General features: G+C 60.3%; 48 protein-coding genes and 3 pseudogenes (2 of these 51 only partly in view). 27 read left to right on the top strand and 24 right to left on the bottom strand.

Translation table 11 applies throughout. From position 1 onward, the window contains the following. Positions 1 to 692, bottom strand: partial view of an NAD(P)/FAD-dependent oxidoreductase gene (locus tag Electrica_RS18625; RefSeq protein WP_141965149.1) — the 5' portion only. 610 nt of this gene lie to the left of the window's left edge; only the first 692 of its 1302 coding nucleotides appear in the window; the start codon lies at positions 690 to 692; the stop codon falls past the left edge of the window. Positions 693 to 851: 159 nt separating this feature from the next. Here Electrica_RS18625 and Electrica_RS18620 point away from each other — a divergent pair, with 159 nt between their 5' ends. Beyond that, positions 852 to 2336 (top strand): aldehyde dehydrogenase family protein, encoded by a 1485-nt coding sequence (locus Electrica_RS18620; RefSeq protein WP_141965148.1) that lies wholly within the window; start codon positions 852 to 854, stop codon positions 2334 to 2336. Between the two features lie 198 nt (positions 2337 to 2534). Further along, positions 2535 to 3911 carry a phenylalanine transporter gene (pheP, locus tag Electrica_RS18615; protein WP_141965147.1) on the top strand — a complete coding sequence of 459 codons (1377 nt, stop codon included), beginning with the start codon at positions 2535 to 2537 and terminating at the stop codon, positions 3909 to 3911. A 189-nt stretch (positions 3912 to 4100) separates the two neighbouring features. Here pheP and Electrica_RS18610 read toward each other — a convergent pair whose 3' ends face one another. Next, entirely contained in the window at positions 4101 to 4517 is a 417-nt protein-coding gene (locus Electrica_RS18610; RefSeq protein WP_131047588.1) for an Exc2 family lipoprotein, read from the bottom strand. 157 nt (positions 4518 to 4674) lie between these two features. On the opposite strand from Electrica_RS18610, the pseudogene Electrica_RS18605 reads away from it, so the two are divergent. Then, a pseudogene (locus Electrica_RS18605) lies at positions 4675 to 4902 on the top strand (substrate-binding domain-containing protein); the annotation flags it as partial. Positions 4903 to 4926: 24 nt separating this feature from the next. On the opposite strand, the gene Electrica_RS18600 reads toward Electrica_RS18605, so the two are convergent. Next, positions 4927 to 6171 carry a mechanosensitive ion channel family protein gene (locus Electrica_RS18600; protein ID WP_141965146.1) on the bottom strand — a complete coding sequence of 415 codons (1245 nt, stop codon included), beginning with the start codon at positions 6169 to 6171 and terminating at the stop codon, positions 4927 to 4929. Positions 6172 to 6248: 77 nt separating this feature from the next. Continuing rightward, positions 6249 to 7676: an MFS transporter gene (locus Electrica_RS18595; protein WP_141965145.1), complete on the bottom strand. Its 1428-nt coding sequence runs from the start codon at positions 7674 to 7676 to the stop codon at positions 6249 to 6251. 109 nt (positions 7677 to 7785) lie between these two features. Between Electrica_RS18595 and Electrica_RS18590 the strand changes: the two genes are divergently transcribed. Together Electrica_RS18590 and Electrica_RS18585 are read left to right on the top strand one after the other, a co-directional pair. Continuing rightward, positions 7786 to 8664, top strand: a complete 879-nt coding sequence (locus Electrica_RS18590; protein WP_100686153.1) for a helix-turn-helix transcriptional regulator — start codon at positions 7786 to 7788, stop codon at positions 8662 to 8664. A gap of 18 nt (positions 8665 to 8682) precedes the next feature. Beyond that, positions 8683 to 9726 (top strand): DUF2157 domain-containing protein, encoded by a 1044-nt coding sequence (locus tag Electrica_RS18585; RefSeq protein WP_131047591.1) that lies wholly within the window; start codon positions 8683 to 8685, stop codon positions 9724 to 9726. Here Electrica_RS18585 and nfsB read toward each other — a convergent pair. The 3 genes from nfsB to Electrica_RS18570 all read right to left on the bottom strand — a co-directional run bounded on the left by nfsB (position 9723) and on the right by Electrica_RS18570 (position 11466). Next, complete coding sequence (gene nfsB / locus Electrica_RS18580) at positions 9723 to 10376, bottom strand: oxygen-insensitive NAD(P)H nitroreductase (protein ID WP_100686155.1); 654 nt, start codon at positions 10374 to 10376, stop codon at positions 9723 to 9725. The genes Electrica_RS18585 and nfsB overlap by 4 nt on opposite strands. Before the next feature lie 128 nt (positions 10377 to 10504). Then, positions 10505 to 10885 carry an MmcQ/YjbR family DNA-binding protein gene (locus Electrica_RS18575; RefSeq protein ID WP_141965144.1) on the bottom strand — a complete coding sequence of 127 codons (381 nt, stop codon included), beginning with the start codon at positions 10883 to 10885 and terminating at the stop codon, positions 10505 to 10507. Further along, positions 10885 to 11466 (bottom strand): TetR/AcrR family transcriptional regulator, encoded by a 582-nt coding sequence (locus Electrica_RS18570; RefSeq protein ID WP_131047594.1) that lies wholly within the window; start codon positions 11464 to 11466, stop codon positions 10885 to 10887. The genes Electrica_RS18575 and Electrica_RS18570 overlap by 1 nt, the downstream gene beginning before the upstream one ends. Before the next feature lie 190 nt (positions 11467 to 11656). On the opposite strand from Electrica_RS18570, the gene Electrica_RS18565 reads away from it, so the two are divergent. Beyond that, positions 11657 to 12757: an MBL fold metallo-hydrolase gene (locus Electrica_RS18565; protein ID WP_141965143.1), complete on the top strand. Its 1101-nt coding sequence runs from the start codon at positions 11657 to 11659 to the stop codon at positions 12755 to 12757. A gap of 30 nt (positions 12758 to 12787) precedes the next feature. Continuing rightward, complete coding sequence (locus tag Electrica_RS18560) at positions 12788 to 13129, top strand: RamA family antibiotic efflux transcriptional regulator (protein ID WP_004859189.1); 342 nt, start codon at positions 12788 to 12790, stop codon at positions 13127 to 13129. A 230-nt stretch (positions 13130 to 13359) separates the two neighbouring features. Here the strand turns inward: Electrica_RS18560 and Electrica_RS18555 are convergent, their stop codons facing one another. After that, on the bottom strand, positions 13360 to 13608 hold the full coding sequence (locus Electrica_RS18555) for a DUF1158 domain-containing protein (protein WP_100686160.1): 249 nt from the start codon (positions 13606 to 13608) through the stop codon (positions 13360 to 13362). 509 nt (positions 13609 to 14117) lie between these two features. On the opposite strand from Electrica_RS18555, the gene Electrica_RS18550 reads away from it, so the two are divergent. After that, positions 14118 to 16832: a cation-transporting P-type ATPase gene (locus Electrica_RS18550; protein WP_142255923.1), complete on the top strand. Its 2715-nt coding sequence runs from the start codon at positions 14118 to 14120 to the stop codon at positions 16830 to 16832. A 99-nt stretch (positions 16833 to 16931) separates the two neighbouring features. Here the strand turns inward: Electrica_RS18550 and Electrica_RS18545 are convergent, their stop codons facing one another. The 3 genes from Electrica_RS18545 to Electrica_RS18535 form a co-directional block, all read right to left on the bottom strand. Next, positions 16932 to 17306, bottom strand: coding sequence for a hypothetical protein (locus Electrica_RS18545; RefSeq protein WP_141965142.1), 375 nt, complete (start codon positions 17304 to 17306; stop codon positions 16932 to 16934). Between the two features lie 604 nt (positions 17307 to 17910). Continuing rightward, the gene (locus Electrica_RS18540; protein ID WP_407081265.1) at positions 17911 to 18639 is read right to left on the bottom strand and encodes a phosphodiester glycosidase family protein; all 729 of its coding nucleotides are present in this window, start codon (positions 18637 to 18639) and stop codon (positions 17911 to 17913) included. Between the two features lie 83 nt (positions 18640 to 18722). Beyond that, a complete protein-coding gene (locus Electrica_RS18535; RefSeq protein ID WP_141965141.1) occupies positions 18723 to 19838 on the bottom strand; it encodes a YbdK family carboxylate-amine ligase in 1116 nt (371 codons plus the stop codon). 334 nt (positions 19839 to 20172) lie between these two features. On the opposite strand from Electrica_RS18535, the gene Electrica_RS18530 reads away from it, so the two are divergent. The 7 genes from Electrica_RS18530 to Electrica_RS18500 are packed head-to-tail and all read left to right on the top strand — an operon-like array spanning position 20173 to position 28221. After that, positions 20173 to 21837, top strand: coding sequence for an ABC transporter substrate-binding protein (locus tag Electrica_RS18530; RefSeq protein ID WP_141965140.1), 1665 nt, complete (start codon positions 20173 to 20175; stop codon positions 21835 to 21837). Between the two features lie 17 nt (positions 21838 to 21854). Further along, positions 21855 to 22808: an ABC transporter permease gene (locus Electrica_RS18525; RefSeq protein WP_131047598.1), complete on the top strand. Its 954-nt coding sequence runs from the start codon at positions 21855 to 21857 to the stop codon at positions 22806 to 22808. Between the two features lie 2 nt (positions 22809 to 22810). Further along, positions 22811 to 23701: an ABC transporter permease gene (locus tag Electrica_RS18520; protein WP_131047599.1), complete on the top strand. Its 891-nt coding sequence runs from the start codon at positions 22811 to 22813 to the stop codon at positions 23699 to 23701. Positions 23702 to 23703: 2 nt separating this feature from the next. Then, positions 23704 to 24747, top strand: a complete 1044-nt coding sequence (locus tag Electrica_RS18515) for an ABC transporter ATP-binding protein (protein WP_141965139.1) — start codon at positions 23704 to 23706, stop codon at positions 24745 to 24747. Next, the gene (locus Electrica_RS18510; protein ID WP_141965138.1) at positions 24737 to 25747 is read left to right on the top strand and encodes an ABC transporter ATP-binding protein; all 1011 of its coding nucleotides are present in this window, start codon (positions 24737 to 24739) and stop codon (positions 25745 to 25747) included. The genes Electrica_RS18515 and Electrica_RS18510 overlap by 11 nt, the downstream gene beginning before the upstream one ends. A 31-nt stretch (positions 25748 to 25778) precedes the next feature. Beyond that, positions 25779 to 26963 carry an amidase gene (locus tag Electrica_RS18505; RefSeq protein WP_141965137.1) on the top strand — a complete coding sequence of 395 codons (1185 nt, stop codon included), beginning with the start codon at positions 25779 to 25781 and terminating at the stop codon, positions 26961 to 26963. After that, positions 26953 to 28221 carry a Zn-dependent hydrolase gene (locus Electrica_RS18500; RefSeq protein WP_141965136.1) on the top strand — a complete coding sequence of 423 codons (1269 nt, stop codon included), beginning with the start codon at positions 26953 to 26955 and terminating at the stop codon, positions 28219 to 28221. Before Electrica_RS18505 ends, Electrica_RS18500 begins: the two co-directional genes overlap by 11 nt. Before the next feature lie 317 nt (positions 28222 to 28538). Here Electrica_RS18500 and pdxR read toward each other — a convergent pair whose 3' ends face one another. Continuing rightward, positions 28539 to 30005, bottom strand: coding sequence for a MocR-like pyridoxine biosynthesis transcription factor PdxR (gene pdxR / locus Electrica_RS18495; RefSeq protein ID WP_141965135.1), 1467 nt, complete (start codon positions 30003 to 30005; stop codon positions 28539 to 28541). Between the two features lie 232 nt (positions 30006 to 30237). Here pdxR and Electrica_RS18490 point away from each other — a divergent pair, with 232 nt between their 5' ends. The 4 genes from Electrica_RS18490 to Electrica_RS18475 are packed head-to-tail and all read left to right on the top strand — an operon-like array spanning position 30238 to position 33213. Continuing rightward, positions 30238 to 31089 (top strand): transporter substrate-binding domain-containing protein, encoded by an 852-nt coding sequence (locus tag Electrica_RS18490; protein WP_131047605.1) that lies wholly within the window; start codon positions 30238 to 30240, stop codon positions 31087 to 31089. Between the two features lie 48 nt (positions 31090 to 31137). Further along, positions 31138 to 31779 (top strand): amino acid ABC transporter permease, encoded by a 642-nt coding sequence (locus tag Electrica_RS18485; protein ID WP_100686196.1) that lies wholly within the window; start codon positions 31138 to 31140, stop codon positions 31777 to 31779. Between the two features lie 14 nt (positions 31780 to 31793). Beyond that, positions 31794 to 32459, top strand: a complete 666-nt coding sequence (locus tag Electrica_RS18480; protein ID WP_141965134.1) for an amino acid ABC transporter permease — start codon at positions 31794 to 31796, stop codon at positions 32457 to 32459. Continuing rightward, positions 32452 to 33213 carry an amino acid ABC transporter ATP-binding protein gene (locus tag Electrica_RS18475; RefSeq protein ID WP_131047607.1) on the top strand — a complete coding sequence of 254 codons (762 nt, stop codon included), beginning with the start codon at positions 32452 to 32454 and terminating at the stop codon, positions 33211 to 33213. The genes Electrica_RS18480 and Electrica_RS18475 overlap by 8 nt, the downstream gene beginning before the upstream one ends. A gap of 246 nt (positions 33214 to 33459) precedes the next feature. On the opposite strand, the gene Electrica_RS18470 is transcribed toward Electrica_RS18475, so the two are convergent. Further along, positions 33460 to 34224 (bottom strand): SDR family NAD(P)-dependent oxidoreductase, encoded by a 765-nt coding sequence (locus Electrica_RS18470; RefSeq protein ID WP_141965133.1) that lies wholly within the window; start codon positions 34222 to 34224, stop codon positions 33460 to 33462. A 180-nt stretch (positions 34225 to 34404) separates the two neighbouring features. On the opposite strand from Electrica_RS18470, the gene Electrica_RS18465 reads away from it, so the two are divergent. Together Electrica_RS18465 and Electrica_RS28465 are read left to right on the top strand one after the other, a co-directional pair. Then, positions 34405 to 35742, top strand: a complete 1338-nt coding sequence (locus Electrica_RS18465) for an aspartate aminotransferase family protein (protein ID WP_141965132.1) — start codon at positions 34405 to 34407, stop codon at positions 35740 to 35742. A 453-nt stretch (positions 35743 to 36195) separates the two neighbouring features. Beyond that, positions 36196 to 36354 (top strand): hypothetical protein, encoded by a 159-nt coding sequence (locus Electrica_RS28465; protein ID WP_167686247.1) that lies wholly within the window; start codon positions 36196 to 36198, stop codon positions 36352 to 36354. A gap of 66 nt (positions 36355 to 36420) precedes the next feature. Here the strand turns inward: Electrica_RS28465 and Electrica_RS18460 are convergent, their stop codons facing one another. From Electrica_RS18460 to Electrica_RS18440, 5 genes and pseudogenes are all read right to left on the bottom strand, one after another. Further along, on the bottom strand, positions 36421 to 37125 hold the full coding sequence (locus Electrica_RS18460; protein WP_141965131.1) for an ABC transporter ATP-binding protein: 705 nt from the start codon (positions 37123 to 37125) through the stop codon (positions 36421 to 36423). Further along, positions 37112 to 37948 carry an ABC transporter ATP-binding protein gene (locus Electrica_RS18455; RefSeq protein WP_141965130.1) on the bottom strand — a complete coding sequence of 279 codons (837 nt, stop codon included), beginning with the start codon at positions 37946 to 37948 and terminating at the stop codon, positions 37112 to 37114. The genes Electrica_RS18460 and Electrica_RS18455 overlap by 14 nt, the downstream gene beginning before the upstream one ends. After that, positions 37941 to 38774 (bottom strand): ABC transporter permease, encoded by an 834-nt coding sequence (locus tag Electrica_RS18450; protein WP_141965129.1) that lies wholly within the window; start codon positions 38772 to 38774, stop codon positions 37941 to 37943. The genes Electrica_RS18455 and Electrica_RS18450 overlap by 8 nt, the downstream gene beginning before the upstream one ends. Further along, positions 38774 to 39787 carry an ABC transporter permease gene (locus tag Electrica_RS18445; protein ID WP_131047612.1) on the bottom strand — a complete coding sequence of 338 codons (1014 nt, stop codon included), beginning with the start codon at positions 39785 to 39787 and terminating at the stop codon, positions 38774 to 38776. The genes Electrica_RS18450 and Electrica_RS18445 overlap by 1 nt, the downstream gene beginning before the upstream one ends. Before the next feature lie 100 nt (positions 39788 to 39887). Further along, positions 39888 to 41456, bottom strand: a pseudogene (locus Electrica_RS18440) (ABC transporter substrate-binding protein). Between the two features lie 212 nt (positions 41457 to 41668). Here Electrica_RS18440 and Electrica_RS18435 point away from each other — a divergent pair. Together Electrica_RS18435 and Electrica_RS18430 are read left to right on the top strand one after the other, a co-directional pair. Further along, the gene (locus Electrica_RS18435; RefSeq protein WP_141965128.1) at positions 41669 to 42367 is read left to right on the top strand and encodes a GNAT family N-acetyltransferase; all 699 of its coding nucleotides are present in this window, start codon (positions 41669 to 41671) and stop codon (positions 42365 to 42367) included. 520 nt (positions 42368 to 42887) lie between these two features. Further along, a pseudogene (locus tag Electrica_RS18430) lies at positions 42888 to 43034 on the top strand (transketolase family protein); the annotation flags it as partial. A gap of 76 nt (positions 43035 to 43110) precedes the next feature. Here the strand turns inward: Electrica_RS18430 and entD are convergent. Then, positions 43111 to 43743, bottom strand: coding sequence for an enterobactin synthase subunit EntD (gene entD / locus Electrica_RS18425; protein ID WP_141965127.1), 633 nt, complete (start codon positions 43741 to 43743; stop codon positions 43111 to 43113). 115 nt (positions 43744 to 43858) lie between these two features. Continuing rightward, entirely contained in the window at positions 43859 to 46099 is a 2241-nt protein-coding gene (locus tag Electrica_RS18420) for a TonB-dependent siderophore receptor (RefSeq protein ID WP_141965126.1), read from the bottom strand. Positions 46100 to 46356: 257 nt separating this feature from the next. Here Electrica_RS18420 and fes point away from each other — a divergent pair, with 257 nt between their 5' ends. From fes to entF, 3 genes are all read left to right on the top strand, one after another. Further along, the gene (gene fes, locus Electrica_RS18415; RefSeq protein WP_141965125.1) at positions 46357 to 47562 is read left to right on the top strand and encodes an enterochelin esterase; all 1206 of its coding nucleotides are present in this window, start codon (positions 46357 to 46359) and stop codon (positions 47560 to 47562) included. Between the two features lie 98 nt (positions 47563 to 47660). Further along, positions 47661 to 47879 (top strand): MbtH family protein, encoded by a 219-nt coding sequence (locus Electrica_RS18410; RefSeq protein WP_141965124.1) that lies wholly within the window; start codon positions 47661 to 47663, stop codon positions 47877 to 47879. Beyond that, positions 47876 to 51757: an enterobactin non-ribosomal peptide synthetase EntF gene (gene entF / locus Electrica_RS18405; protein WP_141965123.1), complete on the top strand. Its 3882-nt coding sequence runs from the start codon at positions 47876 to 47878 to the stop codon at positions 51755 to 51757. The genes Electrica_RS18410 and entF overlap by 4 nt, the downstream gene beginning before the upstream one ends. 943 nt (positions 51758 to 52700) lie before the next feature. Here entF and fepC read toward each other — a convergent pair. The 3 genes from fepC to fepD are packed head-to-tail and all read right to left on the bottom strand — an operon-like array spanning position 52701 to position 55488. Beyond that, entirely contained in the window at positions 52701 to 53495 is a 795-nt protein-coding gene (gene fepC, locus Electrica_RS18400; RefSeq protein WP_141965122.1) for an iron-enterobactin ABC transporter ATP-binding protein, read from the bottom strand. Next, positions 53492 to 54484, bottom strand: coding sequence for an iron-enterobactin ABC transporter permease (fepG, locus tag Electrica_RS18395; protein ID WP_165785445.1), 993 nt, complete (start codon positions 54482 to 54484; stop codon positions 53492 to 53494). The genes fepC and fepG overlap by 4 nt, the downstream gene beginning before the upstream one ends. After that, complete coding sequence (gene fepD / locus Electrica_RS18390; RefSeq protein ID WP_141965121.1) at positions 54481 to 55488, bottom strand: Fe(3+)-siderophore ABC transporter permease; 1008 nt, start codon at positions 55486 to 55488, stop codon at positions 54481 to 54483. Before fepD ends, fepG begins: the two co-directional genes overlap by 4 nt. Positions 55489 to 55692: 204 nt before the next feature. On the opposite strand from fepD, the gene entS reads away from it, so the two are divergent. After that, complete coding sequence (gene entS / locus Electrica_RS18385) at positions 55693 to 56934, top strand: enterobactin transporter EntS (protein WP_141965120.1); 1242 nt, start codon at positions 55693 to 55695, stop codon at positions 56932 to 56934. Between the two features lie 179 nt (positions 56935 to 57113). Here the strand turns inward: entS and fepB are convergent, their stop codons facing one another. After that, on the bottom strand, positions 57114 to 57506 hold the 3' portion of the coding sequence (gene fepB / locus Electrica_RS18380) for a Fe2+-enterobactin ABC transporter substrate-binding protein (protein ID WP_167686283.1). It continues 507 nt past the right edge of the window; 393 of the gene's 900 nt are visible here — the last part of the coding sequence; the start codon falls outside the window, past its right edge — the gene reads right to left on this strand; its stop codon occupies positions 57114 to 57116.

Genomic DNA, 57506 nt, shown 5'->3' with positions numbered 1-57506 from the left:
GCCTTCACGCTGCCCATCGCCGTGCGAACCCGCACCTCTTTGCCGTAATTCACCTCAACGACCGGAGAGGATTCGAAAATTTTCACCCCTAATGAGTGGGCCGCTTTTGCCGAGCCCAGCAGCATATTCAGAGAGTGGATCTGCCCGCCGCCCATATGCTTGAGCGCGCCGCAGTAGACGTCGGAGCCCACGATTTGCTGCACATCGCTGCCGGTATAGAGCGCGATATCCTCATCCGGAGTGGCGGCCTTAAACTCTTTTTCCCACTGGCGCAGGGTCTTCAGCTGACGCTGGTTGTAGGCCAGATAGCCGTAGCCCGCAACAAAGTCGGCATCGATATTGTATTTCTTAATTCGTTCGCGAATGATTCCGGCGCCAAGGTTCGAGATTTTAAACAGCGTCTCCATCCCCTCTTTACCCACGTGTTTTTTCACCGCTTCGATGTCGTGACCAATGCCGGCCATGACCTGGCCGCCGTTGCGGCCGGTGCCGCCGTAGCCTAAATGACGGGCTTCGAGTACCACCACATTGGTAATGCCCTGTTCTGCCAGCTCCAGCGCAGTGTTGATACCGGAAAAGCCGCCGCCGATGATCACCACATCGGCTTCAATATCATCCTGCAGCGCCGGAAAATGCAGCTGATATTTTTTGGTGGCGCCGTAGTAGTTCAGCGCATCGATTTTGATATTCATAGCGTTACCCTGTCTGTCTCGCCTGGCTAAGACCTCCATCACAGCATGGCGGCGGGGCGCTGAATATCGTCCGGAAGAATGACGTTCTTTAGAACGATAGGCAGCCTGTTTCCGGCGTGATGTGATGGGGAACATTTCCTGAAACAACGGGTGCCACCGATGAGCGACGTGACCTTACTTGCTGAAGTAACAGTTTTTTTACGCCAACCGCACGGGCAGTTTATTGCCGGAGAGGCTTTGCCCGGCAACGGACCGACGCTGGCGGTGATAAACCCCGCTACCGGCAAAGCGATTGCCGAAGTGACGGCGGCGGACGTCGGGCAGGCGGATTTGGCGATGGCCAGCGCCAGCCAGGCGTTTGACGGCTGGCGCGCGATGCCGACCCTGCAGCGCGGCACGCTGCTGCTCAGGCTGGCCGATCTGCTGGCCAGCCATCGTGAGGAGCTGGCGCAGCTGGAGAGCCTGTGCTCCGGGAAAACCATCGGCCTGGCGCGAATGCTTGAGCTGGATCAGTCGGTGGCGTTCCTGCGCTACTTTGCCGGCTGGGCAGGCAAGGTGACCGGCGAAACGCTGGATGTCTCGCTCCCGTCAATGGCCGGAGAGCAGTACACGGCCTTTACTCGCCGCCAGCCGGTTGGCGTAGTGGTAGGGATAGTGCCGTGGAACTTCTCGATAATGATCGCCATCTGGAAGCTGGCGGCGGCGCTGGTGTGCGGCTGTACCATCGTGATAAAGCCGAGCGAATATACGCCGCTGACGCTGCTGCGGGTTGCGGAGCTGGCGAAAGAGGCGGGGATCCCGGACGGGGTGATTAACGTGGTGAACGGCGCGGGCGGCGACATCGCCCAGCGACTGATCGCCCACCCGGCCTGCGCCAAGGTCAGCTTCACCGGTTCGGTGGCGACCGGCGAGAAAGTTCAGCAGTCGGCGATCGGCGCCGGAAAACGCGTCACCCTCGAACTGGGGGGCAAAAACGCCGCGCTGTTTCTCGACGATCTCACCCCCGAGGCGATGGCGGACGGCATTATCGAAGCGGGCTATCTGAATCAGGGGCAAATCTGCGCCGCCGCCGAGCGCTTTTATCTGCCGCAGGGCAAGCTGGATGCGGTGCTGGAAATACTGAAACAGCGCCTGTCAGCGCTACGCCCCGGCTCGCCGCTGGATGAGCAGACGCTGATGGGGCCGCTGGCTAATCGGGTGCAGTTTGAGAAAGTACTGCAGCTGATTGAGAAGGCGCGGGAAGAGGGGGACACCATCGTGTGCGGCGGCGAAGCGCTGCCCGGCGACGGCTATTTTGTCCTGCCGACGGCGGTGAAGGTGCGGAGCGAAAACAGCACGCTGATGCAGGAGGAGACCTTCGGTCCGGTGTGCAGTTTTATCGGCTACCAAAGTGAAGAGGAGGCGCTGTCCCGCATTAACGCTTCGCCATTTGGCCTGGCCGCCAGCGTCTGGTCGGAGAATATCCGCAAGGCGCTGCGCTATTCCGGGGCGATTAACGCCGGGATCGTCTGGGTGAATATGCATACCTTCCTCGATCCGGCGGTGCCGTTTGGCGGCATGAAAGGCTCGGGGATTGGCCGCGAGTTCGGCAGCGCCTTTATCGATGATTACACCGAACTGAAATCGGTGATGGTGCGCTATTAGTCCGGCGTAACTGGCCGGGATTGTTGGCCGCTCATCCCATGTCAGGCCGCGCTCTGCGCCGGGCGCGGCCGGTTTATTTGCCGTCTCCCATCCGGCTGGCGGCACCCATTGCCGCGCAATCAACGCATCTGCAGCTTGAAGTCGGGCGAGCAGAAGTGTTAAAAGGTGCCCCTTCATCAACACTCACAGGGGAAAGACGTGAAAGACACGTCAACGCAGTCAGATGCCACAGCGGAGAGCGGCCCGACGCTTCATCGCGGTTTACAGAACCGACATATCCAGCTCATCGCCCTCGGTGGCGCTATCGGTACCGGCCTGTTTCTCGGGATCGGACCGGCGATTCAGATGGCCGGTCCGGCGGTCCTGATCGGCTATGCCATCGCCGGGATCGTCGCTTTTCTGATCATGCGCCAGCTTGGCGAAATGGTGGTCGAAGAGCCTGTATCCGGCTCCTTTGCCCACTTCGCGTATAAATACTGGGGGCCGTTTGCCGGTTTTCTCTCCGGCTGGAACTACTGGGTGATGTTTGTGCTGGTGGGAATGGCAGAACTGACCGCCGCTGGCATCTATATGCAGTACTGGCTGCCGGATGTGCCAACCTGGGTCTGGGCGGCGGCCTTCTTTATCATCATCAACGCCGTAAACCTCGTTAACGTTCGCCTGTATGGCGAGGCGGAGTTCTGGTTTGCCTTAATTAAAGTGCTGGCGATTATCGGCATGATTGGCTTTGGCCTGTGGATGCTGTTTGGCGGCCACGGCGGCAGCAAAGCCGGATTTGACAATCTGTGGCGCCACGGCGGCTTCTTTGCCACCGGCTGGCATGGCCTGGTGATGTCCCTGGCGGTGATTATGTTCTCCTTCGGCGGCCTGGAGCTGATTGGCATTACCGCCGCCGAAGCGCAAGATCCGCAAAAGAGCATTCCGAAGGCGGTAAACCAGGTGGTGTACCGTATTCTGCTGTTTTATATCGGTTCGCTGGTGGTGCTGCTGGCGCTCTATCCGTGGCTGGAAATCAAGTCCGACAGCAGCCCGTTTGTGATGATTTTCCATAATCTTGACAGTAACGTGGTAGCTTCTGCGCTGAACTTTGTCATTCTGGTGGCATCGCTGTCGGTCTACAACAGCGGCGTATACTCCAACAGCCGCATGCTGTTCGGCCTGTCGGTACAGGGCAATGCGCCGAAGTTTCTGGCCCGCGTCAGCAAACGCGGCGTGCCGGTCAATTCGCTGCTCCTCTCCGGGGTGATAACCTCGCTGGTCGTGCTGCTGAACTATCTGCTGCCGCAGAAAGCGCTGGGTCTGCTGATGGCGCTGGTGGTGGCGACGCTGCTGCTGAACTGGATAATGATCTGCATGGCGCACCTGAAGTTCCGCGCGGCCCAGCGTCGCAAAGGGCGCGAGCCGAAGTTCAAAGCGCTGCTGGCGCCCGGTGGCAACTACCTCTGTATTGCCTTCCTCGCGCTGATTCTGCTGCTGATGTGCACCATCGACGGCATGCGTCTGTCGGCCATCCTGCTGCCGGTATGGATCCTGTTCCTGTTTATTGTCTTTAAGCTGCTGCGCCGTCCGGCGTAATGCCTCCTTGCCCCGGCCTTCGCCGGGGCAGTCCGCCTTTTCTTGCGATCGTCTTCGCGCTTAGCGTATTTTGCGCAGGAGCTTCTTTTTGTAATCGATTGCTTTTTTGAGGGAAGACAACATGGCATCAACGACGTAAGGGCGTGAAGCGCTGGCGTGCGGCACCGGTTTCTGGTGCCGCGCCATGGCTTATTTCACGCCGAGATACCCGTCGAGATAGGTGGCGGAAAGCTCGTTACCGAACAGCAGTGCGTCCTTCTTCTCCATGTCATTATTCCAGGTATCGCTGGCATTGCCGGTAAAGGTGTGTTGTGAGCGGGTCCCCTTCAGGGCCTGTTGTTTAATGGCATCGGCGTTACGTCGGGCATCGCTTTCGCTGACGCCGGCGCGGCGGTCCTGTTTGCCGCGGTTGTAGATTTCGCTGAAGGTCGGCAGATTTAAGCGATAATTTTCCTGGCGGTTTACGGCAAAATTACCGCCGACAAAATCAGAACGATGGGCGACAAAATAGTATGCATGGCGCTCCGGCGATGGTTTTGAGGCGGTGCAGCCGCTGAGGGCGGTGAGAGAACAGCTGAGGACAAGCAGTGCGACTCGAATCTTCATTGATGACATCATCCCTAACCTATTGATAATAAAATTTATAATTTTTGGCGTCTGAGCGCGGCGCTTATTTTACCCGCAAAATCATCGCGCTTAACAGCTGGGGAAAATAGCCCTAATAATTGATAGTTTTCTATGGCAATAGTCAGGACCGCCAGCGGCCCTGCGCGCGATTGCGCAGGCCGGACTGCGGGTGCCGGACGATATTGCGGTGATGGGGTTTGACGACACGGAGCTGGCGGAGATGGTCTCGCCACAGCTGACCCCCGTGGAACAGCCGTCGCGCGACATTGGCCGCACGGCGGTGACCCTGTTGCTGCAAAAAATCGACAACCCGGATGCCACCGCCGAACGGGTGATGATGGACTGGCGCATTATTGCCCGCGCCAGAGCCAGAGCCAGAGCCAGAGCCTTACCGGTGATTTACCGCCGCCAGCGAACGAATATCGTTGCCGGTCGGCGACTGGTGGATACGCAGCCCGAACTCGTCAACCACGGCGAAAATATGGTCAAAAATATCCGCCTGGATGCTCTCATACTCTGCCCACACCACGGTGCTGGTGAAACAGTAGATCTCAATCGGCAGGCCGTTGGCGTCCGGCGCCAGCTGGCGCACCATCATCGTCATATCTTTGCGCAGCCGCGGGTGGTTGCGCAGATACTCCTGCAAATAGGCGCGGAAAGTGCCGATATTGGTCATCTTGCGCAGGTTCAGCACCGAATGGTCGGCGGCGTTTTGCTGGTTCCACTCGCTAATTTCCTGATAACGCGAGTCCATATAGGGCTTAAGCAATCGGGCCTGAATTAAGCGCTGCTGCTCCCGTTCATCGAGAAAATGAATACTGGTGGTATCAATATTCAGGCTGCGCTTAATGCGACGCCCGCCGGAGGCGGACATCCCGCTCCAGTTTTTAAACGAGTCGGACACCAGCGACCAGGTGGGGATCGTGGTGATGGTGTTGTCCCAGTTGCGGACTTTCACCGTGGTGAGGCCAATATCGATCACCGCGCCGTCGGCGCCGTATTTCGGCATTTCCAGCCAGTCACCGAGCTTGAGCATATCGTTGGCGGAGAGCTGAATACCGGCGACCAGACCGAGGATCGGGTCCTTAAATACCAGCATCAGTACCGCAGCCATGGCGCCGAGGCCGCTTATCAAAATTGCCGGCGACTGGCCAATCAGCAACGAGATAACCAGGATGCCGATAATAATCGCGCTGACCAGCTTAATGCCCTGGAATATCCCCTTCAGCGGCAGCTGGGATGCGGTGGCGAATTTCTGCGATAAATTGAAGACCACATCGAGCAGTGAAAAGAAAGACAGCAGGGCATAGATCATGACCCACAGCTGGGCGCAGGTGGTTAATATATTGGCGGCTTCACTGCCTTTTTGCAGCCACAACACCGCCTGCACATTGACGATAATCCCCTGCAGGGTAAAGGCCAGCCGGTGAAACAGTTTGTTCTGGGTGATGATTTGCAGCCACAAATGGCTGCTGGCCTGCGCGCGCTTTTCGAAGGCGCGCAGCACCCCTTTATGCAAAATAAAATGCACGACAATGGCGGTCAGTAAAATAATGCCAAAGATAATAATGAGCGAAGTGGTGGGGGTAATTTCGATGCCTAAGGCGGCAATGTGTGAGATTAATTCCTGCATAACGTCTCCTGTACATCCAGCGGTAATGATGACCGCTGGATGTATATTATGCAAATCAGGCGTTATGCCAATGTGGATTATGAGGCGGTCGCTACCGGGTGAATATTGAGGTGATGGCGCAGCCACAGGGCAATCGCGCCTAAGAGCAGCATCATTGCTACCTCCACGGCGAGGAAGTCGATCAGCGCCTGCGGATAGTTGCCGCCGCCGTGGCGGGCGAGGGTTAAAAACAGCGAGCCGAGGATCGCCGGGCCTAATCCCAGCGTCGCCTGCTGCAGGGTGCTGAGAATGGCGCTTCCGGCACCGGCATCGCTGGCGCTGATATCGCGCATGCCAATACGATAAAAACTGTTAACGATCAGCGCCTGGCCGTAGCCGATAAGCGCGGTAGACGGCACCATCGCCAGCGGCGAGGTGTGAGCGCCGAAGTGGCTGAAGGTCGCCATCAGCAGCAGCAGGCCGGCTATCTGCACCACCAGCCCAATCAGCAGAATACGTCCCATGCTGTAGCGGGCAATCAGCCTCGGCGCGTACAGCGCGGAGAGAAAATAGGCCACGCCGAGGGCGATAAAGCTGTTGCCTGACTGCCAGGGCGCCATGCCGAGACCGGCCTGCATGGTCAGCGCCATGCAGAACATGAAGCCGGACCAGGCGCTGAAGAACAGCAGGGCGATAGCCATGCCAAAGCGAATGCTGGTGAGCTTCAGCAGTCGGGGCGGCAACAGCGGCTGTTCGCCGCGCTGCTGCTTACGCAACGCGCTTACCCGCATCCAGAAAAGCAGCGGCAGTATGGCGACCAGCAAAAGGCGCAGCGCCCACGGCCAGTGAAGTTCCGGACCCAGCGCCATCGGAAACAGCAGGCAGCAGAGGATCAGCGCCAGGCTGACGGTGCCCTGCCAGTCGATAGCCGAATGGGCATCGCGACGGGTTTCCGGGACATAGCGGGGGCTAAGCGCCAGCACCAGCAGACAGATGGGGACATTGATAAAGAACGCGTTGCGCCAGCCCAGCCCGGCGATATCCGCCGACACCAGCCAGCCGCCGCCCATCTGTCCGACGATAAAAGCAATCCCGCCAATCCCGCCATACAGACTGATGGCGCGCGCATGGGCAGTGCCTTTCAATGTCACATGCAGGGTAGTGAGGATTTGCGGCACGATCAGCGCCGCGCCTGCCCCCTGCAGCGTGCGGGCCGCCAGTAGCCCGCCGATGGAGTTGGCCATGCCGCACAGCAAAGAGGCGAGGCCAAAAAGCGCGACCCCCCACATAAACAGACGGCGGCGGCCGTAGTTATCGCCCAGCTTGCTGCCCATCGCCAGGCACACCGCAAAAGAGACGCCGTAGAGGGCGACGATCAGCTCCAGCTGGGTGGCGCTGGCATCCAGCGAATGGGTGATGGAGTCCAGCGCCACGTTGGTAATTGAGGTGTCGATCAGCGGCAGCATCTGGCCGGTCAACAGAAGCAGTAAACCGGCGCGGCCGGGTGAAACAGCAGACGAATTCATCGGATCTCTCCATTGCGTCATTCAGCGGATAGCCGTAGCATTACCGATAAATTAAACGGGTACCAGTTCCTGTCTATACTGGTATTGGTACTACCATGCTGGAGTCACTATGACGGGAATGCCGCAACGTGAAACGGTGCTGATAGCGCCCGACGATAGCCGTAAACAGCTGGGCGCCTTTCTGCGCTCCCGCCGCGAAAGCCTCGACCCGCAGCGTCTCGGTCTGCCGCGAGTCGGGCGGCGGCGCACGCCCGGCCTGCGCCGGGAAGAGGTGGCGATGCTGGCCGATGTCGGCGTGACCTGGTACACCTGGCTGGAACAGGGGCGCGAGGTCAATCCGTCGGAATCGGTGCTGATGGGCGTCGCCAATGCCTTGCAGTGCAGCCCGCTGGAGACGCGCCACCTGTTCGTGCTGGCCGGGCTGACGCCGCCGGAAACGACGCAGGTGAGCGTATGCGAGGGGATAAGTCCTGGGACCCGGCGGATGCTCGATAGCCTGATGCCGCAGCCGGCCAGCATCCAGAAACCCAATTTCGATATCGTGGCGTGGAACGACAGTTTTTGTCGGCTGATGGGCGTCGATTTTGCCGCGCTTCCCGAAGAGAACCGTAACTGTATTTATCTCTATCTCACCCATGACGCCTGGCGCAGCCGTATTGAAAATCGCGATGTGCTGCCGACCTTCGTCTCTTACTTCCGCGCGGCGATGGCCGAACACCGGGGCGACCCGCTGTGGGAAAATAAGCTGGCGCGCTTTTTTGCCGCTTCCGCCGAGTTTGAAGCGCTGTGGCATCAGCGCTATGACGTCCGCGGCGTGGAAAATCAGGTGAAGAATTTCAACCATCCGCAGCTCGGACGCTTTAGTCTGCAGCAGATGTACTGGTATTCCGCCCCGCGTAATGGCTCGCGGCTGCTGGTGTATCTGCCGATGGATGAAAGCGGCGAGCAGGCGCTGGCGTGGCTGGATAACCAGGATTCTCTCTACTGATAGCGACAGGGAACGCAGATGAACGTGACGAGGAAACAACAGCGGGTGATTCAGCGCGCGCTGGACGAATGGCAGGCCGCGGGGGCGTTGAGCCACGCGGAAAGCCAGCGGCTGGCGGCCACCTTACGGGTGAGCGCCTTTGACTGGCAGCGTCTGAGCCGCTACGCCTTCTGGACGGCGTTGGCCTGCCTGCTGATTGCGCTGGGCAGCCTGTTCGCCGATAGCGAACTGATCGCCTGGTTGACGGATCTGTTCAGCGACTCGGCGCTGGCGCGAATTGCGCTACCGGCGGCGGTGGCGCTGGTTTGCTACCTCTGGGGATTTCGCCGTCAGCGGCGGGCCTCGCGCTGGCACTACAGTACCGAGGCGATTCTGTTTGTCGGCGTGGTATTTACCGCGCTGGCGCTGTGGCAACTTGGCGTGCGGCTGGATGACGGCAGCGGCCATATTGCGCCGCTGTTTCTGGCCGGCTGCGCTATCTATGGCGCTATCGGCCTGGCGGCCCGTTCCGGGCTGGTGTGGCTGTTCTTCCTGCTGGCGCTGGGCAACTGGTTCGGCGCACAAACCGGCTATGTGTCGGGGTGGGGGGCCTACTGGCTGGGCATGAATTATCCGGTTCGTTTTGTGCTGTTCGGCGGCGCGCTGCTGGCACTCTGTTTTATGCTGCAAAAGTGGCTGCTTCAGCGCCGGCTGTTTACCGTCAGTAAGGCCATGGGGCTGACGTATCTGTTTATCGCGCTATGGATTCTGTCGATTTTTGGCTATCGGGATCCCGATGCCTGGTACGGCATATCACCGATGCAGCAGCTACCGTGGGCGCTGCTATTCGGCGTCGCGGCGGGCGTCTGTATTTATATCAGTCTGAAAACGGATGACGGGATGCTGCGCGGCTTTGGTCTGACCTTCCTGGCTATCAATCTCTATACGCGTTTCTTCGAGTTTTTCTGGGACGGGATGCACAAGGTGGTGTTCTTCGTGATCCTGGCCGTCTCGCTGGCGGTGATTGGCCGCTATGCCGAAAGAATCTGGCACGCCGGCGAGCGGCGTGCGCGGGAAGATTAAATCTCGGTGATGGTCGTTGCCTGCGGCAGGCGCGACTTCGGCAGCGTGGCGTTGAAATCTTCCACGCTGTGGTGGCCGACCGGTACGATAACAAGACTGGTAAAGCCTTGCGCGGTCAGGCCAAATTCGGCGTCAAGAATCGCGGCGTCGAACCCTTCAACCGGCACGGCGTCCAGTCCCATCGCCGCGACGCCGAGCAGGAAGTTGCCGACGTTGAGGTAAACCTGTTTCGCCATCCAGTGGTTGTCGTCCTGCAGATCCTTACGGTGGATATCGGCAAAGAAAACGCGGCCTTTGTGGTTGGCGGCTTTAGCTTCCGGAGTGGCGAAGCGTCCGTCGACGTCTTCCTGGTCCACCACGCGCTCCAGCCAGGCGTCGTCCATGGCGGTTTTGGCGCAGAACACCACGACATGAGAAGCATCAAGAATTTTACGTTCGTTGAAAACATAGGTGCCGCTGGCGGCTTTCGCCACCCGCGCTTTCCCTTCATCCGTGCTGGCAACGATAAAGTGCCACGGCTGGGAGTTAGTGCTCGACGGGCTGTATTGCAGCAGCGTTTTCAGGTTTTTGGCTTCTTCGGCAGTCAGTTTTTTTGTGGCATCGAAGGCTTTCGTGGAGTGACGCTTTAAGGCGACGGAGACGATATCCATAACTCTTCCTCAGGGTTTATGCTCAAGATAATTCGAGTTTACAGCCCCTTATGGGGCGTTTAGTGGGAGAAGAGTACAGCGAAGACGGGGAAATGATAAGAGACAAAAATGCGATAACACTTATCGTGTTAGCCTGAAAATCCCGCCGGACGTAGCCGCAGCCGATCTTTTTTCGCCAGTTTATTCACCACCTGATTCCAGGAATCATCGATCAGTTCGGCCAGCAGACTCTCGCTGATATCCTCGCCGGGAACGACGGTAATCCAGTGTTTTTTGTTCATGTGATATCCTGGCTCAATACTGCGATAAATCTCCCGATTGAGCAGCGCTTTCTGCGGTTCGGCTTTCAGATTCACCAGCGCGCGACCGCGAAGGGTCATGGTGAGCATAAAAATGCGCCCGCCAACTTTGAACACGTCATACTCCGGGCCGAACGGCCAGCAGTGTTCGGTAAACGGGTAGGCGAGCGCAATCCGGTGGGCGCAGGCGTGCAGCGAAGCGCGGTCCATCAGGCGTCGTTCTCGTGAAGCGCCAGCCACATGGTCTCAAAACCGAGGGCGATCAGTTCGCGGGCGCGCTGCGGATCGTGGCTGGCAAATTCGGTGGTGGTTTCCGCCAGCGCCAGAAACAGGGCGTCGCCAAAGGCGCTGTAGGCGTCGCTCAGAAACACCGGCTTGACCGACAGCTGGCACATTTCGTTGAGCTCGGGGAACATCTCTCTCACCCGGGTTCGGGTTTCATCGGTGATGCGCTCGCTGAGCGCCACCCGGCGAATCGCCTTGTGCTCCATCGGGTGGCGCATACTCCAGTCGATATAGCCGTCCCAGATATTACGGGCGTTCTCTTTCGGTCGTTTTTCGTTTGGCGTCAGCCCGGCAACCATCGCTTTAACTAACCCGGACTTGAGCGAGAGGTACAGCTCGTTGAGTAACTCATCCTTGGTGGCGAAATAGCGGAACAGCGTCCCCTCGGCAACGCCGGCGCTGCGCGCAATGGCCGACGTTGAGGCGGCGACACCCGACTGGGCAAAGGCGACCGTGGCGGCCTCCAGCAACGCTTGTTTTTTATCTTCACTCTTAGGACGAGCCACTACATTTTACCTCACGCGAAATCAAACCCCGATCTAAACATGCCATGTCATGGCGCTGCAACGGTCGATGTTAAAAAAATGAAAATCGTCTTGACGACTTTCATATTCATCCTAATAATGAGTGTGTACTCACTCATAATCAAGTTATATCACCAAACTCTCATCATAGGGAGTTTCATCTGGTCAGGTTATGAACCGTGTCACTTTCAGCGTGGTCGCCATTATGCTATTAGCCTCAGCAACAGCTTTGCCGTTTGTCTTAAATGCCGGGTTTGGCCGGGCGCCGCAGGGCGCGCAGCTCAGTCTGGTGGAACAGTCGCCGCACTATCGCGATGGTCAGTTTCATAATCAGCTCCCCACGCCGGGATTCACCGGGCAGAAAAATATGCTGTCCGCCTGGTGGTCGTTTCTGGTGACTAAACGTGAAAACGCCCGTCCCGCGCAGCCGTTGCCGCTGGTCAATACCGATCTCGCCAGCCTGCCTCTCGGGCAGGATACGATGGTGTGGCTCGGCCACTCCTCCTGGTATTTGCAGCTGGCGGGGAAACGCATCCTGATAGACCCGGTCTTCAGCGACTATGCCGCCCCATTCTCATTTATTAATAAAGCTTTCCCGGGTGACTATCCGTGGCGTGCGGAGGGTATGCCGGAGATAGACCTGCTGATCATTTCGCACGACCACTACGACCATCTGGATTACGCCACCATCAAAGCGCTGATGCCCAAAATTAAGCGAGTGGTGACGCCGCTGGGCGTCGGGTCGCATCTGCGTTTCTGGGGCATGGAGAGCGCCATCATCAGCGAAGCGGACTGGAATCAGGCGCTGCCGGTCAGCGACGAGCTCACCGTGCATGTGCTGCCGGCCCGTCATTTCTCCGGTCGTGGGCTCAAGCGTAATCAGACGCTGTGGGCCAGCTTTATGTTCGTCACCCCGCAGCAGAAAATTTACTACAGCGGCGATAGCGGTTACGGCCCGCACTTCAAGGCCATCGGCGAACAGTTTGGTTCCGTGGATCTGGCGATTATGGAGAACGGTCAGTACGACCAGGACTGGAAATACATTCATATGATGCCTGACGAAACCGCCCTGGCCGCCGACGATCTCCGCGCCCGCGCGGTGTTGCCGGGGCATGCGGGGCGCTTTGTGCTGGCGAAACACAGCTGGGACGATCCCTATAAGCAGCTGGCTGCGGTCAGCCAGCAAAGACCGTGGCGGTTGTTAACGCCGATGCTTGGCGAGCCGGTTTGGGTTGCCGATAAGACGCAATCATTTACTACCTGGTGGCAATAAATACTGCTTCGATTCAAGAGGAGAGGACTTATGACTATTTCCGCTCAGGTGATTGAGACTATCGTCGGGTGGATTGATGATAATTTGCATCAACCGCTGCGTATTGATGATATTGCTCGTCACTCTGGTTATTCGAAATGGCATCTGCAACGACTCTTTTTGCAGTACAAAGGGGAGAGTCTGGGGCGCTATATCCGCGAACGTAAACTGCGGCTGGCGGCGCGCGATCTGCGCGACACCGATCAGCGGGTTTACGATATCTGTCTGAAATACGGCTTTGATTCACAGCAGACCTTTACCCGCATTTTTACCCGCACCTTTCATCAGCCGCCGGGCGCCTACCGTAAAGAGAACCACAATCGCGCTCACTGAAGCGCATCCGCCGGGGGAAACCGGCGGATGCTCTTTCTATGGTTTATAGTCCAGGCCGCCGAGGACGGTGTGCGCCAGTTGAGCGGTCCTCAAGCTGGTTATCAATGGCGAACTCGTCGGTTTGCCGCTCCTCATGCTGAGCGCGGCGCGCTATCCGCTACGTTTCTGGCTCCAGGCGGGCCGCTTTGAGACCTCGGGAGCTGACGGCGGGAATGCGTGACTTTACCGGGTTAGCGCTCAAGGGAAAACCAGCGGCGCCAGACCCAACGCAGCACCACATATTCTATCGCGCCCAGCGCTAAGAACCACAGGCAAAAGAGCAGGGTATAGAGCTGGTTGAGATCCATCAGATGGAAGGTATCGACCAGTTTTTGCGCCAGCGTTAACCCAAGGGACGGCGCTGGCAGCAGTAAACAAGAGAGCAGGGCCAATACTAAAATGCCTGCGGCAGCGATCAGCGTTTCGAGCGGATGTTTCATTACTTGTTAATCATCAGTTAAAAAACATATTGTCCGGTAAAATGACAGGCAACGCAATATACTTTCCTGAGTGATTATTTTACGTCATTATTCGTAGCGCTAATATTATATTTTTATTTCTCCTGTTAATATTTTTCGCGTTGTTTGTAATTAAATTAATTACACCTTAATGTCAATTAACGTCATTATTAAAGCGTATACTTTACAAAAGTATAGGTGCTATATCCCACCGCTGTGGCAATAATAATAGCCAGCAGGATGTACAGCGCCAGGCGGCGTCCGCGGTAGATTCCAAACATAATTGACCTCGTTTAATATATGTTTATTAATATTCTGTAATAGTTGTTTAAGGAATTAACTTATCATGAATTTTAAATTTTGCGAGGGGGTGTAAATTGTCCTGGATCAAATTTTACCTCGCTACATAAAATTATATTCGTTCATTGGCCAGAAATGATTTCAGGCTTTCCGAATGACGGAATTTATAAGGAAAATTTATTTTGACCAGAATGATTCATCCCCATAATACTCCCCCTGCCGGGGACACGGCATCGCAGCCCGCTTACCAGCAGAGCGTTGATCGGGTGTTGACGCAGAACAAAAGCCGCGCCGAGGGATTACGCTCCGCCGAAGCCGCGGAGCGCCTGGCCTCCTTTGGCCCTAATGCGCTACCGGAAAAGAAAAGCAAGCCGGCCTGGCTGCGTTTCCTCGCCCACTTTAACGATGTGCTGATTTTCGTCCTGCTGGCCGCGGCGGCGCTGACGGCGGTGATGGGGCACTGGGTCGATACCCTGGTTATCCTCGGCGTCACGGTCATTAACGCCCTGATTGGCCACGTGCAGGAGAGCAACGCCGAAAAATCGCTGCAGGGGATCCGCAACATGCTCTCCAGCAACGCGCGGGTACAGCGCAACGGTAAACACGAAACCCTGCCCACCCGCGAGCTGGTGCCGGGGGATATCGTTATTCTGCGGGCGGGCGACCGCGTTCCAGCGGATATGCGTCTTATCGAAACCCACAACCTGCGCGTGGAAGAGGCGATCCTGACCGGCGAATCAACGGTGGTGGATAAAATCACCGATGCGCTGCAAGGCGAGCTGCCGCTGGGCGACCGCACCAATATGGTGTTTTCCGGTACGACCATCAGCGCCGGCGGTGGCGTCGGCGTGGTGACGGCGACCGGGCAGGAGACGGAACTTGGGCACATCAACCAGATGATGGCCGGTATCGAGAAGCATCGCACGCCGCTGCTGGTGCAGATGGATAAGCTGGGGAAAGCGATTTTCGTCATTATCCTCGCCATGATGGTGGCGCTGTTCGTCTTCAGCCTGGCCCTGCGTGATATCCCGATGGGGGAGCTGCTGCTCTCGCTGATTAGCCTGGCCGTTGCGGCGGTCCCGGAAGGGCTGCCGGCGATTATCTCGATCATTCTCTCCCTCGGGGTGCAGGCGATGGCGCGCAAACACGCCATTATTCGCAAGCTCCCGACGGTAGAAACGCTGGGCGCGATGACCGTAGTCTGTTCGGATAAAACCGGTACGCTGACCATGAACGAAATGACGGTCAAAGCGATTATCACTGCCGACTGCTGCTACCGGGTTGAGGGCGACAGCTACGAGCCGCAGGGCAATATCTATCTGGAAGGCAGCGATGAGCCGGTACAGATTCATGCCGGAAGCGTGCTGGAAACGTATCTGCGTACCATTGACCTGTGCAACGACAGCCAGCTGGTGCAGGACGCGCGCGGCCTGTGGGGCATTACCGGCGGACCGACCGAAGGGGCGTTAAAAGTGCTGGCGGCGAAGGCAAAACTGCCGCCGGTTGAGACGCAGCTGATAGCCAAAATTCCGTTTGATTCACAGTATAAGTACATGGCGACGCAGCAGAAAATCGACAATGTTGAGCGCGTGCTGCTCACCGGCGCGCCGGATGTGATTTTCGCGCTGTGCCGCGAGCAGATGACAAAGCAGGGCACGGTTCCGTTCGAGCGCCAGTACTGGGAGGAGGAGATCTCGCGCTTCGCCAGTCAGGGGCTGCGCATGGTCGCCGCCGCCTGTAAACCGGCGCAGGCCGGCAGCACGACGCTGACCCATGACGATCTGCGTGAAGGCCTGGTGTTCCTCGGCATTGCCGGAATGATGGATCCGCCGCGTCCGGAGGCCATTGAGGCGATTCACGCCTGCCAGACCGCAGGGATCCGCGTGAAAATGATCACCGGCGATCACCCGCAAACGGCAATGAGCATCGGCCAGATGCTGGGGATCACCAACAGCCACCAGGCGATGACCGGCTATCAACTGGAGCACATGGACGATGGCGAACTGGCGAAGGCCGCCGTGGAGTACGACATTTTTGCCCGTACCAGCCCGGAGCATAAGCTGCGCCTGGTCAAAGCGCTACAGGATACCGGCGAAGTCGTCGGCATGACCGGCGATGGCGTGAACGATGCCCCGGCGCTCCGCCAGGCCGACGTCGGTATTGCGATGGGGATCAAGGGCACCGAAGTGACCAAAGAGGCGGCCGACATGGTGCTGACGGACGACAACTTCGCCACCATTGCCAGCTCGGTGAAAGAGGGGCGTCGCGTCTACGACAACCTGAAGAAAACGATTCTGTTTATTATGCCCACCAACCTGGCGCAGGGGCTGCTGATTATTATCGCCCTGCTGGCGGGGAACATTATTCCGCTGACGCCGGTGTTGATTCTGTGGATGAACATGGCGACCTCCGCCACGCTCTCTTTCGGTCTCGCTTTCGAAGCCGCGGAGCGCAACGTGATGAACCGTCCGCCGCGGAAAACCGGCCAGCACGTCATGGATGGCTTCGCCATCTGGCGCGTCGCCTTCGTCGGCACCATGATTGCCGTCGCCGCCTTTATTCTTGAGGCCTGGCTGACGCCGCGCGGCCATAGCGCCGAGTTTATCCGCACCGTGCTGTTGCAGATGCTGGTGACCGCGCAGTGGGTGTACATGATTAACTGCCGTCGCAGCGAGGGCTTCTCATTAAATACCGGCCTGCTGCGCAACAAAGGCATCTGGCTGGTCAGCGGCGTGCTGCTGCTCCTGCAGCTGGCGATTATCTACCTGCCGTTTATGCAGACCATGTTTGGCACCGAGTCGCTGCCGCTGCGCTACTGGTTTATCACCCTGGCGATTGCCATCGTGATGTTCCTGGTGGTGGAAGTCGAGAAGCGGCTGACCCGTCCGTTCCGTAAAACCGCCTGATCCGCCCGTCGTCCCTCTCCGTTCAGGGGAGGGACGCTGCGCCGCCAGTAAGGAATCCCGATGACAAACTATTCCCCGGTGGCGCTACGCTTACCGGGGCTACAGGGTCATGTAGTCAGGTAGCCCGGATAAGGCGCTTGCGCCGCCATCCGGGAGGTTTACCGCTGGTGTCCGGTCATATTCCCCGGTGGCGCTGCGCTGACCGGGGCTACAGGGCGTGCGCTCGGGTAGCCCGGATAAGGCGCTCGCGCCGCTATCCGGGTGGTTTCCCGCCGGTGCCCGGAAATATTCCCCGGTGGCGCTGCGCTGACCGGGGCTACAGGGTCGTGTGGTCGGGTCGCCCGGATAAGGCGCTTGCGCCGCTATCCGGGTGGTTTCCCGCAGGTGTCCGGAAATATTCCCCGGTGGCGCTGCGCTTACCGGGGCTACAGGGCGTGCGGTCGGGTAGCCCGGATAAGGCGCTCGCGCCGCCATCCGGGTGGTTTCCCGCTGGTGCCCGGAAATATTCCCCGGTGGCGCTACGCTTACCGGGGCTACAGGGTCATGTAGTCAGGTAGCCCGGATAAGGCGCACGCGCCGCCATCCAGGTGGTTTCCCGCAGGTGTCCGGAAATATTCCCCGGTGGCGCTGCGCTGACCGGGGCTACGGGGGCGTGCGCTCGGGTAGCCCGGAAAAGGCGCTCGCGCCGCCATCCGGGTGGTTTCCCGCAGGTGTCGGGAAATATTCCCCGGTGGCGCTACGCTTACCGGGGCTACAGGGGAGTGCAGTCGGGTAGCCCGGATAAGGCGCTTGCGCCGCTATCCGGGAGGTTTCCCGCAGGTGTCCGGAAATATTCCCCGGTGGCGCTGCGCTGACCGGGGCTACAGGGTCATGTAGTCAGGTAGCCCGAATAAGGCGCTTGCGCCGCCATCCGGGAGGTTTCCCGCAGGTGTCCGGAAATATTCCCCGGTGGCGCTGCGCTGACCGGGGCTACGGGGGCGTGCGGTCGGGTAGCCCGGATAAGGCGCTCGCGCCGCCATCCGGGTGGTTTCCCGCTGGTGCCCGGAAATATTCCCCGGTGGCGCTGCGCTGACCGGGGCTACGGGGACGACTTGCTCTCCACCGCGATCATGGTCACGAACGGGTGATACTGCCACGGCACGCTGCCGCCTTTCCGGTACATCTTTGAAATGGTGCCGTCGAGATAGAGCATCTGCCGTACGTTGAGCTTTGACTGCGCGTAGCAGGCGAAATCGTAGAAGTTGGTTTCGCGATCGCTGAGCATAAAAATCACCTGGCCCTGCCGGGTGATACCGACGCCGTTGCGCAGCTTACGTGAGCTGGCGGATGGCTTCAGGCGCCAGTTTATTGTGCCGTTTTCAATCAGCATCGGGCCGGACTGCACCGCGTAGGCGATCGTCGACGATGGCTTAAATTTATCGATGCTGACGATCCCCGCCTTCTGCCCCTGCAGATAAAACACCCCGCCGGGACGGATAAAAAAGTTGCCGCCGCCGGAAGCGCGGTTAAGCGGAGCCTCCTGCACGCCCTTGTCGATATACAGCCCCAGCGGCGCGTAGTTCTTCGCGTAAATCCCGCCGTTCATCGCCATCTGCACGCGCCCGTCCCGATCGATATCCGCCAGCAGCGCACGCAGCGAACCGAAGGCCTCGCCATCCGCGTTTTTCCAGTACATCGCGATGCGCTCGCGCTGTGGATTGACGGTATAGCTTTGTAGCGTCAGCGACGGGTCGGTGAGAGTGCATTTCCCGCTGGCCTGCGCGGCGAGGGGAAGCAGCAGCGCTGGCAGCAGCGGCAGGAGGCGCAAAGTCATGAGAACGTTCCAGGTATGCCGCAGGAAGACGCGGGGCGGCGAAATCAATATTGGCCGCAGTATACCTTTTTGCCGGGCTATGACGCCCAGATTTCGCAGTGTTTTTGTACCAGGCCGATCAGCGAGCCGCCGCCGGCGACAAACTCACGCATCTGCCGGGCTTCGCTCTTCTCCTGCCGCAGCTGGCGCCCGATCGCCTCAAGGGCGCTGGCGGCATTGAGCGTATCGGCGTAGGACATGAGGCGAGGGATCAGCTGTAAAATCTCCTCGCCAAGCTGGCGTTGCTCGCCGCTGTGAACATCGGTATTGATGCCCTCCAGTCCGTAGCGACAGGCCTGGTAGCGGTTAAAAGGGTACAGCAGGTAGTCATCGGGATGGTGTTTAAACGGCCTCTCCGCCAGCAGCCAGCAGGCGAGGGTCTGGATGAATCCGGCGATATTGATCGCCTGCGCGACAGTGAGCGGGGTATCCATCACCCGCACTTCGACGGTGCCAAAACGCGGGCTGGGGCGAATATCCCAGTGCAGATCCTTCATACTGTCGATCATGCCGGTATAGCTGAGGCGCCGGAACAGGCGGGTAAACTCCTGCCAGCTATTGACCCACGGCATGGGCCCGTTGTCAGGATAAGCGGCGAACAAATTGAGGCGCGAACAGGCAAAACCGCTGTCGGCGCCGTCGAGCCACGGGGAGGCCGCATTCAGCGCAATGCAATGCGGGACGAAGCGCGACAGACCATGCAAAAGATAAAGCGCATCATCGCCGTTCTGGCAACCAACATGGACGTGTTGACCGAATATCGTCGACTGCTGCGCCAGGTAGCCGAAGTGCTCCACGGTTTTCAGATAGCGCGGATTATCGCTGATTTGCTGGCGCTGCCAGGTCTGGAAAGGATGGGTGCCGCCGCCGCAGATGTGCAGATGGTGCCGGGCGGCAGCGCGTAAAACCGCCTGCTGGATGGCGCCCAGCTGCATCGCCGCCTGGTGGATATCACGACAGACCCCGGTGGCGATTTCCAGCATGCTTTCGGTGATGTCATGTTTCGCCTCGCCGACGCTGAGGCCGCTCTTCACGTCATCGATAAGCAGCGAGGAGTCCTGGCTCAGGTCGTATCCTGGCGGATTGACCACCTGCAGCTCCAGTTCAATCCCCAGGCTGAAGGGGTCGGAGCGGTGAAAGTCGGGTAGTGGCATGGTGACTCCCTGGTTAGCGCGATAAACGAAGTATAGATGGGATCGACCCGGGCTGATAATTGCGCGGAAATGATGAATTTATTTAATAAAAAGTGACGCTACGTTATTATTACCGGGCTTTGCAGTGGGGCGATAAATTGCCTGGTGCAATTCTGCAACTTATTTCACTCTGGTGGTGCGTAAAGATAAGGGTTGTTTATTTTTTCAATTTAAATCATTTAGATATAATAGGTTGCTCTTATTTTATAAGCGCTTTCACACTTATTTTTCGCACGGATAAACTGGTATGCATCTTGCCTGTTAAATAACGACTTTATTTAACAGGGACAATGTGATGCTAAATAACACCGTACTTTTGCGCAAACGTCATCTCGCCGTCGCGGTGAGCGGCGCGCTGGCGCTCTTTGCCTCCCTGCAGGCCAGTGCTTCCACGCTGCGGATCGCCATGACCGCCGCCGATATCCCCCTGACGCTGGGGCAGCCCGATCAGGGGTATGAAGGCAACCGCTTCACCGGTATCCCGCTGTACGATGCGCTGGTCGAGTGGGATCTTTCACAGGGCGAAAAGCCCAGCGGCCTGGTTCCGGGCCTGGCGACGGAGTGGCACGTTGACCCGCAGAATCAAAATCGCTGGATTTTTACCCTCCGTCCCGGAGTGAAGTTTCATGATGGCAGCGAGATGAACGCCGACGCTATCGTCTGGAACGTCGATAAGGTGCTGAACAAAGCCGCGCCGCAGTATGCGCCGGGGCAGATTGGCAATACGCTGTCGCGTATGCCGACGCTGAGCGGCGCGGAAAAAATCGATCAATATACGGTCGCGCTCACCACCTCCGAGCCGGATGCGCTGCTGCCGTACAACATCACCAACCTGTTTATTGTCTCGCCGACGGCGTGGCAGAAACAGTATGACGCGGTCCCGGCCAGCATCGGCGATGCGGCGGCCCGCAGCAAGCAGGCGTGGACGGCGTTCGCCGCGCAGGCGGTGGGCAGCGGTCCGTTTAAAATGGAAAAACTGGTTCCGCGCCAGCAGCTGATTCTCGATAAAAACCCGGATTACTGGAATAAAGCTCGCATTCCACGCGTCGATAAAGTGGTGCTGATCCCGCTGCCGGAGGCCAATGCCCGTACCGCCGCGCTGCTGTCAAAACAGGTGGACTGGATTGAAGCCCCGGCGCCGGATTCGGTCGATCAGATTAAGGCCCAGGGTTTTAAAATCTACGCCAACACCCAGCCGCACCTGTGGCCGTGGCAGTTCTCCTTTGCCGAAGGCTCGCCGTGGAAAGATATCCGCGTGCGCAAAGCCGCCAACCTGTGCCTTAACCGCGCCGAACTCAAAAGCTATCTCGGCGGCTACATGACCGAAGCGACCGGCGTCTATGAAGCCGACAGTCCGTGGCACGGCAAACCCACTTTCCAGATCAAATACGACCCGGACAGCGCCCGCAAGCTGATGACCGAGGCCGGATTTAGCGCCGCGAAACCGCTGCATGTCACGGTGGCGACTTCCGCTTCCGGCTCCGGGCAGATGCAGCCGCTGCCGATGAATGAATACATCCAGCAAAGCCTGAAAAGCTGCTTCTTCAATGTCGATATCAAAGTGACGGAATGGAACACCCTGTTTACCAACTGGCGTCTGGGGGCGAAAGATCCGTCGGCGAAGGGGGTAGATGCGATCAACGTCAGCGCGGCGGTCAACGATCCTTATTTCGGCCTGATCCGCTTCTCGACCGCCAAAGCTTTCCCGCCGGTCGCCACCAACTGGGGCTACTTCACAACGCCGGAGACGGAAAGGCTGGCGATGGCGGTGAAGCACGCTTTTACCCCGGCAGAGATGGATAAAGCGGCTGGGGAACTGCATGCGGCGCTGGTCGATCAGGTGCCGTTCCTGTTTGTCGCCCATGATGTCGGGCCACGGGCCATCTCGCCTGCGGTGACCGGCGTGGTGCAGCCGCAGAGCTGGTTTATCGATCTCAGTCTGGTGAGCAAAAAAGAGTAACCGCACAGGGGGCACAGATGATCAATACGCTGCTATATCGCATTCTGCTGGCCATCCCGACGATGCTCGGAGTGGCGCTGATCTGTTTTATGCTGGTACAGATTGCCCCGGGCGATCCGCTGGTCTCGGTAATGCCGCCGGACGCCTCCGAAGCGCTGCGCCAGACATTAATGCAGGCCTATGGCTTTGATAAACCGCTGCCTTTGCAGTTCGTGCACTGGCTATGGCGGGCGCTGCATGGCGATTTAGGCATGTCGGTGGCGACCGGGCGGCCGGTGCTTGGCGAAGTGCTGACGGCGGTCAGCTATTCGCTGCGACTGGCGTTGCTGGCAACCCTTATCGGCTTTGTGCTGGGTAGCCTGTTTGGTTTTGTCGCCGGTTACTTTCGCAACAGCATCGTTGATCGCCTGGCGTCGCTGCTGTCGGTTTTCGGCGTCAGCGTGCCGCATTACTGGCTGGGCATGCTGCTGGTCATCGTCTTCAGCGTCAAATTTTCCCTGCTGCCGGCCACCGGCGGCGGACCGATTGGCGAGATTGGCTGGCAGTGGGACCGGGAGCATCTGCAGTTCATGCTGCTGCCGGCGATTACGCTGTCGGTGATCCCGACCGGGATTATCGCCCGCACCGTGCGTTCGCAGGTGGCGGACATTCTCAGCCAGGAGTTTATCGTCGGCCTGCGCGCCCGCGGGCTGAACGAATCGCGCATCTTCCTCCACGTGGTGAAAAACGCCGCGCCAACCGCGCTGGCGGTGATGGGGCTGCAGGTGGGGTATTTGATGGGCGGCTCGATTCTCGTTGAAACGGTCTTCTCCTGGCCGGGGACCGGCCTGTTGCTGAACACGGCGATTTTCCAACGCGACCTGCCGCTATTGCAGGGGACTATCTGGGTGCTGGCGCTGTTCTTTGTGCTGCTCAATCTGCTGGTGGATATCCTGCAAACCACCCTCGACCCGCGAATTAAGAGGAGCTGACTATGGTGGATACCGCGACGAAAATAGCGCCGGTTTCTCCGGTTGTGGCTGCCAGGCAGGGCTACTGGCGCGGCGTGTTTCGCCGCCTGCTGCGCGATCCCGGCGGCCTGATCGTCGGCGCCATCATTTTGCTGTTGTTGGCGCTGGCGCTGTTTGGCCCGTGGCTGATAGTGAAAGACCCTTATCAGACCTCGATGTTTTTACGCCTTAAACCTATCGGCAGCGACGGCTTTGTGCTGGGTTCTGATGAACTGGGGCGCGATATGCTGTCGCGCCTGATCCTCGGTGCCCGACTGTCGCTGTTTATGGGCATTGTGCCGGTGGTGTTGGCCTTTTTCATCGGCGGCGCCATCGGCATTATCGCCGGCTATGCGGGCGGTAAAACCAATACCCTGATTATGCGCACCGTCGATGTATTTTACGCTTTCCCTTCGGTGCTGCTGGCGATTGCGCTCTCCGGCGCGCTGGGGGCGGGGATTGGCAACGCGCTGCTGTCGCTGACGCTGGTGTTCGTGCCGCAGGTGGCGCGGATTGCGGAAAGCGTCACCGCCCAGGTCCGCCATATGGACTATATCGAGGCCGCCCGCGCTACCGGGGCCAGCGCCTTTACCATTATCCGCGTCCAGGTCCTCGGCAATGTGCTGGGACCGATTTTCGTCTTCTCCACCGGCCTGATTTCGGTGTGCATGATCCTCGCCTCCGGCCTCTCGTTTCTTGGCCTGGGCGTGCGCCCGCCGGAGCCGGAATGGGGGTTGATGCTCAATACCCTGCGCACGGCCATCTACACCCAGCCGTGGGTGGCGGCCCTGCCCGGACTGATGATTTTTATCACCTCTATTTCGTTCAATATCCTCGCCGACCGCCTGCGCACGGCAATGGCGATTAAGGAGTAACGATGCAACCTTTTATCAATATCGACCTTGGCGGCCCGGCTCAGCCGCTGCTGAAGGTCAATAATCTGTTGAAGTATTTTCGTGCCGGTGGCGCAAAAAGCCGTGAAGTGGTGCAGGCGGTGGATAACGTCAGCTTTACGGTGATGAAAGGTGAAACGCTGGGCGTGGTGGGGGAGTCCGGCTGCGGCAAATCGACGACGGCGCGCCTGTTGATGCAGTTGCTGAATCAAGACAGCGGCGAGCTGATCTTTGACGGCCTGGCGGTGGGGTCAACGCGCCTGCCGATGAAAGAGTATCGCCGTCAGGTACAGATGGTGTTTCAGGATAGCTATGCTTCGCTCAATCCGCGTATGACGATGGAGGAGAGTATCGCCTTCGGCCAGCGTGTACACGGAGTGAGCGCCAGAGAAGCCAGCGAATATGCCCGCTATCTGCTGGCCCATGTTGGCCTCGAACCCGAGCGTTTTGCCCACCGCTATCCGCATGCGCTCTCCGGCGGCCAGCGCCAGCGCGTCAACATTGCCCGCGCTCTGGCGATGAAGCCGCGGTTGGTTATCCTCGATGAGGCGGTGTCGGCGCTGGATAAGTCGGTAGAGGCGCAGGTACTGCAGCTGTTGCAGGAGCTAAAGCGCACCCTCGAACTGACCTATGTGTTTATCAGCCACGACCTGCACGTGGTGCGCTGGCTGTCGGATCGCATTCTGGTGATGTACCTTGGCGAGGTGGTGGAGATTGGGCCCGCGGAACAGCTGTTTACCGCCTCCGCTCATCCTTATACCCGCGCATTGCTCAGCTCGATGCCGTCAATGGACCCGCAAAACCGCACCCTGACCTCGCCGCTGAACGGCGATCCGCCGAGCCCAATATCACCGCCTTCGGGCTGTCGGTTTCACACCCGCTGCCCGCACGCCAGAGCGGTGTGCGCCGAGGTGAAACCAGCGCTCGAAAGCGTCGGCGAGGGGCATCAAAGCGCCTGCCTGATGGCCCAGCCATCGTCGCCCTGGCATCAGAACATCGCCATTCAGGAGGTCAGCCATGTCGCATGAGGCTTTTGTTCATATCCGCGATCTGCGGGTGGAGTTTCGCCGCGATGGTCAGACGGTGAATGCGGTTAACGGCGTCTCTTTTGATGTCCATAAAGGGGAAGTGATGGCGCTGATCGGGGAGTCGGGATCCGGTAAAAGCGTCACCCTGCGGGCGCTGATGCGCCTGCATCCGCCCACAAGCAGCATGCTCTCGGGGACGCTGCGCGTCGGCGATGAGGAGGTGCTGAAGATGAGCGCTTCCCGGCTGCGGGCCTATCGCGGCGCGCGTTGCGCGATGATTTTTCAGGAGCCGCTGCTGGCCTTTGATCCGGTGTATACCGTCGGCCAGCAGATCGTCGAAGGTCTGCGTCGTCATGAAGGGCTGTCGCGTCAGGCGGCGCGGGAACGGGCTCTGGAGGCGCTGCGCCAGGTGCGGATCCCCAGTCCGGAACGGCGGCTGGACGCCTACCCGCACGAAATGTCCGGCGGTATGCGCCAGCGGGCGATGATTGCTCTGGCGCTGTCGTGCAACCCGCAGCTGCTGCTGGCGGATGAGCCGACCACCGCGCTGGACGCCACGGTGCAGATCCAGATTCTGATCCTGCTGCGCGAGCAGCAAAAGCAGCGCGAACTGGCAATTATCTTTGTGACTCATGATATTGGCGCCGCGGTGGAGATAGCCGACCGGGTGGCGGTGATGTACGCCGGGCGGATCGTTGAAGAAGCCTCGATGACCGACATTTTGTCCCGTCCTCGCCATCCCTATACCCAGGTGCTGCTGGGGAGCCGCCCGAAAGACGGGTTGAAAAAAGGCGACGCGCTGCACTGCATCCCCGGTTCGCCGCCGGATCTTTCCCGCTTGCCGCCGGGCTGCGCGTTTGCCGAGCGTTGTCCGCATGCGAGACCCGTTTGTCGGCAAACTCAACCCGTGACCGAACAGGTTGACCCGCGTCATGTGGTGAGCTGTCATCGCTGGCGAGAGCTGACCCCGGCCGTTGAAAAACCGGTGCGCTATGCCTGAACGGTCGGCCTGAATAAAGGAGGTGATACCTGTGCAGGATGATAATCACGCATTTATGCCTTACCCGCCGCAGCCGGTCCCCCACGCCCTGAGCGGGCCGCTCAGCGGGATGACCTTTGCCGTCAAAGATCTGTTTGATGTTGCGGGCTATCCCACCGGCGGCGGCAATCCGCATGTACTGGCGCTCTCCGGCATTAAACGCCGTACCGCCCCGGTGGTGCAGATTCTGCTGGATAACGGCGCCCGTTTTATCGGTAAAACCCACACCAGCGAGCTGGCCTACTCGATGAGCGGCCACAATGTGCATTACGGCACGCCGCGCAACGGTGCCGCGCCGAACCATATTCCCGGCGGCTCGTCATCCGGGTCGGCGTCGGCGGTGTCGAACGGCGTGTGCGATTTTGCGCTGGGCACCGATACCGGCGGGTCGGTGCGCACCCCGGCAAGCTACTGCGGCTTGTTTGGCCTGCGCCCCACGCACGGGCGTATTTCGCTCGACGGCTGCCAGCCGCTGTGCGCCACGATGGACACCTGCGGTTTCTTCGCCCAAACGCCGGAGGTCTTTCGGGCGGTCGCTGATTGCCTGCTGGACGCGAAGCCTCCGGCGATTGCCGGTGCGGCGCTGGTATGCCATGAGGCCCTCTTTTCCCGCCTGCCGTTGCGTAGCCAGCAGGCACTGTTACCGGTCAGGCAGCGGCTTGCGCGCGTATTTGGCGCCATCGCGCCGCTGAACGCGCCGCTGCCGGATATCGACGAGATTTATCTCGCCTTTCGGCAGATTCAGGGATTCGAGGCCTGGCAGGCGCAGGGGGAGACGATAGAACGCTATGGCCTGCAGCTGGGGCCGGATGTGCGCGAACGCTTCTTATGGGGAAAAGCGGTGACGCCGGCACAGTACGAGGCCGCCTGCCAGCGGCGAGAGCACTTTACCCGCTGGTGGGATGCGCGGTTGGGCGACGCGATACTGGTTCTGCCCACCGTGCCCGACGGTGCGCCGCTGCTGACGGCGCAGGCCGAGGAGATTGAGACCATCCGGCGTCTTTCTCACGATTTATTGTTGATTTCGGTGATGACCCGGCGTCCGCAGGTGACGCTGCCGGTCGCTCAGGCCGGTGGTCTGCCGCTGGGCATCTCTTTTTTAGGGCCACGCGGCAGCGATCGTCTGCTGGTGGAGCTGGCCGTTGCATTCGCGCAAGGAGACAAAGATGAGCAGTGAGGTCCTTTTTACCCCGGTTGCAGAGATGGCGGGGTGGCGTATTAACGGTGAGCGGTTATGGGATTCATTGATGGCGCTGGCGGAAATCGGCGCGACGCCGAAGGGCGGCTGCTGTCGCCTGACGCTCACCGATCTCGACCGACAGGGACGGGATTTAGTCATCGGCTGGGCGCAAGAGGCGGGGATGAGCGTCACCGTTGATAGAATCGGTAACGTGTTTATGCGCCGGGAAGGGCGTAATCCGCTGCTGCCGCCGATTGTCTCCGGCAGCCATATTGATACTCAGCCTACCGGCGGGAAATTTGACGGCAACTACGGGGTGCTGGCGGCGCTGGAGGTGGTGCGTACGCTCAACGACCTCGATATTGAAACCGCAGCGCCGATTGAAGTGGTGTTCTGGACCAATGAAGAAGGTTCGCGTTTTGTGCCGGTGATGATGGGGTCCGGCGTTTTTGCCGGGGTATTCCCGCTGGATACAATCTATGCCGCGCAGGATGCGCAGGGAAAAACGGTGGGCGAGGAGCTGGCGCGTATCGGCTATATCGGCAACCAGACGCCCGGCGATCATCCGATCGGCGCCTACTTTGAAGCCCATATCGAGCAGGGGCCGATTCTTGAAGATGAGGAGAAAATCATCGGCGTGGTGCAGGGCGTATTAGGTATCCGCTGGTACGATTGCGTGGTGACGGGGCAGGCGTCTCATGCCGGGCCAACGCCGATGCGTCTGCGTCAGGATGCCTTGCAGGTGGCGACGCGAATTATGCAGGAGGTGGTGGCGATTGCCGGGCGTAGCAAAGAGGGGCGCGGCACCGTGGGGATGGTGCAGGTCTATCCCAACAGCCGCAACGTGGTGCCGGGCGAGGTGAGGTTCTCTATTGATATGCGTAATCTCAGCGACGCGGCGGTCGATGAGATGGACCGCCAGCTGCGGGATTTTATCGATCAGGTACAGCAGGAGAGCGGCCTGGCGGTGGCGTTGCAGGAGGTCAGCCATTACCCGGCGGCGCCGTTCCATGCGGATTGCCAGCAGGCCATTGCCGATGCGGCGGCGCGACTGGGCTATCCGGCGCGGGAGATAGTCTCCGGTGCCGGGCATGATGCGGTGTATATGAGCTATCTGGCGCCGACGGGGATGATTTTTATTCCCTGCAAAGACGGGATTAGCCATAACGAAATCGAGTACGCCTCTCCCGGGCATGTCGCTGCCGGCGCAAACGTGCTGCTGCAGGTGATGCTGCAATACGCGCAGGTGGTGTAACCGGGAGCCGGGCTACCCGCCCGCACGCCCTGTAGCCCCGGTAAGCGCAGCGCCACCGGGGGGATTTCCCCGAATGGCGGCGCGAGCGCCTTACCGGGGCTACCCGACTGCACGCCCTGTAGCCCCGGTAAGCGCAGCGCCACCGGGGGGATTTCCCCGGATGGCGGCGCGAGCGCCTTATCCGGGCTACCCGACTGCACGCCCTGTAGCCCCGGTAAGCGCAGCGCCACCGGGGGGCATTTCCCCGGATGGCGGCGCGAGCGCCTCATCCGGGCTACGGGATGCAGGATGCGCGGGTGGGCGATGACAGACTGCGTTTATCCCAGTTGCGCCAGCTGGCGGCACAGCACTTCGACGCCGGGCGCAATCGCATCAGGATTGATGGCGTGAAAGCCCATGCGGAAAAAATTTTCCGGCGGGTTGGCGTTGAGGAAATGCCGCGCGCCGGGTTCAATCAGCACCCCGGCATGGGCGGCGCGCCAGGTCAGTTGCTGGGTATTGATTTGCTCCGGCGTGGCCAGCCAGAAGGCGTTGGCATGCTCGCTGCCGGGGATGATCCGGCATTCCGGCAGATGTTGCTGCAAAGCGTTGTTGAGGCGGTCCCAGCGCTGGGCGGAGTCGTAGTGGTAGCGCCGGAGATGGGTTTCATAGTGCCCCTGGGCGAGAAAATGGGCCATCTGATACTGAATATTGGTGGGCGGATGGCGGTAAATCAGCCGCCGCAGTGCGCGGGCTTCATCAATCAGATCCGGGTCGGCCACCATAAATCCCAGCCGCAGGCCGGGAGACAGCGCCTTCGACAGGCTGCTGACGTAAATCACCCGCCCGCTGCGGTCGCTGGCTTTCAATGCCGGTAGCGGGTTGAGCATGAAATTACTTTCCGAGTCGTAATCATCTTCAATAATCACCGCATCGTGGCGGGCCGCATGTTCCAGCAACTGGCCGCGCCGCGCCTGGCTCATCGCCACCCCTGTCGGCACCTGATGGCCTGGAGTGACGTAGTAGTAATCGCAGGGGGCATCGTCGAGCACGATCCCTTCTTCGTCCACCGGGTGCGGCACGATATCGGCGTCCGCCAGCAGGAAGGTATTAATCGCCTCGCGGAAGCAGGGGTTCTCGACGCCGACCCGGGTCTTTGGCGACATCAGCAGGCGGGTGAGCAGGTACAGCGCGTTCTGCGAGCCGAGCGTAATCAGGATCTCATCCGCGGCGGCGACGATGCCGCGCTTGGGTAGCACCCGGGTGCGAATCTGCTCAATCAGCATTGGCACGTCCTGGTCGATATGATCGACGACCCAGGCCGGATCGCGCACACCGCCGTGTAGCCAGTTGGCCGCCGAACGCCAGGTGGTCAGCGGGAACTGGCGGGTATCCGGCTGGCCATAGATAAACGGGTAGCGGTAGTTCATCCAGCCAGCGGGTTTAAGAATCGACTCCTGCTGGCTGGGGGTGATTTGCAGCCGCGCGCCCCAGCGTGGTGCAGCGCGATCGTCATCCGGTGCACCCTGTACGGCAACTGTCCCGGCGGAATGTTGATAGTCGGGATGCAGATAGTACCCGCTGCGCGGGCGGCTGATGAGATACCCTTCGCTGACCAGACTCTCAAAAACCAGCGCCGTGGTATTGCGCGACACCCGCAGCTGGCTGGCCAGCTGACGACAGGAGGGCAGCGGCGTGTCGGCAGAAAAAATACCGCTCAGAATGGCGTTCACCAGCGTCTCCCGCACTTGTTCCTGTAAACCGCGACGTTGGTCGAACTCGACGTGCAAAAGGTGACGGATCATGCGGGGCTCCTCAGGTGAATACACTGTTTACCTTGCAGCAAATTCCATACCACCCTGAAAAAGACTGACACACAGACGCAGCGCAACTGGCTCTATCCGGAAAACAAAAACGCTCCCTACAGTAAAAACGCATTCATCAGTCGCGGACCGGAACTTCCGTCGGCACAAATTTTGCAAAACCTTTTCATGTTCGGGAATGAACACGTCTGGCGAATTAATTAGGGGTGGATTGATGAAAAAATCGTTGGCTTCAATGTGTCTGGGCGCCGTTATGGCAATGGCTTTCTCTTATCACGCAGCGGCAGCAGATCTCCCGGAAATTGAAAAATCCGGCACCCTGAAAGTCGCGACCGAAGATGATTACGCGCCGTTTAACTTTATGAGTAACGGCCAGGCCGATGGCTTTAACAAAGATATGCTGGAGGAGCTACGCAAGTATGCGAAATTCCACGTCGACCAGAGCATCCTGCCGTGGACCGGCCTGTTAGCGGCGGTCTCCACCGGTCAGTACGATATGGCGTTAACCGGCGCGGTGATTACCGACGACCGGCTTAAGGTGTTTGATTTCACGCCGCCGTGGGCCTCGGCGCAGCACTATTTTGTCAAGCGCGCCGGCGATAACTCGCTTAATACCATCGCCGATTTGAGCGGCAAAAAAGTGGGCCTGCAGGCGGGCAGCGCGCTGTTGGCGCGACTGCCTGAGCTGAAAGCGATGCTGGAAAAAACCGGCGGTAAACTCGGGCCGGTGGTGGAGTATCCCTCCTACCCGGAAGCCTACGCCGACCTTGCCAATAAGCGCCTCGATTACGTGATTAACGTGGTGATTTCGGTTAACGACCTGGCGAAAGCCAAACCGAAGGTCTTTGCCAAAGGGCTGGCGGTGTCCGGACCGGGCTACATGGCGTGGCCGATTCCGAAAAACTCGCCGCAGCTTTTGGCCTACATGACCAAATTTATCAATCATATGCGTGAAACCGGCAAGCTTGCCGAGCTGCAGAAAAAATGGTTTGGCGAAACCTACGATAACCTCCCGACAGAAGCGATTACCAGTCCGGAACAGTTCCACAAACTGGCTGGTTTGTAACATTTTGCGGCGGGTCACCGCCGCGTTTTAAATCCACAGGAGGGCCATATGGATGCAATTTCCTGGCAGTTATTGATTGAAGGCGCATGGACGACCCTCTGGATTTCGGCCATCGCCATCGTCTTTGGGGTGGTGATTGGCCTGCTGATCGCCCTGGTGCGGATGTTGCGTATCCCGATTGTTGATCAGCTGCTGGTGGTCTATATCAGCCTGGCGCGCGCCACGCCGCTGGTGACGCTGGTGCTGTTTCTGTTTCTCTCGCTGCCCACGGTGGGGATTAATCTTGATAAAAACGTCGCGGCAATCGTAGCGCTGACCCTCAATACCTCGGCTTTTAACGCTGAAATCTGGCGCAATGCGTTCCGCACCTTCCCGCGCGAGCAGCGCGAGGCGGCAGAATCCGTGGGGATGCGCCGCTGGACCTATTTTCGCTACATCATGCTGCCGCAAATGTGGATCGAAAGCCTGCCGGCGCTGGTGAACGAAATGTCTTTCCTGATTAAAGGCAGCCCGGCGATTGCGGTGATCGGCGTGGTCGATTTGACCCGCGTCACCAACCGTATCTCATCCGTCACCTATGAGCCCCTGTCGCCGATTCTCGCGGCGGGTCTGCTTTACGTCGTGATAATCGGTATGCTGCTGAAGCTACAGGGACTGGCGGAGCGTAAAGCAAAACGCCTGGCACGATAACAACAGGAGGATCTATGAATCAGTGGGCCATTATCTGGTCAGCGCGCGACAGCTTTATTGCTGGCCTGATCGCTACGCTTGAGCTCTTCATTCTGGCCGCCGTTGTGGGGTTAGCGATTGGCATTGTGCTGTGCTACGTCACCGAATATCAAAAGCGCTGGCTTAACCGCGTGATTATCGCGTTTGTCAGCCTGATGCGCGCGATTCCGTTCTTAATCCTCGCCTATCTGCTCTATTACGGCCTGCCGGAAGTGGGGATCAGTATGGACGCCTGGACCGCAGGTCTGGTGGCGCTGATGATTTACCACGGCGCCTATTTCTTTGAAATTCTGCGCAGCCAGCGCCGGGTCTTCTCCGCCGGATATATTGAGGCCGCGGTGGCGCAAGGTTTTTCACGCTATCAAATATACCGGCGGATTATTTTGCCGAATATTGTCTCGTCGTCGCTGCCGCTGTTTGGCAACCAGCTGATTATTTGCCTGAAGGATACCGCTTTTCTCAGCATTATCACCGTGCAGGAAATTACCGCCGCCGCCAACAGCGTGCAGGCGACCTGGTTCATCCCGTTTAACGCTTTTATCGTCGCGATTGCACTCTACTGGGCGATCAGCATTTTGCTGGAGTTGCTGATTAAGCGACTTAGCGCCCACGGAGCCAGAAGAGGATTGAGTCATGTCTGATACCACTGCAGTAAGCATTAAAAACGTCTCCAAACAGTTTGATAATATTGAAGTGCTGCGTGACATCAATCTGACCGTTGAAAAGGGGTCGGTGGTCAGCATCCTGGGGTCGTCTGGTTCCGGTAAATCGACGCTGCTGCGTTGCATGAACTGGCTGGAACAGCCGGACCGCGGGGAGATTCATATCGGCGGCCAGCGTCTGGGGATTGATGAACAGAACGGCAAAGCCATGTCCCACCGTCAGCTGTCGAAGATTCGTGAGCGGGTGGGGATGGTGTTCCAGAGCTTTAACCTGTGGCCGCACCTGACCGTGCAGCAGAACGTCAGCGAAGCGCTGCTCCACGTCAAAGGGATGAAACGCGATGAAGCGTCTGCCATAGCCATACAGCAGCTGGAAAAGGTCGGGATGGCGCACAAAGCCGACGCCTGGCCGATTACCCTCTCCGGCGGGCAGAAGCAGCGGGTGGCGATTGCCCGTTCGCTGGCGATGTCGCCGGAGGTGATTCTGTTTGACGAACCGACATCGGCACTGGATCCCGAGCTGGTCAACGAAGTGTTGGGGGTGATGAAGGCGCTGGCGGCGGAGGGCTACACCATGGTGGTGGTGACTCATGAGATGGACTTTGCCCGTCAGGTATCGGATGAAGTGGTGTTTCTCGAAAAAGGGTTGTTGATTGAGAAAGCCCCGCCGGAGAAATTTTTCACCAACCCGGACTCCGAACGCGTCCGCCAGTTTTTGCAGAGCAGCCGCTAATCAGCGGCGGGCCCAATCATCTGCAGCCGATCTCCCCGGTCGCGCTGCGCTTACCGGGGCTACGGGGCGTGCAGTCGGGTAGCCCGGATAAGGCGCTCACGCCGCCATCCGGGTGGTTTCCCGTCGGTGCCTGGAAATATCCCCCGGTGGCGCTAAGCTGACCGGGGCTACAGGGCGTGCAGTCGGGTAGCCCGACTAAGCGCAGCGCCACCGGGGAGGGGGGAGATAAATCAGGCTGGTTTAACCTCAATCCCGGTCAATCGCGAATGGCTGCCAGGCCTGGCGCACCGGCATCACTTCTACACGGTTGATATTCATATGATCCGGCAGGGTGGCGATATAAAACATCTGCTCCGCGATATCCTGCGCACTCAGAGGGGTGGTACCGCGATACAGATTATTGGACGCCGCCTGGTCGCCTTTGGTGCGCACGAGGGTAAATTCGGTCTCGGCAATGCCCGGCGCCAGATCGGTCACCCGCACCCCGGTGCCGAGTAAATCGCAGCGCAGGTTGTAGCTGAACTGTTTGACAAACGCTTTGCTGGCGCCGTAAACATGACTACCCGGATAGGGCCACTGACCGGCAATAGAGCCGATATTGATGATGCTGGCGCCGGCACCGTGCTGAATCAGCGTCGGTAGCAGCGCGTGGGTGACGTTAACCAGGCCGGTCACGTTGGTGTCGATCATCGTTTTCCAGTCCTGCAGGTCGACCTTCTGCGCCGGCTGCGGCGCCAGCGCCAGCCCGGCGTTGTTAATCAGCGTTTTGATATCGGTAAAGGCGGCAGGCATCCCGGCCACCGCGGCGGCAACGGCCTCGCTGTCGCGCACGTCCAGCTCGATAATATGTACCGGTACCAGCAGGCTCAGCCGGTCATACAGTTTTTGCAGGCGCGCCAGACGACGCCCGCTCAGCACCAGCGACCAGCCCGCCTCGGCAAACACCTGTGCCGCCGCCTCTCCAAAACCGGAGGTGGCCCCGGTAATAAACACTACGTTGTTGGTGGTCATTTCACTCTCCTGTGCGCATTGTTGCCCTCACTATAAAAACGCCGCGCGCGGCGACACAGGGCCAGTTGTCCGGTGGCGTTGTGACACGGTGTCACAACCTTTTCGAGCGACTGGCTCTATCCCTTTTACCGCCGGGCGACCAATGATGAGGCGAACAACAATGACATCAGAGGGCAGGGTATGAAGCTGGCAATACAGAACGATGTAACGGTAAGCAACGATGACGTTCGCCAACTGGATCGCGCTTATGTTTTTCATTCGTGGTCGGTACAGGGCAACATCAACCCGCTGGTGATTGCCGGGGCCAGGGGCTGTGAATTGTGGGATTATGACGGTAAAACCTACCTTGATTTCAGCAGTCAACTGGTTAACGTCAATATCGGCTATCAGCACCCGCGCGTGCTGGCGGCGATGAAAGCGCAACTGGAGGAGCTGGTGACGATTGCGCCGGCGACCGCCAACCTCGCTCGCGGCGAAGCGGCGAAACGCATCGTCGAGCTGGCGCCGGAAGGCTTCAGCAAAGTGTTCTTCACCAATGCCGGGGCCGATGCCAACGAGAACGCCATTCGCATGGCGCGGCTGTACACCGGGCGCGATAAAGTGCTGTCGGCCTATCGTTCATACCACGGCAATACCGGCAGCGCGATCGCCGCCACCGGCGACTGGCGTCGTGTGCCGAACGAATACTCGCGCGGCCACGTGCACTTTTTCAACCCGTATCTCTATCGCAGCGAATTTAATGCCACCACCGAAGAGGAGGAGTGTCAGCGCGCGCTGGCGCATCTGCGCCGCATCATTGAGTGCGAAGGCCCTGGCGCCATCGCCGCGATTTTGCTGGAGTCGATTCCCGGTACCGCAGGCATTCTGGTGCCGCCTGACGGTTATATGCAGGGCGTGCGGGCGCTGGCCGATGAGTTTGGCATTGTGCTGATCCTTGATGAAGTGATGGCCGGGTTTGGCCGAACCGGCAGCTGGTTTGCCTTCGAGCAGGATGGCGTGGTGCCGGATCTGGTGACCTTTGCCAAGGGGGTTAATGCCGGGTACGTGCCTGCGGGCGGCGTGCTGATTAGCGATCCGATTGCCCGCTATTTTGACGATCACTTCTTTGCCGGCGGTCTGACCTATTCCGGCCATCCGCTGGCGATGGCGGCGATTGTGGCGACGATCGATGCCATGAAAGAGGAGAATATCGTGGAAAACGCGGCGCAGATGGGGAATCAGGTCCTGCGTCCGGAGCTGGAAGCGCTGGCGGAAAAACACGCCATTATCGGTCATGTCCGCGGCCGCGGCCTGTTCCAGGCGCTGGAGTTGGTTAGCGACCGTGAACGCAAAACGCCGTTAACCGCAGCGGATATGGCGGCGATTAAGGGGGCGTTAACCGAAGCAGGTCTGCTGACCTTTGTGGTGGAAAACCGCATTCACGTGGTGCCGCCCTGTACCATCAGCGCCGGGCAGATTGCCAAAGGGCTGGCGATTTTTGACAGCGTATTCGCCCGCTTTACCGAGCTGGCGAAATAAACCAACGCGGGTCCCGGATAGCGGCGTAAACGTCTAATCCGGGCTACCTGACCGCACGACCCCGTAGCCCCGGTCAGCGCAGCGCCACCGGGGAATATTTCCGGGCACCTGTGGGCAACCACCCGGATGGCGGCGCAAGCGCCTAATCCGGGCGACCCGAGCGCACGACCCCGTAGCCCCGGTCAGCGTAGCGCCATCGGGGAATATTTCCGGACACCTGCGGGAACCCACCCGGATGGCGGCGCGTGCGCCTAATCCGGGCTACCCGAGCGCACGTCCCTGTAGCCCCGGTAAGCGCAGCGCCACCGGGGAATATTTCCGGGCACCTGTGGGAACCCACCCGGATAGCGGCGTAAACGCCTAATCCGGGCTACCTGACCGCACGCCCCTGTAGCCCCGGTCAGCGCAGCGCCACCGGGGAATATTACCGGCCCCCGGCGGGAAACCACCCGGATGGCGGCGCGCGCGCCTAATCCGGGCTACCTGGCCGCACTCCCCTGTAGCCCCGGTCAGCGTAGCGCCACCGGGGGATATTTCCGGACACCAGCGGAAAACCACCCGGATGGCGGCGCGAGCGCCTTATCCGGGCTACCTGACCGCACGACCCCGTAGCCCCGGTAAGCGCAGCGCCACCGGGGAATATTATCGGCCCCCGGCGGGAAACCACCCGGATGGCTGTTACGTCATCCGGTGTTCGCCCTGCATCAGCGCCTCGCGGTCAAAGAAGCGCTGAATGACCCCTTCGGCCATAAATGCCGCCCGATCTGACATATGCGCAATCACATCGGCATCATGGCTGACCAGCAGATAGGTCATGCCGTGCTCCTGCTTCAGCCGGTTCAGCAGATTGAGAATTTCCGCCTGCACCGACATATCCAGCGCCGAGGTGGGCTCATCTAACAGCAGGATCTGCGGGCGCAGCAGCAGCGCCCGCGCGATAGCCACGCGCTGGCGCTGGCCGCCGGAAAGCTGATGCGGATAACGACGCGCGGCGTCGGCGGGGAGCCCCACATGTTGTAGCGCGGTAGCGACCCGCTGCTGGATAGCGTCGAGACCGTGGATTTTCAGCGGTTCAGCCAGGGTTCGCCACAGCGTATGGTTGGGGTGCAGAGAGGCATAGGGATCCTGAAACACCATCTGCACATTGCGGCGCAACTCGCCCTGAAAACGCACCCCGGGGGCTATCGCTTTGCCGAACAGCTGAACGTCGCCGCGCCACTCGCGCTGTAGCCCGGCGAGAACCCGCAGAATCGTCGATTTTCCGCAGCCGGAGGCGCCGATCAGGCTAAACGTTTCCCCGGCCTCAACGCGGAAGCTGGCAGCGGACACCGCCGTTTTTTCCGCAAAAATGACCTGCAATGCGTCGAGATTAACGACTGCCATGCGCCGCCTCCGTAAAGTCCTGCGTTCTGTCGAGAGTGGGCAGCATCTGGCCGTAGGTGCTCGCATCGGGACGACAGGTCCACAGCGTACGGGTGTAGGGATGCGTCGCCTGAGGCAGCTCGCGGGCGGGCATCTCATCGACCTGTGCGCCCTGATACATCACCAGCACCCGGTGGCAATGCTCCGCCACCAGCGGCAGATCGTGGCTAATCAGCAACATTGCCATTTGCCGCTGCTCGCACTGTTCCACCTGCAGTTCAAGGATCTGATTGCGCAGGCGGGAATCGAGCGCCGAGGTCGGTTCGTCGGCAATCAGCACTTTCGGGTTGTTCAACAGCGCGATGGCGATCATCACCCGTTGTCCCATTCCGCCGGAGAGTTCGCCGGGGTAGCGGCTGAGTACGGGTAAATCGAGGCCGACGGCGGCAACGGCAGCTTTCACCACCTCCAGCCGCATGCGGCGGCTCAGGCGCTGATGCAGCGTTAAGGCCTCTTCCAGCTGTGCCTGAATGGTCTGCACCGGATTCAGCGCATAGCGCGGATCCTGCAAGACCATGGCGATATCGTTGCCGCGCAGCGCACGCCAGCGGCGAGCGTTGAGGGTCAGAAGATCGTGCCCCAGCACGTTCAGCGTTTCTGCGCTGACCACGCCCGGGCGACGCACCAGCCCCATCAGCGCGCGGGCGGTCATCGATTTGCCGGAACCGGATTCGCCCACCAGCGCCAGCCGCTCGTTGCCGAGCGTAAAGCTGAGGTTATTCACCACCCGGGCAGAGGGATAGTCGATGGATAGCCCCTGAACGGTGAGTCGGGTATCAGTCATGTTGCGGCTCCAGAACATCGCGCAGGCCGTCGCCCAGCAGGTTAAAGGCCAGGCTGGCTATCAGGATCACCGCCCCGGGCGCGGCGGCAATCCACCACTGATCGAAAATGACCTGCATTCCGTCGGCGATCATCGCCCCCCATTCCGCCATCGGCGGACGCGCGCCGAGACCGAGGAAACCGAGCCCGGCGGCGGCGAGAATAATGCCGGCGAGATCCAGCGCCAGGCGCACGATGGCGGAGGGCAGACACAGCGGCAAAATATGGCCAGTCAGCAGCCGCCAGCCGCGAATGCCCATCATCTCCGCCGCAGCCAGATAATCGCTATGGCGCAGGCGCTGAATTTCGCTGCGCGCCTGGCGAGCGTAGGCGGGCCAGGTGGTGAGCGCCAGCGCCAGCGCGCCGTTAACCAACCCCGGCACCAGCATGGCGACAAAGGCAAAGGCGAGGATCAGGCGCGGCATTGACATCACCACGTCGGTAAACCGCATCAGAATACGCTCCAGCCAGCCGCCATAATAGCCGGAAAGAATCCCCACCAGCAGACCGGCGGGGAGCGTAATCAGAGTGACTAACGCCACCAGCCCCAGCGCCGGGCGCGCGCCGTAAATCAGGCGAGAGAGCAGGTCGCGGCCATAGCTGTCGGTGCCGAGCCAGTGCCGGGCATCGGGGCTTTGCAGACGAGCCGCGGCATCCTGCCAGTTGGGATCGAGCGGCGCCAGCCACGGCGCGAACAGCGCCACCAGCAGGAGCAGCGCGATAACGATCAGCCCGCAAAAGGCGGCGGGGGAGCGACGCAGACGACGCAAAAACAGATAAGCCGGCATCAGCGCACCCTCGGGTCGGTCAACCGCACCAGCAGATCGGTGAGGTTATTAATGAAGACAAAGCTGGCGCCAATCAGCAGCGTACCGCCCATGATCGCCGTGGTATCGCCGGCAAACAGCGCGGTAGTCAGGTAGCGGCCAATCCCCGGCCACGAGAAGACGGTTTCCGTCAGCACCGCGCCTTCCAGCATCGAGGTCCAGGCCAGAGCGATCACCGTCAGCAGAGTGCCGCGAATGTTGGGGAGCACGTGACGCAGCAGAATCGTCATTTCACTGGCCCCTTTGGCGCGCGCCAGCAGGATGTACTCTTTGTTCATCTCGCTGAGGCAGGCGGAACGCGTCAGGCGGGTGATGCTGGCCAGCGAATAGTATCCCAGCAGCAGCACCGGCAGCAGCAGATGGCCAATGGCGTTTTTGAACGCCTCTTTATCGCCGGAGAGCCAGGTATCAATCAGCACGAAGCCGGTCCGCGGTTCTACGGTATATTGATAGATATCGTCCAGTCGGCCGGGCCCCGGCGTCCACTGCAATTTGGCGTAGAACAGCGCCAGCATCAGCAGCCCGAGCCAGAAAATGGGAACCGAGTTGCCAATCAAGGTCAAGGTACGGACCGCCAGATCCCACGGGGAACCGGCGTAACGGGCGCACAGCACGCCGGCAATCACCCCGAACAGCGCCCCGACGATCAGCGCCAGGGTGGCCAGTTCGAGGGTGGCGGGAAAGGTGGCGAGCAGGTCGTGCAGTACCGGCTGGCCGGTGGAGCTGGCGGTGCCGAGGTCGCCGTGGGCCAGATTAACCAGATAGTGCCAGAACTGTACCGGCAGCGGGCGATCGAGCCCGAGCTGGTGGCGAACCTGATCGTAGGTCGACTGGCTGGCATGATCGCCGACGATTTGCAGCACCCGATCGACAGGTGAAAACGCGGAGAGGGCGAATGTGACGAGCAACAGCCCGAAGAGCGTGAGGAGCAGGGTAAGCAGCCCCTGTAGCACGCGCCTGGAAAAATGTGGCATGGAAGTCTCTTCATGCCGGGAGACGGCTTCGCCTTACCCGGCCTACAAAAAACGAGAACCCGGGCCGGGTAAGCGCAGCGCCACCCGGCAACAAGAGAAATTACTTGGTGACGTTATCGTACCAGACCATATCGGCGTTGAGGCCCTGCTGATAGCCTTTGACGTTATCGCGGACCACGATCTGCGTTTTCCCCTGATCAACAAATACATATGGCGAACTGCGCTGCAGCTCTTCCTGCATTTTTTTGTACAGATCGAGGCGTTTTGCCGGATCCGCTTCGGCGACCGCCGCCTGGGTTTCTTGATTCAGCTGCGGGATCTGCCAACCGTTGAGACCGGCGACGGTGCTGGATTTGCCATCATTCCACGCAAAGGCGCTGGCGTTGGAGTGGGCGTCAAAATAGTCCGGGAGCCACAGGCGAATCGCTGCCTGGTGCTGCTTCGCGCGCACGCGGGCATACACCTGGCTGCCCGCGGCCGGCAGCAGGTCAATCTTCACGCCGCCCTGGGCAAAGCTGGCCTGCATCGACTGGGCGATAGTAATGAACGGCGGTTTGTTCTCGACATCAAGAGTGAAGTGCGCGTCCTTAATCCCCGCTTTGGCGAGAATCGCTTTGGCCTTCGCCGGGTCAAATTTGAACGGATTATTATCCAGCGCCCCCGGCAGACCAACCGGCAGGAAGCTCTGATGTACAAAATACTGGCCCTTAAGCAGATCTTTGGTGATGCCGTCGTAGTCCACCAGCCAGCGCGCGGCTTCCCACAGGGCCGGGTTTTTCAGCAGCGGGTTAGCGCTGTTGCCGGTGTTGAACGCCAGCTAGTTCTGCTCGGCGGAAGGAATGCTCAGCACCTTAACGCCGGGTTTTCCCTGCAGGGCGGCTATCTGATCGGCGCCGAGATCGCGGGCGATATCGGCATCACCCTGTTGAATCAGCAGGCGGCGAGAGGCCGGATCGGGGACGTTTTTAATAATGATACTTTTCAGCTTCGGTGCGCCGGTAGGCGAGCTGTCGTTGGCCTCCAGCACGATGGCCTGATGCGGCTGATAGACGCGCATTTTGAACGCGCCGCTGCCCGCCGAGTGCATTTTCAGCCAGCTGTTACCGAAATCGTTGTCTTTAACGTTCGGCGCCACCAGCTTCTCATCCACGATGGAGGCGATCGGCGTGGAGAGAATATTCAGCGCCACCGCCGGGCTGACGTCAGCGGTCCAGTGCAGTTGCAGCGTATGGTCATCGACCTTTTTCAGCTGGCTGGCGATGTTGTCCGGCTGCCAGCCGAGGACGTTGAGGATAAACGCGGGGGACTTATTCAGCGTCACCGCGCGGGTGTAGGAGAAAATAATATCTTCCGGGCGCAGCGGATTGCCCGAGGCGAATCTGGCATCGGGCTTCAGCTTGATGGTCAGCGTTTTCGCCGCCGGGTCAGCCTGCCAGCTTTCGGCCAGAATCGGGGTGATTTTTTCAGGGTTATCGCGATCGGGCTGAACCAGGCGCTGATAGAGGCTCGGTACCGTCTGAATGCTGGAAAGCTCATTGGCTTCTGCCGGGTCGAGGCTGACGATGTCGTCGAGACCCTGGGCAACGACCAGGGTGGAGGGCGGTGTCGCAGCATGGACGGCGGCGGAGAGTGCGGTCAGCACCAGTAAAGACAGCAGTTTTTTGGTCATGTGCAATCCCTGAAAAAATGTTGTTTTGATTATTTATGCTTCGCTACGTTAGGCCGCTTCACCGCAGTCGTAAAGTCAAAATGCGGATAAGCTTATGCATAAAAAGAATAATTCATGGCGCTGGGTTATTAATCAAAATAAGCGGCGGCGCGCTTTCTGTCCGTCGCGCTTCTTGATATAACAATTTCATTACAATTCAACGGGGTGCGGGCATGCCGGAAATCAATCAATTTGGTCAGGTGGTGAATGATGTTGTCGCAGACTGGCAGGGGGCCAGAGTCCTGAAACGCACGCCGTTAAACGGGCGCTTTTGTCGGCTTGAACCGCTAGACGTTCAGCGCCATGCCGCCGCTCTGTTTGCCGCCTACGCGTTGGGGGATGAGAGCGACTGGACATGGCTGGCCAGCTCCTGCCCGACGAGCGTCGAAGCCACGGCCCACTGGGTGGCAGGTAAAGTCAACGATGACGCGCTGGTGCCGTTTGCGGTTATCGATCTGCAGACCGAGCGGGCGGTCGGGCTGGTCAGCTATATGGCCATCGATCGGGCAATGGGGACCGTTGAAATCGGCCATGTGACCTGGTCGCGGCAGATGAAGAATACGCCGCTGGGCACGGAAGCGGTGTGGCTGTTGTTGAAAAACGCCTTCGGGCAGGGCTATCGCCGGCTGGAGTGGAAATGTGATTCGATGAATATCGCTTCACGACGAGCGGCGGAGCGTCTGGGCTTTACCTGGGAGGGCTGTCTGCGGCAAAAAATGGTGCGTAAAGGGCGCACCCGTGACAGCGATCAGCTGTCGATAATTGATAGTGAATGGTCGGAGCGGGATGCGGCGCTGCGCGCATGGCTGGCGGTGGAGAATTTTGATGGTGAAGGGAGACAGGTGAAGCGACTGGAGGATTTGCGCTCATAGCCGCTTGCTGGCAACGGGCGTTGTCCGGAGTTGCGCTGAATTGCCAGAAATTGCCAGAAATTGCCAGAAATTGCCGCAGAATTGCCCGGCGGCGCTTCGCTTGCACGGGCCTACAGGGCTGGCACAGGCCTGAAGGTCCGGTCACTGGCACGGACCAGGTTTGTAGGCCGGGCAAGGCGCCAGCCGCCGCCCGGCAGAAGGGCAGGGGTGCCAGCACAATAGCCGGAGCCGCTTGTTATCGACCCCATATTGGCGTTGCCGCGGAATTGCCCGGCGGCGCTTCGCTTGCACGGGCCTACAGGCAGGCGCAAGCCTGAAGGTCCGGTCACTGGCACAGACCAGGTTTTGTAGGCCGGGCAAGGCGTCAGCCGCCGCCCGGCAGAAGGGCAGGCACAGATCTGAAGATCCGGTCACCGGTTTAGCGCGGATGCGCCGATATGTTCTGCTTACCAGCAGATAAACCCGCCATCGACGACCAAATCAACGCCGGTACAAAATGAGGCCACCGGGCTGGCGCTGAGGGGGGGAAGTGGCGGTGACCTGCAATGCCGCGCCATTTTTGGTTTCCCGCGCCAATGAACAGATCAAAGTCGATGTCTGTTACAATTACACCAACGTCAAATTATTTGGTCTGAATGCGGGAGCCAGCTATGGCAGGCTATTATCGCCCTCGCCAAAACAATCTGTTGAGCCCGGATGACGTTTCCCCCGTGCGGTCCTGACCGTGCGGGTTTCTTCCTTTATTACCGGTGTTGCGTCTGGCAAAGCGTGATGACGTAGGGCTCATCCAGCAGCCAATGTACCCGGAACACCTGCTGCGCAAACCGCAACGTGGCGACCTCGCCCTGAATGTCGGTTATCCGAAAGTCCATAAACCCTGTTCCTGGCTGCTGTGCGAGAGGCAGGGCTTTAAATCCGCTCTCTTTCGCCGAAAAAGCCAGCGTCAGGGCCAGTGCAAAGGGCAGTCCGCTGGCCATCAGCACCGCGCGTTCCGGCGGACGAATAATACTGCTCTCCAGCTCCGCCGCCAGCGCGGGGGTAAAGACGTTTTCGATGTCGATCCCGACCGGTCGGTCGGCGACGACGGCCAGCGCGCGGGTGCCGCAGTGGCTGATGCTGCCAGACCACGGGGCAGGCCACAGCGGCTGCCGCTGGTCGCCGATTCCGGGAACGCCTTTCACGCCCGCCGCTTTCAGGGCGCAGGCCGCCGCGATACGTCCGGCAAGGTGTTCCATCTGTCGTTTTCTCGCGCAATTTGCCAGCTGCTGATGGTGGGGAAGCCACAGGATATCGTGAGGCGCAAAGGTGCCGGGGTCGAAATCAATCTGATGCAGGCGATGGCCGGCAAAAAGAAACGTGGAGTGTGTCGTTTGCATAGTGTCATCCTACGTCAGGATGCAGGTGAGGGGATAGCTTTACGGTTGCCCCGTCAGGAGGCCAAATAGCCAGGCCGTCCTCCGGGGGAGAGCGGCCTGGGCTTCAGGCGCGTAATCAGAACTGCGTGTTGACGCTCATATACCAGGTCCGGCCCGATTCGTTATAGGTTTCGGCGCCCGCGCCGTACATATAACCGGTATCGCCGCCGGTGGTCTGGGCATTACCCGCACGCCAGTGGCGCTTATCGAAGACGTTATCCACGCCGCCGGTCAGGCTGACATATTTGGTGACGTCCCAGGTCGCGCTCAGACCGAGGATGCTGTACGGGCTCACCTCGTTCTTCTCACTGCCGGTGACCGGCTGACCTTTGTAGTTATACTTCTTCGGTTCCTGCTTGCCGTACCAGGTGAAGGTCGACTGCACGGAAACATCCTGGTATATCTGCCAGCTCAGGGTCGAGTTCAGCGTATATTGCGGAATAATCGACAGGCGGTCGCCGGTCTCTTTGTTCTTACTCTGCAACATCCAGGTGATGTTGTTGGTCCAGTTAACGGTGTCGCTAACCGGGACGTTCAATGTTCCTTCCAGGCCTTCGACCACCGCTTTCGGTACGTTTTCCCACTGGTAAATATCGGTTTTCACTTTACCCTTACCGGTCTGGGAGATTGGCGCGTAGCCAGCTTCAATCTTGTTGCGGTAGTCGTTACGGAACCAGGTTACCCCGGCCAGCCAGCCGTCGCGTTTAAACTCAAGGCCGATCTCTTTGTTGGTGCTGGTTTCCGCTTTCAGGTCGTCGTTACCCATCATATAGCAACCGGTGCCGGTTGCGCTGGCGTAACAGCCTTGGCCTTTACTGTACAGAATGTAGTTTGGATTGGTCTGGTACAGGCTCGGCGCTTTATAGGCGCGGCCGATGCCCATTTTCAGGGTGAAGTCATCCCCGATCCCCTGAGACAGGTTCAGCGATGGGCTCCAGTTATTGCCCACAATGCTGTGGTGGTCAAAGCGCAGCGCCGGGGTCAGCATGGTGGAGTCGGTTAGCTCAATGTTGTCTTCGGCAAATAGCGAGAAGATCTCCGCCTGCGAATACGGACTGCGGCCGGTGCTGGTTGAACCTGGAATGTCGCCGCCCATAAAGGTCTGGGTGTTGGAGGCCAGATCCTTCATCCGCTGCTGGTTCCACTCGGTACCCAGGGTCAGGTTCTGATTGACCCACAGGTCGAACGGAACGCTGATTTCACTGTGCAACATCACGTCGGACAGGTCGATATCAGAGAACTGATTGCTGCTGAAAATCCCTTCCGTGCCCCCGGCCAGACCTTCGCCTTTACGCGAGTTACGGGTGTGCTCGTACTGCGCCCAGTTGCTGGTGGTGATGCCGTTATCCCAGCCGCCGTTCCAGGTCACCGAGTAAGTCTGACGATAGAGACGGTTGGTCTCTTTGCCGTAGTTTTTCTTCACCAGGTCGTTAGTGTTGGTGTTCTGCGTATCCCCGGCATACAGGTTGCCCTGGCGGCTGTAGCCCGTTTCAAACTCCAGCGAGTTCATCGGCGCAAAGTCCCAGCGCACGACGCCGTTGATATTCTTGTTCTCCACCCCTTCGCGGCCGGCAGGCAGTGTATCGGTGTAAATCCCGGTACGTTCTGACTGGTGGCCCTGGTTGATATCCCAGGCATCGGCCTGAGTTTTATCGAGATTCCCTGACAGGCGGAAGCTGAAGTCGCCGCCCAGCGGGCCGTTCAGGCTGAAGTTGGTGCGTTTGGTGGCGCCTTCATCTTTGTGCTCCGGGGCGTTCATGTAGGTGTTCCATGAACCGTGCCATTGGTTATCACCTTTTTTGGTGATGATATTGACCACGCCGCCCGCGGCGCCGTTGCCGTAGCGTACCGCCGCCGGTCCGCGAATGACTTCAATGCGCTCAATCAGCTCCGGTGGAACCCAGTTGCTATCGCCGCGGGTATCGCGCTCGCCTCGCCAGCCGAGGCGGATGGAGTTACGGCTGGTGACCGGCTTGCCATCAATCAGGATCAGGGTATTTTCCGGGCCCATGCCGCGGATATCAATCTGACGGTTGTTGCCGCGCTGGCCGCTGGTGGAGTTGCCGGTCAGGTTAACGCCCGGCATGGTGCGGATAATTTCGGAGACATCGCGAGCGGGGGGACGTTTACGAATTTCCTCGGCGGTGATCGTCGATACGCCCGGCGCCTGCAGGTTTTGTTCGGCGGCGGTGACCACCATCGTCTCTTCAGCGGCCGTTTTTTTACTCTCGGGGGTCTCTTCCGCGCACAGCGGGAAGGCAACCCCATAAATTCCCAGATTGACCAGCAAGGCCAGGGATTTGATCTTGTTATGCATTTTACGTCCTGCTTTCCGTTGCCGCATGCCCCTGAAACCCCTTCCCACCGGGAGGGGAGGCGGCAGAAATGTTGCCAGTAGAGAGCGAGGGCATTCCGTCGCCGACCAATTGGCCCTCTCTGACATGTGTAATCAGAAGTGGCTCTTCCCAAAGTGCGGTAATACGCTATTGCAAATGCAAATAGTTATCAATATTATTATCAATAAAAATTACATTTATTGAGAAAAATCACGGTAAACATAGGGTTAATGACGGAATGCTAATAACAGGAAGTGATGGCTGGTGGCAGGGGATTTCCGGTCCGCAGACTGAGACCGTTGGCGATGGCTGCCAGGTGACCTTCTGGTGGCGGGATCCGGCGGGCAGCGAAGAGACCTCGCTGACGAAGCGAGTGTGGATTTACATCACCGGCGTCACCGACCATCATCAAAATGCCGTACCGCAAACCCTGACGCGCGTACCCGGCACCGATGCCTGGCAATGGCAAACCACGCTGTCGCCCGCCTGGCGCGGCAGCTACTGCTTTATTCCCTCCGAACGCGATGACGATTTTGCCCCTGAGATTTTTACCAGCGACAGTCCGGACCGGACGCTGCTGCGTGAAGGCTGGCGCAGGCTGCTGCCGCAGGCGATAGCCGATCCGCTAAACCCGCAAAGCTGGAAAGGCGGGCGCGGCCACGCGGTTTCGGCGCTGGAGCTGCCGCTGGCGCCGGAACAACCCGGCTGGTCGCTGCGCGATGAGCCTTATCAACCACCAGTGTGTATTGAATGGCACAGCGCCCGGCTGGGCAACTCGCGGCGGATATGGGTTTACACCACCGGTGAGGCCGCTGCCGCAGAGCGTCCGCTGGCGCTGCTGCTTGATGGCCAGTTCTGGGCCGAAAGCATGCCGGTGTGGTCCGCGCTGGCCGGGCTGACGCGCGAGGCAAAACTACCGTCTGCGGTGTATCTGCTGATTGATGTTATCGACAACGAACACCGGAGCCGGGAGCTGCCCTGTCACGCTGATTTCTGGCTGGCGGTGCAGGAAGAGCTTTTGCCTCGGGTGCAGCAAATCGCGCCTTTTAGCGACCGCGCCGATCGCACAGTGGTCGTCGGGCAGAGCTTTGGCGGCCTGGCGGCGATGTTTGCCGCGCTGTACTGGCCGCAGCGCTTCGGCTGCGTGCTAAGTCAGTCTGGCTCCTACTGGTGGCCGCATCGCGGCGGCGCACAAAGCGGCCTGCTGATCGAACGCCTGAGCCAGGGCGTGCTCCGCCCGCACGGGCTGCGAATCTGGCTGGAGGCCGGAGAGCGTGAGCCGCTTATTTTTCGTGCCAATCAGGCGCTTTTATCGCGACTACAGCAGACACCGCAGACGATTTTCTGGCGTCAGGTTGACGGCGGACACGATGCGCTTTGCTGGCGCGGCGGGCTGACGGCTGGACTCATCCAGCTCTGGCAGCCGCTGAGCCGCGGGCAATAACAAAGTGCGCTTCAGATTCAACATCCTTCCGCTTACCCCGAGGCTGTGGCCTGGGCGAAAACCGCCGGCAGGGTGGCGAGTAAAGACAGGAGTTTGGTATGCAATTCAGCAACCCCTTCGATAATCCGCAAGGGCAGTTTTACATTTTGCGCAATGAACAGCAGCAATACAGCCTGTGGCCGCACCACTGCGCGCTGCCGCAAGGCTGGGTGGTGGAATGCCCGCCGCAGCCCTTAGCGGCGTGCAACGACTGGCTGGCGGCGAACTGGTCAACCCTTACCCCTGCGCATCATGCCGCCGCAAGGAGCCGGACATGAGCCCTCGTTTACCGCTGGTCGCGGCGCAGCCTGGGATCTGGATGGCGGAACGGCTCTCTACGCTGCCCGGCGCATGGAGTGTCGCTCATTATGTCGAGCTGCGCGGCCATCTTGATCCGGCGCTGCTGGGGCGGGCGATCGTCACCGGTCTGGCGCAGGCCGACACCCTCAGCCTGCGTTTTTGTGAAGAGAATGGCGAAGCCTGGCAATGGGTCGATGAGCATCCTGTCTTCGCTGAACCTGACTATTACGACCTGCGCGAGGCGCGCGATCCGCACGACGCCGCGCTGGCGTTAATGCAGGTCGACCTCGGACAGAATTTACGCGTGGACGGCGGCAACCCTCTGGTGTGTCACCAGCTGCTGCGGGTGGCGGATGACTGCTGGTACTGGTATCAGCGTTATCATCATTTACTGGTCGATGGCTTCAGTTTCCCCGCTATTACCCGCCAGATAGCGGCGATTTATCGCGCCTGGCAACGTGGGGAGGCGACACCGGCGTCACCGTTTACCCCTTTCGCTGAGGTTGTTGACGAGTATCAGCGCTACTACGGCAGCGAGGCCTGGCAGCGCGATAAAGCGTTCTGGAGCGAACAGCGCAAAGCCCTGCCGTCACCGGCGTCGCTCTCTGCCGCGCCGCTGGCGGGACGAGCGACCAGTACCGATATCTGGCGCCTGAAGCTGGATCTGGATGCCGGCCTGTTCAGCCGCCTCGCCGCTGGCGCGCCGCAGTGTCAGCGCGCCGATCTGGCGCTGGCGCTGACCACCCTGTGGCTTGGCCGCTTATGCAACCGCATGGACTATGCCGCAGGCTTTATCTTTATGCGCCGGATGGGCTCGGCGGCATTGACTGCAACCGGCCCGGTACTGAACGTCCTGCCGCTGGCGGTACATATCGATGCGCAAGAGACGCTGGCGGAGCTGGCGCTGCGTCTCAGCGCCCGGCTGAAAAAAATGCGCCGCCACCAGCGCTACGACGCCGAACAAATCGTGCGCGATAGCGGCAAAGCGGCGGGCGATGAGCCGCTGTTTGGCCCGGTGCTCAATATTAAAGTCTTTGATTATGTTCTGGATATTGACGGTATTGAGGCGGTGACCCACACCCTGGCGACCGGCCCGGTAAACGATCTTGAACTGGCGCTGTTTCCGGATGAGTCCGGCGGACTGTCGCTGGAGGTGCTGGCGAACAAAACGCGCTATGACCAGGCCACGTTGCGCGCGCACGTGGCGCGTTTATCCGCGCTGCTGACCCAGTTTGCCGCCGATCCGGCGCTACGCTGCGGTGAGGCCAATCTGCTGTCGGCCGCCGAGACGGCGCAGCTGGCGCAAGTCAATGATACCAGCGTGGCGCTGCCGACGACGACGCTCAGCGCCCTGGTGGCGGAGCAGGCGGCGAAAACGCCGGATGCCCCGGCGCTGGCGGATGCGACCCGGCAATTCAGCTACCGGGAAATGCGCCAGCAGGTGGTGGCGTTGGCCCGACTGCTGGGTGAACGCGGGGTTAAGCCGGGCGATAGTGTCGCGGTGGCGCTTCCGCGTTCGGTATTCCTCACTCTGGCGCTGCACGGCATCGTCGAGGCCGGGGCGGCCTGGCTGCCGCTGGATACCGGGTATCCTGACGATCGCCTGCGCATGATGCTGGAGGACGCCCGTCCGTCGCTGCTGATTACCGCAGACGATCAGCTCGCTCGCTTTAGCGCTATTCCGGGTCTGGAAACCCTGTGTTATCAGCAGCCGCTGGCGGCAGGCGATGACACTCCGCTGGCGCTCTCGCAGCCGGAGCATACGGCGTACATCATCTTTACCTCCGGCTCCACCGGGCGCCCGAAAGGGGTGATGGTCGGGCAAACTGCGATCGTGAACCGTCTGCTGTGGATGCAAAATCACTATCCGCTGACCGCCGAAGATGTGGTGGCGCAGAAAACGCCGTGCAGCTTTGATGTGTCGGTGTGGGAGTTCTGGTGGCCGTTTATTACCGGCGCGCAGCTGGTGATGGCCGAGCCGGAAGCCCATCGCGATCCGCAGGCGATGCAGCAGTTCTTTACCCGCTACGGGGTCACCACCACTCACTTTGTACCGTCAATGTTGGCGGCGTTCGTGGCTTCGCTGGATGCTGAAAACGTGGCGACCTGCCGGACGCTGAAGCGCGTCTTCTGTAGCGGGGAAGCGTTACCAACCGACCTGTGCCGCGAGTGGGAAGCGTTGACCGGCGCGCCGCTGCATAACCTCTATGGTCCGACCGAAGCCGCGGTGGACGTGAGCTGGTATCCGGCCTGCGGGGCGGAGCTGGCGGCGGTCACCGGTAACAGCGTGCCGATCGGCTGGCCGGTATGGAATACCGGACTGCGTATTCTCGATGCTACTCTGTGGCCGGTTCCGCCGGGCGTCGCCGGAGATTTGTATTTGACCGGCATTCAGCTGGCGCAGGGGTATCTGGGCCGCCCGGATCTGACCGCTTCGCGCTTTATCGCCGACCCGTTTTCCGTCGGTGAACGGATGTACCGTACCGGCGACGTGGCGCGCTGGCTGGATAACGGCGCGGTGGAATACCTCGGGCGCAGCGACGATCAGCTGAAAATTCGCGGGCAGCGTATTGAGCTGGGCGAAATCGACCGCGTCATGTCTGCGCTACCGGACGTTGCTCTGGCGGTGACCCACGCCTGCGTTTTCAATCAGGCGGCGTCGACCGGCGGCGATGCCCGCCAGTTGGTCGGTTACCTGGTGTCAGAGTCCGGGTTGCCGCTGGATACGACAGCGCTGAAAACGCGTCTCGCCGAACAGCTGCCGCCGCATATGCTGCCGGTGGTGCTGATTCAACTGGCGGAACTGCCGCTGAGCGCCAACGGCAAGCTGGATCGCAAAGCGCTGCCGCTGCCGACTTTAGGCAGTGAACGCGGCGGTCGAGCGCCGGAGCCGGGGATCGAAACCACCGTGGCTGAGGCGTTCAGCCAGCTACTGGGTTGTGAAGTGAACGACATTGAAGCCGATTTCTTCGCCCTCGGCGGCCATTCGCTGCTGGCGATGCGCCTGGCGGCGCAGCTCAGCCGCGAGCTGGGACGTCAGGTGACGCCGGGGCAGGTGATGGTGGCCTCGACGGTGGGGAAACTGAGCGCGCAGCTGGGCTCCGATCTTAGCGATGAGCAGATACAGCGCCTGGGCTTTGATGCGATTCTGCCGCTGCGCGTGAGCGACGGGCCAACGCTGTTTTGCTTCCATCCGGCGTCGGGTTTTGCCTGGCAGTTCAGCGTGCTGGCCCGCTATCTTCATCCGCGTTGGTCGATTACCGGCATTCAGTCGCCGCGTCCGGAAGGGCCGATGATGAACGCGACCAATCTCGATGAAGTGTGCGAACAACATCTGCAGACCCTGCTGGCGCAGCAGCCGCACGGGCCCTATTACCTGTTTGGTTATTCCCTCGGCGGGACGCTGGCGCAGGGGATTGCCGCCCGCTTATGCCAGCGCGGCGAAGCGGTGGCGTTCCTGGGCTTGCTGGATACCTGGCCACCGGAGACGCAGAACTGGGCGGAAAAAGAGGCTAACGGTCTGGACCCGGAGGTGCTGGCTGAGATTGAACGCGAGCGCGAGGCCTTTCTTGCCGCTCAGCAGGGGCAGGCTTCCGGCGAGTTGTTCCGCGTTATCGAGGGCAACTATGCCGATGCGGTTCGCCTGCTTACCACCGCGCATAGCGCGAAATTTGATGGCAAGGCGACGCTGTTTGTGGCGGAGAAAACACGCCAGGCGGGAATGGATCCGCAGGCGGTATGGGGCCCCTGGGTGGGCGAACTGGAGGTCTTTAGCCAGAACTGCGCCCACGTGGATATTATCTCCCCGCAGGCTTTCGCATCGATTGGTCCGGTCGTGCGGGAGATTCTGGGGTAAGGAGAGATACCCCCCGGGGTCGTAGCGCAAGCGCCTTACCCGGGCGGGCATTATTCCCGGGTGGCGGCGTAAACGCCTTATCCGGGCGGGCATTATTCCCGGGTCGCGGCGCAAGCGCCTTATCCGGGCGGGCATTATTCCCGGGTCGCGGCGCAAGCGCCTTATCCGGGCGGGCATTATTCCCGGGTGGCGGCGTAAACGCCTTACCCGGGCTACGCCTTTGTGCCGGTATTTTGCCGGGTGGCGCGGCGCTGACCCGGCCAGGCGCTCGGCATTCGTCTCGTATTAACCTGCCCGAACGGCCGTTATTCCCGGGTGGCGGCGTAAACGCCTTACCCGGGCTACAATTCTGTGCCGGTATTTTGCCGGGTGGTGCGACGCTGACCCGGTCTGGCGCTCGGCATTCGTCTCGTATTAACCTGCCCGGACGGGCGTTATTCCCGGGTCGCGGCGTAAACGCCTTACCCGGGCTACGGATTCTGCGCCGGTATTTTGCCGGGTGGCGCGGCGCTGACCCGGCCTGGTGCTCGGCATTCGCCCCGTATTAACCTGCCCGGACGGGCGTTATTCCCGGATAAGGCGCAAGCGCCTTATCCGGGCGGGCATTATTCCCGGGTGGCGGCGTAAACGCCTTACCCGGGCTACGCCTTTGTGCCGGTATTTTGCCGGGTGGTGCGACGCTGACTCGGCCTGGCGCTCGGCATTCGACCTGTATTAACCTGCCCGGGCGGCCGTTATTCCCGGGTGGCGGCGTAAACGCCTTACCCAGGCTACGCCTCTGCGCCGGTATTTTGCCGGGTGGTGCGACGCTGACCCGGTCAGGCGCTCGGCATTCGTCCCGTAGGCCCGCGCAAGCGCAGCGCCGCCGGGCATCATGCCAGCCTGGCTCAGGTAGCCCGGCTAAGCGTAGCGCGAGCCGGGAGTGTGGCCGTCATGGAACTCGCTACCGGCGTCCCAGCGGCACCACCAGCGGGGTATGGGTGACCGGATCGTCGATGATCATGCAGCGCAGGCCATAAATCCGCTCGATCAATTCGGCGGTGACAATCTCTTTCGGCGCCCCTTCGGCGACGATTTTGCCGTCGCGCAAGGCAATCAAATGCGTTGCGTAACGGCAGGCCTGGTTAAGGTCGTGCAGCACCGCCGCCAGGGTATACCCCTTCTCGCGATTCAGCTCGCTCAGCAGCTCCAGCAGATCGATTTGATGGCTGATATCCAGCCAGGTGGTGGGCTCGTCGAGCAGCATAATGGCCGTTTCCTGCGCCAGCACCATCGCAATCCAGGCCCGCTGCCGTTGGCCGCCGGAGAGCGTATCGACGCTTTGTCGCGCCAGGTCGGTTATTCCGGTCGCCCTCATGGCGCTGTTGACCGCGTCATCATCCTCTTTACGCCAGCGGGTAAACAGCGGCTGATGCGGATAGCGGCCGCGCGCCACCAGCTCCTGAACGGTAATATCCCCCGGCGTAGTGGCATTTTGCGCCAGCAGACCGATGCGTTTCGCCACCTCTTTGCTGGCATAGCGCTGGATCTGCTCACCGTCGAGATAAACATGGCCGCTGGCCGGCGTCATCAGGCGACTCAGGGTACGCAGCAGCGTCGATTTCCCGCAGCCGTTAGGGCCAATGATCGCGGTGAAATGGCCGTCAGGAATGGTCACATTCAGCGATTCGGCGATGGTCTTTTTGCCGTACGCCAGGGTTAGCTGGTCGCCGCGCAAACGGGTCGTTTCGGCGGTCATTTTTTGCGGGACTCCTGAATTAACAGCGCGATGAGATAGATGCCGCCGAGGCTGACGGTCACCACACCCACCGGTAATTGATAGGGCATAAACAGGCGCTGGGCGCTGTAGTCAGCCAGCGCCAGCAGCAGCGCGCCGCAGAGCGCCGATTGGGTTAATCCCCAGCGCGCGGTGCCGCTCAGGCGGCGGGCGATATGCGGCGCGACCAGGGCGATAAACGAGATTGGCCCCGCCAGCGCGGTGGCGGCGGCGGTCAGCACCACGCCCACCAGCATCATCAGCAGGCGCGAACGTTCCACCCGCACGCCGAGCGCGCAGGCGGTATCGTCGCCCATCTCCAGCAGGCGCATGCGCCGCGCCAGCAGCGCCGCCGCGACCAGCATCAGCACAATCAGCGGCGCGGAGGGCCAGGTTTTCCCCCAGGTCAGGCCATTGAGCGAACCGGCATTCCACAGCCCGGCGGAGAGGGCGGTCTCCAGCGAGGCGCGTAGCAGCAGCCAGGTATTGAAGGCCACCAGCATGGCGCGAACGCCGATGCCGATAATAATCAGGCGGAACGTTTCGATGCCGTTGCGCCAGGCCAGCAGCCAGACCACCAGCGCGGTCAGCACGCCGCCGGTCATCGCCGCCAGCGCAATCGCCGTCAGGTTCTGGCCGAACATCACCATCGCCACCAGCACGCCGCTCCAGGCACCGGTATTGAAGCCCATCACATCCGGGCTGCCCAGCGGGTTGCGCATCAGCGACTGAAAAATGGCGCCGCTGACGCCAAGTCCCGCGCCGATCAGCAGCGCCATCAGCACCCGCGGCAACCGCCATTCGGTGACCACCATGGTGATATTGCGCGGCGCATCGCCCAGCAGAGCGGAAAGCACCTGCCCGACGCTTAACGGCACCAGGCCGCTGCCGAGTCCCCAAAGGGAGACCAGCAGGCTGGCGGCCAGCAGAATCAGACAACTGAGCAGCAGTCGGCGGGAGGGGGCTATCATATTGCACCTCCGCGCGGCTGACGGCGCACCAGCCAAATCAGCACCGGCGCACCGATAAAGGCGCTGACTACCGAGACTCGCAGTTCGCCGGGAACCAGCAGGCGCCCCAATACATCGGCAAACAGCAGCAGGGCAGGGGTAGCCAGCAGGGTCACCGGCAGCGACCAGCGATGGTCGGCGCCCACCAGCCAGCGCGACATATGCGGCATCATCAGGCCGATAAAGGCGATGGGGCCAACCACCGCCGTGGCGCTACCGCAGAGCACGGTAATCGCCAGCAGGCCGATGACCTGAGTACGGGCGACCCGACTGCCGAGGGCGGTGGCGGTATCGTTGCCGAGACTCAGGCTGTTCAACGCCCGACTTAACAGCAGCGCCACGGCGGCGGCAAGCACTACCGGCAGGAGGACGATTTTCAGCGTCTGCAGGGTGCGGATATCCAGCGAGCCGGCCTGCCAGAAACGTAGCTGGTCATAAACATCAGGATTGAGGAGCGCAATCCCGTTGGAGAGCCCCTCCAGCACAGCCGCCAGCGCCACACCGGCTAGCGTCAGGCGAACCGGGCTGAGTTGGCCGCCGCCCTGACTGCCGGTAAAGGCCACCAGCAGCGAGGCACCAAACGCGCCGCAAAACGACATCAGCAGTTGTTCCTGCGGGGAGTGGATGCCAAACAGCGCGGCGCCCAGCACAATCGCGAAGCTGGCGCCGGAGTTCACCCCGAGAATGCCGGGGTCGGCAAGGGGATTACGCGTCAGAGTCTGCATCAGCGATCCTGCCAGGCCCAGCGCGGCGCCGGCCAGCAGTCCCGCCAGGGTTCGCGGCAGCCGGGCGTCCAGCACGATAGTGCAGTCGGCGCTCTGACAGGTACCGGAAAAAGCCTCCACGACGACGCGCAATGGAAGAGGTCTGGCGCCAATCAGCAGGCTGAGAGCGATAGCAAAGGCTAAGACGAGTAACAGACCCGGTATGGCGACGGCGCGCACCGCGGTCGTAGAAAACGACATAATTCACATCCCTGATATGGTAATGATAGTAATTATCGTTATCGATTCTATTCAGTTATGTTAGCATGGCGGCCCACAAGAATGGTATACGCAAAATCATTCAGAATGCATCGCTAACCGTATGACCGGGCTAAGGAAGCGCAGCCCGTAAAGACGCAGGCTGAACGATCGCGCGTTGATGGAAAAGAATAACAAGGCGCTGTCATGAACCGACAATCCCGGCTGCTGAACCTCAGTCTGCTGCAAACCCATCCGGCGTTTCGCGCCGTCTTTATCGCCCGTTTTATCTCGATCCTGTCGCTCGGCCTGCTGGGTGTGGCGATCCCGGTCCAAATCCAGATGATGACCCACTCTACCTGGCAGGTGGGGCTCTCGGTCACCTTGACCGGCTGCTCGATGTTTGTTGGCCTGATGGTCGGCGGTGTGCTGGCGGATCGCTATGAGCGGAAACGGTTGATTCTGCTGGCGCGGGGGACCTGCGGCGTGGGTTTTATCGGTCTGTGCCTCAACGCGCTGCTGCCTGAGCCGTCGCTACTCGCCATCTATCTGCTGGGGATCTGGGACGGTTTTTTTGCTTCGCTGGGCGTGACGGCACTGCTGGCGGCGACACCCGCGCTGGTCGGGCGTGAGAATCTGATGCAGGCCGGGGCGATCACCATGCTGACGGTGCGCCTGGGATCGGTGATTTCGCCGATGATCGGCGGTCTGCTGCTGGCCACCGGCGGCGTGGCCTGGAACTATGGCCTGGCGGCGGCGGGCACGTTTATCACCACTCTGACCCTGCTGCGTCTGCCGCTGCTACCACCGCCGCCGCAACCGCGGGAACATCCGCTCAAGTCGCTGCTGGCGGGACTGAAATTCCTCTTCAATAGCCCGCTGATTGGCGGGATTGCCCTGCTGGGCGGTCTGCTGACCATGGCGAGCGCGGTGCGGGTGCTTTACCCGGCGCTGGCCGACGGCTGGCAGATGTCGGCCTCGCAGATTGGTTTGCTGTATGCCGCTATTCCGCTGGGGGCAGCGCTGGGGGCGTTGACCAGCGGTCAGCTGGCGCAAACGGCGAAACCGGGCGCTTTGATGCTGATGACCACGGTCGGCTCATTTGTCGCCATTGCGCTGTTCAGCCTGATGCCGGTCTGGGCACTGGGCGCGCTGTGTCTGGCGCTGTTTGGCTGGCTGAGCGCGATCAGCTCGCTGTTGCAGTACACCCTGATTCAGACCCAGACGCCGGAAGCGATGCTCGGACGGATTAACGGCCTGTGGACCGCGCAGAACGTTACTGGCGATGCCATTGGCGCTGCGTTGCTCGGCGGGCTGGGGGCGATGATGACCCCGGTCGCGTCGGCGAGCGCCAGCGGTTGGGCGCTGGTGATTGTCGGCGTAATACTGATTGGGCTGCTGGGAGAGCTGCGTCGTTTCCAGCGTCCTGAGGCGGTCAGCGAAAGTTAAACGCGCAGGCGCAGCGCCTGCCGGGCATGAAGGTTAGCTGAAGAGCGTGGCGAGATGCCGCAGATATTGTAGCCCGGCTAAGCGCAGCGCCTGCCGGGAACGAGAGTTAGCCGAAGAGCGTGGCGAGATGTCGCAGATATCGTAGCCCGGCTAAGCGCAGCGCCTGCCGGGAATGAGAGTTAGCCGAAGAGCGTCGTGAGACGCTGCAGTACCAGCATGGCGCTGTAGTAATCGAGGCGAAATGTTTCTGTACCGAGCGGATAGACGCGCTTGTTCTTTACCGCCGGGAGGTGCGCCAGCAGCGGGTTGGCGTAAATCGCCGCCGCATCTTTATCGTCGCCGGCGAACAGGAACAGGCTGTTGCCAGTGAGGCCAGCGGCTAAATTTTCGCCGCCCAGCTGGATAATGTCATGGCGTTTTCCCTGGCTCTGGCTGGTATGCAGACCGGCAGGCAAGGTCGCCAGGGTGAAGCCCAGCTGTTCAAGCATCTGGCCCTGAGCGGATTCCGCCGTCCACAGGTTGGCGCTGTGGGCGGCGGCGGTGTACACCAGCGCGCTCACCGGCTGCGGCGG

The sequence above is a fragment of the Klebsiella electrica genome, assembly GCF_006711645.1.
Lineage (GTDB): Bacteria > Pseudomonadota > Gammaproteobacteria > Enterobacterales > Enterobacteriaceae > Klebsiella > Klebsiella electrica.
Note: the sequence above shows the minus strand (reverse complement) of the source record. Positions and strands in the feature narration are given on the sequence as shown.

Coding starts and splice junctions, on each gene's coding strand:
- Electrica_RS18525 (WP_131047598.1), top strand. CDS start 21,855: ATGATCAATACGCTGCTATATCGCATTCTGCTGGCCATCCCGACGATG.
- fes (WP_141965125.1), top strand. CDS start 46,357: ATGCTAATAACAGGAAGTGATGGCTGGTGGCAGGGGATTTCCGGTCCG.
- nfsB (WP_100686155.1), bottom strand. CDS start 10,376: ATGGATATCGTCTCCGTCGCCTTAAAGCGTCACTCCACGAAAGCCTTC.
- Electrica_RS18610 (WP_131047588.1), bottom strand. CDS start 4,517: ATGAAGATTCGAGTCGCACTGCTTGTCCTCAGCTGTTCTCTCACCGCC.
- Electrica_RS18500 (WP_141965136.1), top strand. CDS start 26,953: ATGAGCAGTGAGGTCCTTTTTACCCCGGTTGCAGAGATGGCGGGGTGG.
- Electrica_RS18435 (WP_141965128.1), top strand. CDS start 41,669: ATGCCGGAAATCAATCAATTTGGTCAGGTGGTGAATGATGTTGTCGCA.
- Electrica_RS18535 (WP_141965141.1), bottom strand. CDS start 19,838: ATGCCACTACCCGACTTTCACCGCTCCGACCCCTTCAGCCTGGGGATT.
- Electrica_RS18445 (WP_131047612.1), bottom strand. CDS start 39,787: ATGCCACATTTTTCCAGGCGCGTGCTACAGGGGCTGCTTACCCTGCTC.
- Electrica_RS18575 (WP_141965144.1), bottom strand. CDS start 10,885: ATGGACCGCGCTTCGCTGCACGCCTGCGCCCACCGGATTGCGCTCGCC.
- Electrica_RS18530 (WP_141965140.1), top strand. CDS start 20,173: ATGCTAAATAACACCGTACTTTTGCGCAAACGTCATCTCGCCGTCGCG.
- Electrica_RS28465 (WP_167686247.1), top strand. CDS start 36,196: ATGGCGGCGCGCGCGCCTAATCCGGGCTACCTGGCCGCACTCCCCTGT.
- fepD (WP_141965121.1), bottom strand. CDS start 55,488: ATGTCGTTTTCTACGACCGCGGTGCGCGCCGTCGCCATACCGGGTCTG.
- Electrica_RS18460 (WP_141965131.1), bottom strand. CDS start 37,125: ATGGCAGTCGTTAATCTCGACGCATTGCAGGTCATTTTTGCGGAAAAA.
- Electrica_RS18420 (WP_141965126.1), bottom strand. CDS start 46,099: ATGCATAACAAGATCAAATCCCTGGCCTTGCTGGTCAATCTGGGAATT.
- Electrica_RS18550 (WP_142255923.1), top strand. CDS start 14,118: ATGATTCATCCCCATAATACTCCCCCTGCCGGGGACACGGCATCGCAG.
- Electrica_RS18555 (WP_100686160.1), bottom strand. CDS start 13,608: ATGAAACATCCGCTCGAAACGCTGATCGCTGCCGCAGGCATTTTAGTA.
- Electrica_RS18545 (WP_141965142.1), bottom strand. CDS start 17,306: ATGGCGGCGCGAGCGCCTTATCCGGGCTACCCGACCGCACGCCCTGTA.
- fepG (WP_165785445.1), bottom strand. CDS start 54,484: ATGATAGCCCCCTCCCGCCGACTGCTGCTCAGTTGTCTGATTCTGCTG.
- fepC (WP_141965122.1), bottom strand. CDS start 53,495: ATGACCGCCGAAACGACCCGTTTGCGCGGCGACCAGCTAACCCTGGCG.
- Electrica_RS18465 (WP_141965132.1), top strand. CDS start 34,405: ATGAAGCTGGCAATACAGAACGATGTAACGGTAAGCAACGATGACGTT.
- Electrica_RS18455 (WP_141965130.1), bottom strand. CDS start 37,948: ATGACTGATACCCGACTCACCGTTCAGGGGCTATCCATCGACTATCCC.
- entS (WP_141965120.1), top strand. CDS start 55,693: ATGAACCGACAATCCCGGCTGCTGAACCTCAGTCTGCTGCAAACCCAT.
- entF (WP_141965123.1), top strand. CDS start 47,876: ATGAGCCCTCGTTTACCGCTGGTCGCGGCGCAGCCTGGGATCTGGATG.
- Electrica_RS18600 (WP_141965146.1), bottom strand. CDS start 6,171: ATGCAGGAATTAATCTCACACATTGCCGCCTTAGGCATCGAAATTACC.
- Electrica_RS18475 (WP_131047607.1), top strand. CDS start 32,452: ATGTCTGATACCACTGCAGTAAGCATTAAAAACGTCTCCAAACAGTTT.
- Electrica_RS18515 (WP_141965139.1), top strand. CDS start 23,704: ATGCAACCTTTTATCAATATCGACCTTGGCGGCCCGGCTCAGCCGCTG.
- Electrica_RS18480 (WP_141965134.1), top strand. CDS start 31,794: ATGAATCAGTGGGCCATTATCTGGTCAGCGCGCGACAGCTTTATTGCT.
- Electrica_RS18595 (WP_141965145.1), bottom strand. CDS start 7,676: ATGAATTCGTCTGCTGTTTCACCCGGCCGCGCCGGTTTACTGCTTCTG.
- Electrica_RS18470 (WP_141965133.1), bottom strand. CDS start 34,224: ATGACCACCAACAACGTAGTGTTTATTACCGGGGCCACCTCCGGTTTT.
- Electrica_RS18590 (WP_100686153.1), top strand. CDS start 7,786: ATGACGGGAATGCCGCAACGTGAAACGGTGCTGATAGCGCCCGACGAT.
- Electrica_RS18410 (WP_141965124.1), top strand. CDS start 47,661: ATGCAATTCAGCAACCCCTTCGATAATCCGCAAGGGCAGTTTTACATT.
- Electrica_RS18450 (WP_141965129.1), bottom strand. CDS start 38,774: ATGCCGGCTTATCTGTTTTTGCGTCGTCTGCGTCGCTCCCCCGCCGCC.
- Electrica_RS18485 (WP_100686196.1), top strand. CDS start 31,138: ATGGATGCAATTTCCTGGCAGTTATTGATTGAAGGCGCATGGACGACC.
- Electrica_RS18565 (WP_141965143.1), top strand. CDS start 11,657: ATGAACCGTGTCACTTTCAGCGTGGTCGCCATTATGCTATTAGCCTCA.
- Electrica_RS18520 (WP_131047599.1), top strand. CDS start 22,811: ATGGTGGATACCGCGACGAAAATAGCGCCGGTTTCTCCGGTTGTGGCT.
- pdxR (WP_141965135.1), bottom strand. CDS start 30,005: ATGATCCGTCACCTTTTGCACGTCGAGTTCGACCAACGTCGCGGTTTA.
- Electrica_RS18585 (WP_131047591.1), top strand. CDS start 8,683: ATGAACGTGACGAGGAAACAACAGCGGGTGATTCAGCGCGCGCTGGAC.
- Electrica_RS18490 (WP_131047605.1), top strand. CDS start 30,238: ATGAAAAAATCGTTGGCTTCAATGTGTCTGGGCGCCGTTATGGCAATG.
- Electrica_RS18560 (WP_004859189.1), top strand. CDS start 12,788: ATGACTATTTCCGCTCAGGTGATTGAGACTATCGTCGGGTGGATTGAT.
- Electrica_RS18510 (WP_141965138.1), top strand. CDS start 24,737: ATGTCGCATGAGGCTTTTGTTCATATCCGCGATCTGCGGGTGGAGTTT.
- Electrica_RS18620 (WP_141965148.1), top strand. CDS start 852: ATGAGCGACGTGACCTTACTTGCTGAAGTAACAGTTTTTTTACGCCAA.
- entD (WP_141965127.1), bottom strand. CDS start 43,743: ATGCAAACGACACACTCCACGTTTCTTTTTGCCGGCCATCGCCTGCAT.